Raw genomic sequence first — 57,671 nt, forward strand, 5'->3', positions numbered from 1 at the left:
CCGCTGGCGGACCTCAGCGAGGAGGATTTTGACCGCATGACGGCGATCGACCTGCGCGGCGTGTTCCTGTGCATGAAGTACCAGATTCCGCTGATGCAGAAGCGCGGCGGCGGCGCGATCGTCAACACGTCGTCGGGCGCCGGCGTCGTCGGAATCGCCGGGCAGGCCGGCTACGTCGCGGTCAAGCACGGCGTGATCGGGCTCAGCAAGTCGGCCGCGCTCGAATATATCGGCGACGGCATCCGCGTGAACGTCATCTGCCCCGGCATCATCGAAACGCCGATGATCACGGACCGCGTTTCGGGCGGCACCGAGGAAGGTCAGAAGAAGATGATCGCGCAGGAGCCGATCGGCCGCATGGGGAAGCCCGAGGAGATTGCCGCCGCCGTCCTCTACATATGCTCGGACGCCGCGGCGTTCATGGTCGGCCACGCGATGGTCGTCGACGGAGGCCAGACCGTCGGTCTGGGCGGCTAGCCTTTACCGGCGACCCGGTGTTGCCGGCGGCGGATCGTCGGTGCCGAGCGAGGATGCGATCGCCATCCTCGCTCGGGCTGGTCCGGGATCGATACGTGAGCGGATTTCATCCCGTCGATGAAGGGCCGGCCGATTGTCTGGGCCAGCTCTTTCCTGGAAAAGCACGTGTCACGACGATCGGGGCGCTTCGTCCCGCTGGGTGAAGCGCCGCCGATACCGTCGGCCTATCCAAAAGCGAGGTCATCATGAGCAAGATCTGGTTTATCACCGGCGCCGGCAGCGGATTGGGCGCCGGCACCGCTCGCGCGGCCCTCCAGAATGGCGACCGGGTTATCGCAGCAGGTCGAAATGCCGCGAAGATTAATGATGCCCTTTCCGAGTACGCCGGCGACAATCTCGTCGTCACCGCGCTCGACGTGACGAACCCCGCTGAGGTTCAAGCCGCCGTTGATCGGGGCATTGCCGAGTTCGGTAAGATCGACGTGCTGCTCAATAACGCCGGCGGCGGCGTATTCGGGAATTTCGAGGAACTCGACTGGGCCGACATCGAGTGGCAGTACCGCGTCAACGTTTTCGGCGTGATGCACGTGCTGCGCGCGGTCTTGCCGGTCATGCGGCGCCAGCGATCCGGAAGGATCCTGAACATCAGCTCGGGCGGCGGCATCCAGGGCTTCGCGCAGAGCACTGCGTACGGCGCGACCAAGTTCGCCGTCGAGGGACTGACCCTCGCACTGGCGCAGGAGGTCGAGCAATTCGGCATCAGGACCGTGCTCGTCGAACCGGGCATGTTCCGGACCGACCTGCTGAGCAATGCGTCCGTGCGCTATGCTGCGCCCAGTATCGACGACTATTCGCATCTGACGCCTGCTCGCGACGCCTGGGCGCCGGTCAATGGAACGCAGGCGGGTGATCCGGCCAAGTTCGGGGATGTCATGGTGCAGATCGCGGGCATGGCGGAACCTCCGCGGATCCTCGCGGTGGGCAAGGACGTGCTCGGCATCATCGAGACGATGACCGCCGAGCGCCGGGAGCAGGCGGCGAGGTTTGCAAAGCTGTCGGGCTCGACCGACTTCAACGCTGCGCACTGATCGCCTGTTGGCCGACCCATGCTTCCTTTCAGGTCGGCCAACAGGCCGCAGGCCAGCCGAACGATGAACAAGATCAATTTCTCCTGCACGTCCTGCGGTCGTTGCTGTCACGATTTGCGCCTGACGCTCAGCGTCGCGGAGGCGATCCAGTGGTTGCATCGCGGCGGCAAGGTCCAGGTCCTCTGCCATGCGGCGGCGGATCTGGACGACCTCAGCCCGGTCGTCGCGTACAGGAGCGCACGAAGTTTTCCGGCACGAAGCGGCGGATTGGCGATCCGCGTACAGGTCATCCTGGCCGCGCATTTCGACGGCGCGTGTCCCAACCTGCTGCCGGACATGCGGTGCGGGATCTATGACGGACGGCCCAACACCTGCCGGATCTATCCCGCGGAGATCATTCCCGGCCTGGCCTTGAAGAGCGACCGCAAATTGTGCCCGCCCGAAGCTTGGAATGATCGCCAACCCGAGTATCTCTCGGCAGACGGACGCATCCTCGACGTCGTGACCGACACCGCGATCGCTGCTGCCCGCGCGGCCGGACTGCGCGAGGTCGGTATGCGCCGGGCGTTGGCGACCGCACTCGGCATGAGGATCGCCGCGTTGGAAAACGAGGGGTTTGCAGTCTGGAGCATCCCATCCGACGCGTTGCTCCCTAGTCTTCGCGACGCGATGCAGGAGGACGGTGATCCGAGCAAGGATACGCCATCCCCGGATTGGCTGTTCGTATCCCCGCGTCCCGAAACGCTGGCGTTGATCACCGCAGCGGGGGCGAATGCGGTGTCCTCTCCGAACCACGATCAGGTCGCATATCTGCCCCTATACTGAGTCCAGTGACCGACGCGTCAGCAGACCGAGCACCGGCTATAGCGAGCATCACGGGACGTCGCGGCGCCGATATGCCGCTCCAATAATTTGACGGCGCTGGACAGCGTTTGGATGTCGAGACCCAAGTGAATGTGCCGGACCGATCCAGCGGTAGCGCCGTGACGGTAGCGAACGCAGAATACCCGGAGTGCCTCGAGCCTTGGATCCGCCAGGGCGTTGTTGTCCCGAATACCGAAAACATAGCTGATCGCACGGGACATGCGCCGCGGGCGACATGCCGATGCAAGCGAGTCCTTCAAGGATAGCAGCACCACCTGCTGCTCGGTCACGGAAAGCCGATGCTCCACTAATATGTCCGGCACCCGGACTGTAGCGGTATCGTGGCGTATAGGGCGGTACAGCACGCTTTGCCGATCATGCCGAAACGAGTTGTGACGAAGGCGACGGCTCCCGGCGATCGTCCGCAGGCGGCCTTATCCGGAACCACAGGGCGTAAAGCGCAGGCAGGAACACCAGCGTCAGGACCGTCCCGCCCAGCGTCCCGCCGATCAGCGTGACCGCCATCGATCCCCAGAACACCGAACTGATCAACGGGACGAAGGCGAGCACGGCTGCCATTGCCGTCAGGATCACGGGCCGCGAACGCTGCACGGTCGCCTCGACGACCGCGTCATAGGGATCCATCCCCTCCCGCTCGTGATCGTGGATCTGCCCGATCAGGATCAGCGTATTGCGCATCAGGATGCCCGCCAGCGCGATCAGACCGAGGATCGCGTTGAACCCGAACGGCTGGCCCGTGACGAGCAGCGTCGGCACCACGCCGATGAGCCCCAGCGGCGCGGTCAGCAGAACGATCGCCATCGCCGACAAGCTGCGCACCTGGAGGATGATCACGATCATCATTAGCACGATCATGATCGGGAAGATCGGCGCGAGCGCGGCGTTCGCCTTGCCGGCCTCCTCGATCGAGCCGGCCATGTCGATATGGTAGCCGGACGACAGCGTATTGATGATCGGTTGTAGCTTCTCGAGCATCGCGGTCGATACATCGGGCGGCTGCAATCCGTCAGCGATGTCGCCGCGAACCGTGATCGTCGTCAGCCGGTCGCGGTGTTGCAGGGTCGGATCTTCCATGCGAACTTCGAGCTTGCCGATCTGGCTTACGGGTACGCGCTGGCCATTAGAGCCGGTCAGCATGTAGTCGCCGATGCGCGCCGGATCGAGCCGATCGCTGCCACCGGACCGCGCCACCACATCGACCGTCCGGATATCCTCGCGCGCCTGGCTGACCGTCGTACCGGTCAACAGGAACTGAAGCTGCTCGGCCACGTCGCTCGATGTCAGGCCGAGCGCGCGCAACCGGTCCTGCTCGAGCACGAAGTGCAGCGCAGGCGCGCGGTCGCCCCAGTCGGCGTTGACGGTACGCATCGTGGGATCCCGTTGCATCACGCCCTGCACCTTGTCGGCGATGCTGCGGACGGCTGCGAGATCGGGACCACTCACACGGAACGCGACGGGGAAGGGGGAGTAGGGGCCGAACACGAGTTGCGTCGCGCGAACTCGTGCCTGTGGCGCGAGCCCCTCCGCCGCCGCCTCACGCAGCCGCACCTTCAAGGCGTCGCGTGCATCCTCGTCGGCAGTCAGGACGATGATCTTGGCAAAGGACGGGTCGGGCAGCTCCGGCGACAGCGACATGAAGAAACGCGGTGCGCCCTGACCGACATAGGTCGTGACGACCTTGGCCTCGGGCTGCTTGCGCAACCACGTCTCGACCAGTGTCGCGGCTTCGCCGGTCTGCGCGATCGCGGTGCCCTTGGGCATCTGCACCTCGACCAGCACCTCTGGCCGGTCCGAGGCGGGAAAGAACTGCTTGTTGACCAGCGCCATGCCCGCGCCTGCAATCAGGAACGCACCCAGCGTCGCCAATGCGACCAGCAATTTGCGCCGCACCGCCCAGGCGATGATGCTGCGGACCCTTTCGTAGCGCGGCGTCCGGTAGATCGCGGCGTGCCCACCCTCGATCGGCTTGATCTCGGGCAGCATCTTCACGCCCATGTATGGCGTGAAGATCACCGCGACGAACCACGATGCGATCAGCGCGAAACCGACCACCCAGAAGATGTTGCCGGCATATTCGCCCGCCGTCGACTGCGCGAAGCCGACCGGCATCAGCCCGATCACGGTCACCAGCGTGCCGGCCAGCATCGGCGCAGCAGTGTGGCTCCAGGCATAGGCCGATGGGAAGGCACCGCGTGTTGGATGTCGGAGTCGCGCCTACCGTAGCCGCGGCTGCGCAGGCAGTGATCGCCGACCGACAACAGGCAGTTCGCATCGGGCGGCAGATAGATCCGCGCGACGTCCGCGGTCTTGTTCGCGACGTGATCGATGAACCCCGGATCCTGATGCGACAGCCCGTTGTGATCCTGCCGCCAGGCATGCGACGTCAGCAGGTAATTGAGCGACGCGATCGGCCGCCGCCACGGGATCGTCCTGGTCGTCTTCAGCCACTTGGCATGCTGGTTGACCATCGAATCGACGATGTGGACGAACGCCTCGTAACACGAAAACAGCCCATGCCGCCCGGTCAGCAGATACCCCTCCAGCCAACCCTGGCAGAGATGCTCGCTCAGCACTTCCATCACGCGACCGTCCGGCCCGAGATGCTCGTCGACCGGCTCGATCTCTGCCATCCAGACCTTTCTCGACACGTCGTACACGTCGGCGAGCCGGTTCGACGCGGTCTCGTCCGGCCCGAATAGTCGGAAGTTCACACTCGCAAGATTGAGCTTCATCACGTCGCGCAGATACCGGCCGAGCACGCGCGTCGCCCAGTTCTCAGAGTGATCGCGCACGCTCTTCACCGCGACCGCCATGCGTCGGAATTCCGCCTCCACATCGTGGCCAAGCCCGGTCAGACGCGACACGACGCTTTCGGCAGGAGGATTCGACACCGGTCCCGCCCCGCCGAACACACGTGCGGTTCGGAACCGCGCGGAACATTGCGGGGCGCGCGGGGGACAGACCTAGGCCACCGCGGGCGTGTTGTTATACGGCAGATAGAGGACGCGGTACCCTCGGCCCGCAATCGTCCTCATCAGCAGCATCGGCGCGTGTTGTCCTCCGTTTGTGCCGGGGAGGAACACGACCAACGGCGCATCTCGTGTGGCCGGCCCTCCGTTCAGGACCACGTTTGGGTCGTTGAACCGCTGGATGCGCGGGTCCGCGGCCGACGGCAAAATCCGCTCGACATCGCTCTGTGCCGAAGCGCCGGACGTTGTCAGGATCACGACCAGCGCAGAAACGACCTTGTGGGAAGAATGCTTTCTCAAGCTAACACCTCCGATTGCGATGATCGTCGAGGATCGTGGGTCGTGGGATCCTCGACCCTCCAGCCAGCAACAAGCGCGTATGCCTTACCGGCGCACCAGCTTGAGCATGCCACCGTCATACCAGGTCATGGCTAGCACCCCGCCCGCGCCTCGGAAGACCACGGGGTTGTCATCGGGGCCCCAGCTGCCGGATCGGCATTTGATTGCGAAGGTCGTCGGCCGTGGCATGCGCAGCTTGCGAAGTTGCACGCGTAGCTCTGCCGGCGCTGGTTTGTCGACCCGCACGAACTGTGGGTCCGAGCAGGCATCGTGCGTCGCCTGCGGCTGATCCCAGGCAAGACGCGTTCGGGAAAATGTCAGGCGCTTGCCCATCAAACTCGGATCATTGTCGCTAAGGGCTTGCACACCCTCGTCGTCAACCGCGACACCTGCCAATGGCCGGCGAACGCCGTCACATCGGCCCTGGATTGCGCGGTCGCCGCTGGTACCGCGAGGATCGCGATCACCATTGCGATATCCAGGACGCGTGCTTTCCTCATTCGCTCTCTCCTTGTTGAAGCCCGTCGACGCGGTACATCTCAAGCGCAGTCACGTCGGTCGTATCGCAGGGATGGATCTTGGGGCGTCTGGGACGATCGTATCATCGCCCCTTTCCAGTACCGTTCCGCTCGAATGTCACTTGCCGGCATGGTCACTCGTCTCCGAAGTCGATGCAGCGTTTTGAAGCGTGTCTGTATCCGAGGCATGACAAATCAACGACTTATGTAACATTTTGTCACGTGGCTTGCCTTCGGGCGGTCGCTGGTCTTCAGTCAGACATGACCGATCGTCCGATCGTTGCCGTCTGCGAGGACGATGCCGACATCCGTGAACTGCTCGCGGCCTCCCTTGCCGCACAGGGCTTTGTCGTGGAGACCGCAACCGATGCCGTGGCACTCGACAGCGTGCTCGCGAACACCAAAGTGTCGCTGGTGGTGCTGGACTGGATGTTACCCGGCGAGAACGGTCTGTCTGTGTGCCGACGCCTGTCCGCCGGTAATGGTCCACCGGTGATCATGCTCACCGCACGGGACGAGGATGGCGATCGCGTTGCGGGACTCGACGGCGGTGCGGACGATTATGTATCCAAGCCGTTCAACCCCCGTGTCTTGCTGTCGCGGATCAACGCTGTCCTGCGGCGTGGCGGTGCTCAGGTGGACGGTGATGTGCTGAGGGTTGCCGATCTGACGATCGACCCGGATGCACGGCGGGTTATGCTGGACGAACGTGACGTTGCGTTGACGGCGTCCGAATATGACCTGCTGCTCTGCTTCGTACGCGCGCCGCAACGGGTGTTGTCGCGTGATCAGCTTCTGGATGCCACCCGGGGCCGTACCGCCGACATGTTCGACCGGACAATCGATATGCAGGTGAGCCGGTTGCGCCGTCGATTGGAGGAGTCGGGTAGCGAGGTCGCGGTACTCATTCGCACCGTCCGCAACGCCGGCTACATTCTCGCCGCCTCGACACGCCGTTGATGACGAGGTGGCGATGAGAGGGCGCTTCGACCTGTTCGGACGGCTGCTGCTGATCCTCGTCGGCAGCGTGCTTCTCTTGGGGGCCACCAGCGTGACGCTCATTCTCGTCCACGACGAACTGCGGCCCCGGCGTCCATCGACCTTTCCCCGCGTTCGGCAGGCGGCGGGCATCATCGACCTCGCGGTCGGGCCGAGTGCACCCTTGCGTCAAATTCTGCTGCGGGCGGCCAACGGCTCGGATCTATCCGCGGTCATTCTGGCCACCCCGCCGCCGCCCGGCAAGTTGCAGCGCGCGCCGAAGCTCACCGCAAAACTGAAGGGGTTCATGAGAACCACCACACCGGTGATGGCTTACACCGATCCTCGCTACCGGCCTATTCGCAGAGGCAGCCCGATCGAAGGCTTTCTGGCGCGAGCAATCGCTCGCCTGCCCGACGGCAGCGTGCTGGTGCTGACGACCAACGCGACCGGCGATCAGGAGCGACCGCGCCTGTTCGGCCTGCCGGCCAGCCTATGGATGGGGGTTCTTGCGGTTATTGTCGTGCTGCTGGCCTTGTGGCTGACGGCCCGCGAGACGCGGCCGCTCCGGGACCTCGTACGGGTGACCCAACGTTTCGACGGGACCGCCGTCACGACCGTCACGACGCTAGCTGGCGCCGCTGACATCCGTCGTACGGCACAAGCCGTCACCGCGATGCAACGACGCGTGATCGACCTGTTGGGAGAGCGATCCTTGATGATCGGGGCCATCTCCCATGACCTTCGGACGCTTCTTACGCGTATGCGCCTGCGGGTCGTGGTGCTCGACGACCCCGCGCGCTCGAAGCTGGAAGCCGATCTGGATGGCATGGACGCCATGCTTGCCGACGCGCTCGCCTTCGTGCGAGGCACGACCGGCAGCGTGCGCGACCATGTGGACCTGGCCGACCTAGCAGCCGCAGAGGTGATCGAGCGGGAAATGCGCGATACCGCCCCCGAAATAACGACGGACCTGCATGATGCACCCTGCTTCGGCGATGCCCACGCGTTGCGCCGCGTGATCGCCAATCTCGTCGACAATGCCCGCAAATACGGCCGCGGCCGGATACACTTGTCCGTTACGCGAAGCGACCGAGCGGTCCACCTTGCTGTAGAGGGCAATGGTCCTGGAATACCGCTCGATCAGCGCTCTGCAGTCCTCGCGCCTTATTATCGGGGGGACGATCCTCAGCACCGCCGACTTGCAGGATCCGGGCTAGGATTGGCGATCGTTCAGCAGATCATGCGCGCTCACGGCGGCTTGCTGACGATCTCCGATTCCAAATTGGGTGGTGCGAAGGTTGCGGTGCAGTTGGATTGTGATCAGGCGTCGCGTGACTGTGACAACCGAACAATCACTGACGTCGGGTGACCAGGCCCCGCAATTCGCCAAACGGACCGTGCTAATCTGGTGGCGTTCAAACACTCGGAACAGCCAGCGCGCTTGCCGTATCGTGGGCGAAGACTGGCATTCGTTCGCCGTGACGATGAGTCCATCCAAAACGTCCACCGCATCACGGGTTTAGCGGACGTCCGTCGCTCCATCCAGTTCGTCCGTCGTGCATGCCGCCCATCCAATTTCGAGAGGTAAGGGCGCGGACTAGCACGTCAATCGCCCGAACGCGCCGACAAAGGTTCAGCAGTAGCTGTTGTTGACGCAACGAACGGGAAGTGGGCCGTGTCTATTTGGATGACGAAGCGGGGGGGGCGTTGCTCCTGAAATCACTAGTGTACGGCCGCGTGAGGCGCATCACCGACCGTCGGATGCCATGCATACCTCAGACCGCTGTCCTTCACATTCGGTCCAGTGTTCGCCACCATAGCGAGATGCGGACCGAAGGCACCGGATACCGGCCTGACGATTTCACCACCCAGCACTGTCCGATCGAATAGTGCGACTTCGTGTCCGCCTCGCTCCGCACGCAACCACGCTTTCCACGTGACCAGGGTGATAGGCTCGCCTTTCATACGCTTTTCGAACAGGGGGCGCAAGGCCGTCAGCAGTGTACGCCGGCCGTTCGAGTTCGTCCTGATCGCGTGATCCAGGTTGGCGAAATACATCATGCCCCGGCCATAAGGAACGCGCCGGACGCTCTCACGCGAGAAGGGGGCGGAATCAATGCGCGACTGCGTCCAGTTCCGCGCTTCGCTGCCGTAATACTCGGCGGCCTTTCTGTTTATCTCCTCGGCGCACTCCGACCACGGGCGCAACCCCGTCTCGCATGGCAGGGTCGCAGAGATATAGACGGTCAATCCCTCGACGAACCATGGTGCGGCGCTGTCGTCGAAATATCCTACCCAGTTGTGCGTCATCTCGTGCGCGATCGTGGTGCGAAGCCCGCTCTCGCTCTGATCGGGCAGGAAAGTCGGCGAGCCGACGGTGATCAGGCTGGCGCCATTCGCGACAGAAGCTGTGCCGGTCGCATAGCACGGTGCGTCGAGTGTTCGGATCAGCAGCAGGTATTGCGTAACACCGAGATATCCGAACGATCGCGAGAGGACGCGATACGTCTGACCGGCCCACGTCATCATCGCACGTGCGTCAAAGGGGGGATGGCCGACCGTATAGGCGTTGAAGTCGTGGCCATAGGCCGACTGACCCGCCGTCAACGGTCCCGCCAGCAGCCAACGATCGAGCAACGAGTCTGACGGTCCCTGTATCGTGATCGTGCCGAGGCCACCGGCCATCACACCGCGCGAACCCTTCACCATTTCCGACAGATCCCACCTCACCGTGGTCTGACGAAGTCCGGGTAGTTCCGGCAGCATGAGCAGACTGCCGGTGTTGCCGCCCAAGCCGTAGCCCGCCGCCTTGACACCGAACGGCGGTCCGCCCTGTTCAAACGGCGTCACCTTCATTCGGTAGCGCACCGTGACCAAGCCGGACACGGCGCGTGCTGTCGTCCAGCGTCGACCAGGATTTTGGTCCGGCATGATCCAATCGGCCGTTTGCGCAGCGACGGCCCCCTTTTGGTCGGTGATCGTAAGATCCATGACAGCCCCCGCGACGGGAACCATACCAGCGAAGCGCAATGGCGCGACCAGCGACAAAGGGGCTGGCGATCCGCGCCGCGTTATGCGCTGCTCAACCTCCACACCGATTACTTTGCGAGCGGGATCAGTCTTGGGTCGAAATGTTACCGCCAATGAGGACGATTGTGTTGTGGCAGTGTTCGATATGGGCGAAGCGGGTGCCAGCCATGCTGCCGGCGCTAATATCAAGGCGAGGCTCAGCCTCGCAGCGATCAAGATCGACGAATGCATCCTTGTCATTCCTGTCTGAAAACGGGGAGGGCGATCTCTTGGTAGTCACGGCAGTCGTCCGCGCAGGTTGCGCAATCGTGATCAACGGACGCCAGCCACCGCCCTTGTGACGTGCATCGATTTTGCCAGCGATGGGGACTAAAAAGCATGGTTTAAGAACGTCGTAGTCCGTACGAGAGATGCCGACTAAAGCATGCGCTGGCGTTAGATGATATAGCATACCTCTGATCGGAGGCGTGACGTTGAAATCGAGAGTTGGTCCCGCTTCAACCTCTTCTGCGGGGGGAGCGCAGTCGCGGCAATCCTGCTCGGCGGATCCATTCCCGCCCAGTCACCGCGTCACTCAACCGTGGAGTTTGCAGCGCTTATCGAAGATGCTGCCGCAGGTGACCGCGCACCGATCGCGGCTCGGAATCCCTGCACGTATCTAGTTGGACCGCGGATGAGACGGCCAGCATGTCGCAGGAACTGGGGATCGCGAGTCTGCTCGCCAAACAACCTCGCCAAGCAGTCGCTGGAGGAATGCCGGCCAGTATCGCGACGACGCGCGACGAGGCAGGCCTCGTACGCGCGGCCGTGGTGATCAGTGGTCTGACGCAGAATGCCATTCTTGACACAGGTGCTAACCTGTCGGTCATGTCGGCATCCGCTGCGAAGCGACTGGGTTTGCGCATACGCTATGGCGCGGGGAGGATCGCCAGCCCCAGTTCAGGCCAGATCGTCACACGCGTGGCGGTCGCCGATCGGCTCATCATCGCCGGTGTCGAACTGGCGCATGTCGCCTTCTTGGTCATGGACGATGCGCAGCTCGGTTTTCCGATTGCGGGGGGCTATCAGATCAACGCGATCTTGGGATTTCCGGTTTTCCGTGCGCTCGGCCGAGTGCGCTTCGACCGGGCGGGGGGATTTGCCGTGGGAAGGTCGACGGGCCCCGCACTGGCGGGCGATACCCTGCGCGCAAACGGGAATGACCTGTACGTGCTTGCGAACGTCGACAAGGTCCCCGTGCCGCTGCACCTTGATACGGGCGCTGCGAGCAGCGGACTCACCAGCCTGTTCGCCAACCGCGATCCGCAGTTGATAGGGGGATTGGCGTGCGGGTTGGAAAAGATCATGGGGTAGGTGGCAATACGATCGTTGCGCAAACCGCCATATGGAGGGATGTCGGGATCGCGGTCGGCACGGCATCGACATCATTGCGGCAGATCACCATCACTCTCGATCCGCCAGCAGGTAGGAAGGAGAAAAGGTTGGGCACGATCGGCCAGGATATACTCGGAGCTTTCGCGTCTTATACTCTAGACTTCGACACTATGAGCTTCGAGTTGGGGAAACCGACGGCGTACGTCTCGAAACTTCCAGCTTTCCGCTCGCGACTTCGCACCCCGATAGCGGATCTACGAGCCTCACGCTGCTGGCGGTACCGGCAATGGTAGGGCTCCCGCCAAGGCTGGTAGGAGACGCAAATTGGCCGCATTTGGTGTGCTAGCGGATCGTGCATGAACTATTTCATGCTAGCAATCGCGATCGTCTCCGAGGTTTGTGCCACGACTGCAATGAAGCAGTCCAATGGTTTCACTCGCATGCCTTGGACGTTCGCTACCGTCATCGGCTACGGTATTGCCTTCTACTTCCTGTCACTGACTCTTCGTACGATCCCGACAGGCATTGCATACGCTATCTGGTCAGGCGTCGGCATCGTCCTGATTTCAATGGCTGCGTGGGCATTCCAGGGTCAAAAGCTTGATGCCGCTGCTGTCATTGGCATGGGCCTAATCATCGCCGGCGTCATCGTCATGAACGTTTTTTCGAACGCTTCAGGCCACTGAAGCCGGCTGCGGCTTTCTTTCCGTTATGCGAGCAGCCAGTTGATCCGACCGCCACCAGCTTCTGCCTACCAGATGAACGGACGAATGAAGCGGGGAGGCGGGCGGAGGCACTCGAATGGCCGGGTATGGGGCTCCGCGTTCTCCTACCTCTATTCGGTTCGTTGCGGCAGTTCGGCAAGGGTCCTACTTCCGGAACGAGGCCGAAGAGAATTCGCCAACAGCTGCTGCGCGCCGCTCGGTGGTCACATCGGCGCTGGCAGCGCTACGCGGTAGACCAATATTCGGTTATCGTTGTCGACATCGGAATCGCAGGATTGGCCGGACATCTGGCAATGCCGTGCAATGAAGTCGTTGTCGTTGCCGACGAGCAGGAAATAATCGTTTGGATGGCCCTGCTCCAGCACAGGCACGAGATCCATCGCCTCCCATTTTTCAGACAGGTCCGCGACGGTCAGTCCGACGCGTGCCAGCTGGACCGGGTTGAGCATGTTGATAAACTCGACCCGGTTGGCCGGGACGATGCCGGTTTTCAACATCGTGCCGGCCGGGCTCCGCAACACGGACGCTGTGCCGGTCTCGTATGGCGTACCAGCAAGATCGGTCGCGCCGGTGGTGTCGACGAGTAGAATGCTTTTGTAGACGATGGGCGTCGCTTTCTCCACGCCGCGACCCGCGGCATCGCGTGCGAGCATCAGGAACCGATGGTCGTCGAGCGCGAGGATCTCGCTTTGCGCCGCGGTGCGATTTGGCGCGCTGCCATCACCGCGGTCGGCATAAGCGGGCAGTTGCACCACGTGATGCGCGATCGGGTGCGCCGGCGTCGGCGTGTGGCTCAGGTCATACAGGAGGACACGCGTGTTGATCCTACCCGCGGCGTTGCCGGTGGCGCTGTCCTGCATGAGCGCGCTTTGCAGCGCCACGAACAGCGTGCGACCGTCGGGCGACAGTGACATGCCCTCCGGCCCCTGATTGTTGCGCCGACCGGTGTCGGGCGCCTCCAACGATCCGAAATAACTTCGTCCGGCGCGTTGTGGCGCGATCGCGGTGGGGGGACGGATCACGCCGCGCAGGCGACCCTGCCGATCGAAATAATAGATGTTCGCGGTGTATTCGTCGCCGATGTAGAAGCCGCCGTCGCGTGTGAATTGCAGCGATTCCGCGTCGAACGATACCTTGCCGGCGCCCGTGCCGCTGGCCGGGGCGGGAAGAACGATGCCGCGCTCGGTAAGTGTGCCCGGCCCCGGATCGGCGCCGGTAAAGGGCTGGCCGCGAAAGTCCCGCAGTTCCAGGCCACCATCGGGTATGAGATCGAGCTTGCCGCTGGCCGGCGTGAAACGGACGCGGAAGCGGTTCAGCCGTGCGGGATAATCGAAGAAAAGCTTGGCGGCGGGATCGTTGCGCCCCCGATCGGGCAGGGTCCAGAGCACGCCCTCATAGTGGTCGCCGACTCGCTTCCAGCTGTCGCGCGCGATCTTCAGCGAGGAGAAGGAACCGAGCGTATCGCCGAGGAAATCGACCGTGTCCGCCGACAGCATTCCTGCGCCGACCAGGCCCTGATCGACATAGGTCCGACCGTGCAGCGAGACGCTGCGCGCGCCGGCGGTCCGATCCAGATGGGGGCGGGTGATGGCATCCTCGCCGCCAGTGAAGGCGGTGAGGAGACCCATCAGGATCAGCAGGGCCGGCAGGCGTCTAGAATGCAACGCCGAGGGTTCCGAAGACCTGCCGTGGTGCCGACGAATGGAATACCAGGATCGATCCCGTGGGGTCGCTCGGCGCGAACACGCTGCTGTCGAAATTGGAGGCATAGCGCTTGTCCGTCAGGTTGGTGACGTTCAACGACAGCTTCGTGTTCTTCAACGGACCGAAGTCGTCGAAGCTGTAGCTGAGACCGAGATCCACCGTAGCATACCCACCGAACCCCTGGTCGTTCGTATAGGTATAATAGCGCTTGCCCGTATATTTACCCAGCACCGAAGCGGAGAAGCCGCCCTGCGTCAGCGTCAGCATGCTTGAATAGAGCTGCTTCGGTGTATCGACCTGCTGCTTGCCATCGGTGGCATAGAGCACGCAGGTGGTCGTGCAGAAGTTCAGATCCTGATCATAGGTCGTCTTGTTCAGCGACGCCGAATTATACCACGTAATCCACGGCGCAGGCTTCAGGAGGACGCCCAGTTCGACGCCCCGAGCGGTGACGCTGCCGGCGTTGTGGAAGGAGTTGCCGCAGCCCGGGTTCTGCTGCTGGTTCGTCGGGCACGGGTTGTACTGAAGCAGGCGGTCGTCGAACTTCACCCAATAGCCGGTCAGCGACACCTGCAGCATCCGGCTGACATACCGATAGCCGCCCTCGACGCTGCGCGACGTTTCCGGCTTTAGCGTCGATCCCTGGACGTTCCAGATCGGCTGCGTCACCGATTGCGGCCCGAGCTTGAAGCCGCCCTGGTACATCGCGATGTTCTCGGCATAGCTTGCGAACAGCTCGTGCCCCCGCGCGACTTCCCAGCGGACGCCCGCCTCCGGAAGGAAGTAATCCTTGGCTACCAGCGTCCCCGTCGCGAACTGCGTGGATGCGGGCGGCGCGGCCTTGGCGATGCCAGGCACGGCGCGCGCGTCGGACCGCGAATAGGTGCCCTTGAAGCCGAAATCGAAACTCAGCGCGTCGTCGAGCAGCGACACCGTATCCTGCAGATAGAATTGCCGCGTCGTCCAGTCGGTCTCCTGGACCCACTGCGCCGTTGCCGGCTGGCCGCCGAGGAACTGTCCCAGGTCGAACGGGCCCTTCACGTCATTGCGAATATAGCGCGCCGCGCTGCTGGTGTTGCCCTCCGTCCAGACGCCCGCTTCGAAATGGTTGAAGCCGATCCGCCAGCTCAGGCTGCCGAGGATGCCGTCGCGGTCGATGGTATAACGCGTGTCACGGATCTGCACCGGCAGGTCGTCCGCGGTGGTTGCCGTCCCCTGTGTCGAGAGCCCGGAGATGAAGTTGTTGCCGGCACCCTTGTCGGTGTGGCGATACCCCTGCACGCGGGCGCTGAGGTTCTTTGCGATGTCGATGTCGGCCGCGAGGTAGAAGAGTTCGTCGTTTCGCAGGATCTGGCCATTGGTGTAGGTGACGTCGCCGCTCTTCTCCGGCAGCACCGAGGGCGCGCACTTGATCGGCGTCGTCGTCACGGCGCAGGCGTTGCGGCTGAGATAGGTCTGCCAGTCGGGCGCGTAACCGCCGAGATCCCAACCGCGGCGTCCTAGCGTTTCCTTGGACAGATAGGCATCGTCGGCCTGGTTGGTGCGCGAGATGTCCGCAAAGGCGGTAAGGCGGAAGCCGTCGGTCTTGTACATGATCTTGGCGTTGATCTGCTTGCTGGTGGACCGGGTATATGCGCCTTGATCGACGAACAGGTCCTGTCGGGCATATTGGCCTGAGACATAGGCCGACAGGCCTTCATACTCGCCGGTGTCGAGGCGGACAAAGGTGCGCAGGGCGTTCTCGCTGCCGACGGTCTGGCTGATCTTGAGACCGAGATCCTTGCTCGGATTGCTGCTGGTATACATCACCGCACCGCCGAGGTTGCTAGTCGAGGCGATGCCGAGACCGGCGATCCCGGTCGCGAGATCGGCACGGCCCAGATTTTCCGAAATCAACGCGCGGCTGATCGTAAGGCCGTTGTAGTTGTTATAGGCGCCGTCGCCGAGCGGCATCCCGTCGAGCGTGTAGCCGAGATGCGTCGTGCTGAAACCGCGAACCTGCAGCGACATCGACTGTTCGTTGAGGCCCAGCGCATCGATCGACTGCGCGCTGACGCCGGGCAGCATGTTCAGCGCCTTCTGAATGCTGGTGCCGGGCGGCAGCGCGTCGAGGTTCGCCGGCAACAGGGTCGATACCGAGCGGGTTTCACCGGCGCCGACCACGACAATGTCGGCGGTGGTGTCGGCATCTGCGGTGGTGTCGGCATTCTGGAACTGGGGATCGGCAGACTGGGCATGCGCACCGGGCGCGAACGCAGTCAGTGCGGCGGACGCCATCAGAACGGCGTAGCCGCGACCGCTGCGCAGTCCGCGGCGCGAAAAATATGTCATGGTGGTTCCCTGTCGCAGCAGCCGAACGGCCGCCCCCTCGACGCGGCTAGACGCTAGGGGAGTCATTTCGGTGACGAAACGGTGTCGTTTGGGTGACACTTTGCGGGGCAGTTGTTCTGGAACCTAAATCTGACGAACGACGAATGTCTCAATGTTGAAAGTTTTAAACGGTTCGTGAACGACCGAAAGTAGGTCCCCCCGCCACAAGGCGCGACGGCTAGCAGCTGAGCTATGATTGGCGGCGTGAAGAAGCCCTGGTCGTTTCGGTACCCGAGAAGGACGTCGTTGCCGCCGGACCAGCGCTTGAACCGGTCGCCGTCGGCGGCACCGTCGAGGATCAGTAAGCGCGTGCGCGGGAAGCCGCCGTCGTTGCCCCACACGGCCGACTGCCGAGGGTGCGTGCAGGTCGCGAAGTCCTCAAGCTAGGTCTCCCAGCTGCCGTTGGCGCGAAATCGGTTGGGGAGGGACGTGTTTTGGCAGAAGCGGCCGGACTAACAGCCGTATTCATGTAGATAAGCGCACGCGTCATTCCCGGAGAATAGGCCAAGCCGCCCGCTTTTGGAGGGTGTAGACGTCACCCATTCTGTTCGCTGGCGTCATCGAGAAACGTGAGAATCGCTTGAAAAACTTTGTTGCTGCAATAGCTGGAGCGTCGACCGGCAGAGTAATTTCTGCCGTGGCTAGTGATAACTTATCAGAGAAGCCCTTTGTAAACTGGGGAGTAGATAGATCGGTAGGTATGTAGCGTTTCTAATTGAAGCCGCTCCACCATCACTTACGTAATCGCCAAAGCGGATTACGTCAGCGACGGCGCAATATCGCTCGCGACCGCGCTTTGCCAGCCATAGACCAATCGGCAGACCAACCGGCATGTGCAGCGTTCTGACGGTCGCAAGTGCCGGAGAAACCGTTCGTTTAACCTTTCGCGGCTAGATAGCGGTTATGCCGACGTTATCTTCAGCGCCTGCGACGGCAAACGCCAGTCGCCGCCAGAATGCCCTGGCTGGCGCAGTCCGAGGCTGTCGACGCCATCTGGCGTTCGCGGCGATTTTCTCCGGGCTGGTGAACGTCCTGTACCTCGTGCCGTCGATCTTCATGCTGCAGGTGTATGATCGCGTGGTACCGACGCGCGGTGGCGCGACGCTGTTACTGCTCACGCTGATCCTCGTCCTCGCGCTGATCGTGTTCGCGATCCTAGATGCCGTCCGCATGCGACTGTTGCTGCGTGCGAGCATGCGGCTGGAGCGTCGGGCGGCGCCGGGGATATTGCTGCGGATCCTGGGCACCGACGGCGCGACGATAGGTCAGCGCAGCCAGGCGATGCGCGATTTCGATACGGTGCGGGGCACGCTGACCGGGCCGACGATCATCGCGCTGTTCGATGCGCCCTGGGCACCGATCTATATCGGCATCGCGTTCCTGCTCCATCCGTGGATCGGCGTGCTGGCGCTAATCAGCGCGCTGCTGCTCGGCGGGATCGCGATCCTCAGCGACCGGGTGACTGCCGGGGCTGCGCGCGACACGCAGGCGCGCGCGGTGCTGGCGACACGCGAACAGGACGTGTCGATCCACGGATCGGAGGTCGCGCGCGTCATGGGAATGCGCAATGCGTTGATCACCCGGCATCTGCTGGAGCGTGCCGAGCTCGTCCGCCGCCAGTCTGCGCTCGCAGGGACATCGGGGCAGTTTCTGGCGATCACCAAGTTCCTGCGGCTGTTGCTGCAATCGCTGGCGCTGGCGCTTGGCGCGTTGCTGGCGATCCGGCAGGATATCTCGGGTGGTGCGATCTTCGCCGCCTCGCTGTTGCTGGGGCGTGCGCTCCAGCCTGTCGAACAGATCCTTGGCGCGATGAAGCCGCTCGCCGCCGCGCGTAACGCCTACCGCGATCTCGACGCGTTCTGTGCGATGCCGGGGCCGGCGATCGATGCGCCGACGCTCCCCGCGCCGGTCGGCCGGATCGACGTCCGCGGCATTACCGTCCGCGCCGAAGGCAGCGATCGGGCGCTGCTGTCCGACATTAGTTTCGCGGTTGAGCCCGGTGAGATCGTCGCGCTGGTCGGGCCGAGCGGGGCGGGCAAGTCGACCTTGCTGCGCGTCCTGTCGGGGGCGTTGTCACCGGACACCGGCGAAGTGCGGATCGACGGCGCGAGCCTGGCGGACTGGAACCGCGAACAGCTCGGCCGGCACGTCGGCTACATGCCGCAATCGCCGTCGCTGTTTCCGACTTCGGTCCACACCAACATTTCGCGGTTCCAGTCGGTGCTGGCGGGCGAGAGCGAGCAACTCGACGCCGCGGTGGTCGAAGCGGCGCAGGCGGCGGGCGCGCATGAGGTGATCCTTGGTCTGCCCAATGGCTATGCGACGATGCTGAGCATGGCGGACGGATCGGGGCTGTCGGCGGGACAGAACCAGTCGGTCGCGCTGGCCCGCGCGCTGTTCGGCATGCCGACGATCCTGTTTCTCGACGAACCCAACGCGCATCTCGACAGCGATGGCGAAGCGCGGCTGGTGACGACGTTGGCAGCACTGCGCGCGCGCGGTGCGACCGTGATCGTCTCGACGCACCGGACCGGGCTTCTGCAAGCGGTCGACAAGATCATGGTTTTGCGCGGCGGCACGATCCAGCTGTTCGACGAGCGGGCAAAGGTGGTGCGTCCCGCCAACGCCGCGCCCGCCGCTGCTACCGGAGGCGCACGATGATCCCCGCCGAACTGGCAAGTCCGGTCCCCGCCGCTGGTGGCGCGAGCCTCGGCGATCGCCTCCGCCTCGACGATTCACCGCGCCATGCGATCCTGGTCGGCGGGATCGTCGCGATCCTGTTCTTCGTCGTCGGGCTCGGCTGGGCGGCGTTCGCGCGGCTGGATGCGGCAGCAGCTGGCGACGGTCAGGTGGTCGTCGCCGGCAATCGCCAGACCGTCCAGCACCGCGAGGGCGGGATCGTCGCGGCGATGGCCGCGCGCGACGGCCAGCACGTCCGCGCGGGCGACGTCCTGTTCCGGCTCGAAGGTGCGGAAGTGACCGCGAGCGAGCGCGCGTTGGCGGCGAGCGTCATAGACCTCCAGGCACAACGCGCACGGCTCGAAGCGGACGTCCGCGGCGGCGCGATCGTCTGGCCCGCAGAGTTCGCATCTGCACACGGCGATGACCTGCGCCTCGTCGAGCGGGCGAAGTCGCTCCAGATCGCGCAACGCACGGCGCGTTCGGCCGCGCTCGCCGCCAACGGTGCAGTGCTCCGCCAGCAGGCGGCGACCGTCGCGCAGCAGACCACCGGCTTCAACGCACAGGCGCAGGCGACCGCTCGCCAGCGCGCATCGCTCCGCCAACAGTTAGAGAGCACGCGTACGCTCGCCGATCAGGGCTATGTCTCGCGCAACACGGTGCGGGCGATCGAGCGCTCGATCCAGCAGCTCGAGGGGACCGACGCCGACTATGTCTCGCGCTCGGCGGCGGCACGCGAACAGATCGGCCAGACGCGCGCGGAAGGTGTCCAGACCCGCCGCAAATATGTCGAGGACAGCGCCACGCTGCTGCGCGACACGCAGTTCCAGTTGAACGAGGTGATGCCGAAGTTCGCCGCCGCGCGCGAGCAGCTGGCGCGGACGATCATCCGCGCGCCGGTGGCGGGCCGCATCGTCGGGCTGCGCGTCTTCTCGGTCGGCGGCGTGATCCAGCCGGGGCAGGCGATCCTCGACATCGTCCCCGACGCCGCGCCGCTCGTGGTCCGCGCGAACTTCTCGCCCGGCGACATCGACGGCGTGTTCGCCGGGCGCGAGGCGGAGGTGAAGTTCCTGTCGCTGCACGAACGCGACCTGCCGATCCTACTCGGCACGGTCCGCACCGTCTCCGCGGATTCGCTCCGCGACGAGCAGACCGGCCACAGTTATTTCAGCGCCGAGATCACCGTCCCGCGCGACCAGATCGCCAAGATCGAGGCCGTCCGCGGGCGTGATACCGGCATCCGCGCGGGCGTACCCGTCACCGTCCTCGTCAAGCTGCGGTCGCGCACCGCACTCAACTATCTCCTCGATCCGTTGACTGAGGCTTTTTCACGGTCGCTCCATGAACGCTGATATTCTTCGCCTCGCCGCCGTCGTGCTTCTGTTGCCGGCCGGATCCGCGCTCGCCCAGACGGCACCGGAGGCACGGTCCGCCGCGCCGGAAACGCTGGGGCAGGCGATCGCGGACGCGTATCGCAGCAACCCCTCGCTGGAGGGGCAACGCGCGCAACTCCGTGCGCTCGACGAGCAGATCGTCCAGGCGGGAGCGGCGTACCGGCTCACTGCAGGCGTCAACATGACGTTGCAATACCAGTCGCAGGACCAGCGCGGCCTGCTCGGCGATTTCGATACCGCGCGAGGGCGGACGCTTGGCGCATCGCTGACTGCCTCGCAGATCCTGCTCAACGGCGGGCGGACCGCGGCCCAAGTATCCGCGGCCGAAGCGACCGTGCTGGCGGGGCGCGAACGGCTGCGCGAGGCGGAGAACGCGATCCTGCTCGAAGTCGTCGATGCGTTCGTGTCGGTGCGGCGCGACCAGGCACTGGTGGCGATCCAGCAGCGCTCGCTCGAGTCCTACGGGCGCCAGGTCACGCAGGCGATCGCGCGCGAACGCGGTGGTGACCTGACGCGTACCGACATCGCGCAAGCGCAGGCGCAGCGCGAGATCATCCGCGCGCAGCTGGCGCAGGCGACCGTCAACCTCCAGGCGAGCCGGGGGCGGTTCGCGGCCGCGGTCGGGCGCAATCCGGGCACGCTGCTCGTCCCGCCGACGCTGCCAGGCCTGCCGCGCTCGCTCGACGCGGCCTTCGCGGTGGTCGAGAAGGAGAGCCCGAGCCTGTGGCAGGCGATCCTGGCGACTAAGGCTGGCGACGCACGGATTGCCGCGCAACGTGCCGAGCGTGCACCGATCGTCGCGCTGTCGGGCAGCTATGGCTATGCGAGTCCGTATTCCTACCGTCTGCGCGATGCCGGTGCGCAGGCGACCGGCGGGGTCACGCTGACGATGCCGTTGCTGACCGGCGGCGTGATCGGATCGCGCGTTCGCGCCGCGGTCGCGGAACGCCAGCAGCTTGGGTTCGAGGTCGAGACCTCGCGTCGTGCCGCACTCGCGAATGCGCAGAACGCGTGGAATCAGGCGGTGGCCGGCGGCGAGCAGATGGCGGCGGGGAAGCTCGCGACAGAGGCTGCGGAGTCGGCGCTGACCGGCGTCCAGCGTGGCTTTGCCGAGGGGTTTCGTTCCAATTTCGAAGTGCTGGACTCGGAACAGCGGCTGCTGACCGCGCAACTCGTCTTCGTTAACGCGACCTACGGGGCCTATGCCGCGGAAGCGCGTCTGCTCGCGACGCTGGGGCGATTGCAGGCGGCGGCGATCGATCAGGCCGTGCCGACCTATGATCCTGCGCAGAACACGCGGCGCGTCCGGGCGAAGACGTTCGGGCCATTCGATCCGGTCTTGGCGCCGGTCGATCGCGCGCAGGTTCCGAGTGCCGCTGCCCGACCCGCACCGCAGCTTGCGCCCGCGACCGACGCGAGGATCAGGCCCGCGCTCGTACAGACGTTGCCCGGACCGGTCGGCACCGCCTTGCCGATCACGAGCGTTCCCATTCTGGCAACCCCGGCGATCGACGACCTCAGCGATACGGTCGTGACGGGTGGGACTTAACGCTTCAATTGCTCTCTTTCCGTCGCGCGGCCCACGCGATTGCAACTATCGCTCAAGCCCCTCGGCACGGTAGAATTGCTCCAAGTCGCGCGTGGTCGACAGCATGAGTTTTGGCAGGACGATCTGGTCGAACAGCGCCGCGTACCGCCTGCGGTTGGCGGGTGTCGTGACAGCGATGTGTCGGATCATCGCCCATGTGACCCGGTCGCTGCCGCCGTCGAGTGCTCCGTGCCTCGTTCGGTCGAACCAGGATCGCCGGAGATAGCGCAGGAGGCTGGTCATCGTCGGCGCTTCGAGAAGTATTACGCCTGTCGCCCGTCCGAGACGCTGCGACAGGCACCGCGAATAATTGCCGTCCATCACCCAGCGTGAGCCGGCGATAGCCAGGTTGTGCAAAGCCAGGAACTCGTCGTCCGGCCGCGGCTGCCAGTCGGTATTTGGCCGGTGGTGAAGCTGGTCGAGATGGATGGCGGGCAGGCCGCGTCCCCTTGCGATCGCGGCTGCCAGCGTCGACTTCCCGCCGTTCGATGGCCCAAGGATGCAAAGGCGAGGGCCGAGATCGTCGAGCGTCATGACCCGTTTTCTACGCCGGTCGCGGCCCCTGCCGCAACGGTTTGACTTCGCTACCGCGCGATCAGTGACCCGTAGAGTTCGGCATAAGCATCGATGATCGTGTCGTGGTCATAATCGCGCCGTACGCGCTCGCGCATCGTCTCGCCCATCGCCAGCCGCATCGCCGGATCGCCGGCAATCGCCAGGATCCCCGCCGCGGTCGCTGCTGGGTTGACCAATGGCGTGACGATGCCGCCATGTCCAGAGTCCGCGCCACCGCGCCCCTCGATCATCTCGCGGCAACTGCCGACGTCGGGCGCCACCACCGGGATGCCGCACGCGCCGCCTTCCAGGATCACCAGCGGCTGTGCCTCCGACAGGCTGGTGAGCACGAGCAGGTCGATCTTCGCCATCCATTCCTCGATCCGGACGCGTCCGGCAAAGCGGAAGACCGGCGTCAGTTCGAGGTCCTCGACCAGCCGGGTGCACTCGGCGGCATATTCCGGATCCTCGTCCTCGGGGCCGAGCACGACGAAGCGGATGTCGGGGCGTTCGGCGTGCGCGATCGCGGCGGCGCGGATGAACGTCTTCACGTCCTTGATCGGCACCACGCGGCCGAGCAGCGCGACCAGCGGATGCGCAGGATCGCGTTGGTCCGGGAGGCTCGCGAACCGCCGTGAATCGATCCCGTTGGGGATCACGCGGACACGCTCGGCGGCGGCGCCCAGCCGACGCTGGACCGCGGTGTTCGCGCCGTACAGGGCGACGATCGGATCGCAGCTGTCGTAGCAGGCGGTCGCATAGCTGGTGAACGCGCGCACCCACAGGTCGCGAAGGTCGCGGACGCTACGCTCCAGTTCGAGCCCGGTATCGACCTGATCGCCGATCCAGTCCGCCATCATCACCTCGATCTGGCGTTCGAGCAGGTAGATGCCGTGCTCGGTGATGAACGCCGGTCGCCCGGTCTGGCGCGCGGCGCGGGCAGCGAGCAGGCCTGCGAACCCGGTCGAGATCGTGTGATACGCCTTCGCGCGGGGCAGGGGCGTGGTCAGCACTGCGAGCAACCCGCCCAGCAGCACACGCATCGCCCAGAAATAATGGTGGAAGGACGCCTTGGGCAGCATCGCCTGATAATGCCGCCGGAGCCTTGCGAAGACGGCGGGGTGCGACAGAATATCGCCGGGCGCGAGCGGCCGGACGCTGCCGCCGATCACGTCGATCAGCGTCGCGAGCCGATCTGCGCCACCGGTCGCGACGAACGCGACCAGCGCATCGGCGATCGGCACCGCAATCCGGTCTGGAATGGCGCGTGGAACGGCCGGTGCGGGCGCGAGGCCGATCTCGACAACCGCGACAACGTTGGGCGGCGGCGTCAACTGGAACGGGAGCAGCCCGGCGCCCGGCTTGATCGCGGCGATCACGAACCGGATGTCCGGCAGATGCGTGATCAGATCCTGCAACCAACCGGACACGCCACCGATCACATAGGGGTAAGCGCCCTCGACGATCAGGCAGATGTCGGCGTCCGGTATGTCGACAGACGCTTGTCGCGACTTTTCGGTAAGGGCCGAGAGCGGGATCATGCCGCCGCTCCCGTCAGCCACCAGATCGCCCGCGTCGTCGCGCCGTGGTGTTTAGCGTCCGTTGGCGCATCGTTCCGCTCCGACGCAGCCTCGATCGCAGTCGCCATCCGGTCGATCGCGGCGTAATCGCCCGCGGCCCACAATGCTTCCATCATCAACGCGTCGCGCGTCCCAGACCTTGGATCGTCCGCCTTTGATGGAACCGCGGCGAGCATCGTTGCGACCGCATCCTCGCGAAGGTGGAGGCGTTGCGAATCCGACAGCAGCACGTCCGAGCGGGCATGATCCGCGAGCAGCGTCGCCAGGCTGATGGCGGCTTCCGGATCGGCGCCATCGGCAACGCGTGCCGATAGCCTCGCTCGTGCCAGGACGAGGTTCTCCGCGACCCGGGCCGAGGCTGCCGCCGCCAGTGCGCGGATGGTCTGGTCGCCATCGGTCAGCGCCAATGCGATGAGCGGTGACAGCGCCGGCTCGAACGATCGTACCACTGTCTCCAGCGCGCGCCGCCGCTCGGCAACCGCACCGTGACGCATGATCGTGACCAGCGAACTGAGCGTATCGGGCGTCGCATGATGAACCCGTCCGTCGAGCATCCGCGCGACAGCCAAACGTGCGCCGCGCTGTGCGGAGCGGCCTGCAACTGGGCGGAACATCTCGTCGTCGGTGCGCTGCGTCGTGGGCCTGGATAGACGCCCGAGCGGCGACGCGACGAGCAGCCCGAGCGGCCCGAGCACGCCGAGCATCGCCGGCGCAAAGCCGGCCGCAGTCCCGCTGCGAAGCCACACGCCGAACCCGAACGCACTTACTACGGCGTGCGCGGCGAGGCCCCAACCGACCGCTACTCCGGATATCTGGCACGTCGCCAGAATAGTCAGTTCGAAGACCGCCAACGCGATCAGGCGGAGGATCATGCGACCAGCCCGGCGGATCTCACCGGTTGCCGTGTCGCCTGCGGTAGTTCGGCGAGCAGGGGCGTCAACCAGGCGGCGATCTCGGCGAGTTCCGCGGTACGATTCGCGTTCAGCGCCTCGAAGGGCAGGGTGTGGAGAACCAGGCAACCGACGATCTCGCCGGTCTTCCGGTCGGGCAAGGCGATCGCGGCGACGCCGACACCGTCGAGCGCGTGCCGATCGCTGCGCTTGGCGACATGCAATATGCGTTTGTGCCGCTCGATCCTCTCCAGGAGGGACGCGGGCAGGACGTCGCGCCGCCCTGCGGTAACCGGCCCGCGGAGCCAGGCACGCGCCTCCCCGCCGGTGACCCTGTAGCAGGTGAAGTCGGCGGTCCGCGCGGCAAGCGCGACCAGTTCGCCGATCGCACCGCGCCGCTCTGCCCGGTCCTCCGAACTGAGCCGCGTCGCCGTCTCGATCGCATGGCCGACGGTATGCGCTTCCGTCGCGATCTGGACCTGCAACAGGCGATTGGTCTGCGACAGCGTTGCAAACGCGTCGGTCAGCCTTGCCAGATTCCGCGTCGCGACCTGGCCGCGCTTTTCCAGCCGATCGTGACGCCCGGTCCGCATGATCGTCACTTCGCCGATGATCCCCGCCACGACGAACCACATCAAAGGCTGTAGCGACAGATGGAACAGGTGATCGAGGTAATCGCGTTCGCCGGGGGTGTCTTGAACGTTGGCGAGCCACAGTCCCGATGCGATGACGGCTGCGAGAACGCCGGGGCCGGTCCCATACGCCAGCGCCATTACGAGGATCGGCACCCAATAGGGGTTGGGATGGACATGCGCGAAGCCGGTGCCGCCCGTCAGCCACCAGTCGAGTGCGACCAGCGCGGCGAAGGCAAAAGCGATCTCCGCGGCGACGCGCGCGGGGCGTCGCCACCGGGTCTGCCATTTGCGAACAGGGTCGTCGTGCGTCACTGCGTATCCCCAAGACTGCGTGTCAGCAGCGCCCGTGCGTAGAGTTGGCGACCCGAAAAGCCGGGGCGTGCGATCGATGTGATGCCGCCGCTGCCCTCGACCCGCCAGGCGACGCCAATCGGAGCCGCGATGCCAAGGCTGGCGGTCGGCCCGTCACCACCGAACCTATCGACGGTCCAGCCTGCCAGTGCGGTCATCTGCACCGTACCGAGCGCGCCGCTGAGCAGGCCCTGGACGGTATGGTTCTCGCGCGTGGCGAGTGGGATGATGGCCAGGCTGTTCGCGCCGAGCTGCATGCGCTGGACGTATTCCGCCTCGAACCGATAGGTCAGGCCGAGCGCGGGGAACTGGCGGCGGATGAGATAATCGACCCCACCGCTCGCGACGATGGTGTCGCTCGCGCCGCTGCTGCCGGCGAGCCCGTACAGGTTCGCGCCGATATCGCCTTGCACGACGAGACCCGGAGTCAGCCGATAGGTCACCCCGAGCAGGGCGCGTGACAGATACCCGCCTGCCAGAACCTGCGCCGGCGTCGAGTAATCGGGGATATGCCGGGTCAACGTCACGCGGAACTGCGCGTCGGTGGACCCGGCGACGGCCTTCGCACCGCCTCCGGTGACGCCATCGTCGAGCGCGGCGGACGCGAGCAGCTGGACGCGGACCGCGCCGTCGAACGCTGCGGCCAGCGAGGCATCGACCACGGTATCGCCGGTTCGCACGGTCTGCGCGTCCGTGTCGACCCTGCTGACGATATGGCGAAGGCCGCCACCAGCGGACAAGGTATCGCCGACCGCCGCCTCGATCCGTGCGGCGAACTCCGCCTGCGACAGGTCGGTGCCGTCGCGCGCGGTGACACCGATGCTGGCGGTCCCCGGTGCGGCAGCGATGGCGCGCCGTGCAGTCAGGTCGTTCGCTGCGAGCGCACGGTAATCGCGCGCCGCGCCGCGCACGTCGCCGTCGGCGAGACGCGTGTCGGCGAGCATGCGCGCCGCGCGTGGGTCGGTCGGATAGCGTTTCGCCAATTGCGTTGCGGCGCGTCGTGCCGGCCCCGGATATCCGGCTGCGGCATCCGCCTCGATCGCGGTCAGCGCGGCATCGGATGCGGTATCGTCGGAAGTCTCGGCGAGCGGTTCGGTCGAGTACGGCGGTGAGAAGGTCACCGCGACCCTTGGACCCGCCTGCCGCCACGTCATCGACCAGCCGGCGGCGGGACGCAGGACGAGGCTGTCGTCGTTCCAGCGAAGATCGCCGATCGCATCGCCCGCCGCCTCGCGGAACGCGGCGATCCGGTCGGCGCTCATCGGCCGATCGAACCGCGCGACCAGCTCTCCATCGCGGTCTTCGATCCGGACGACGGCTTGGTCGGGCCAGGCGATCACGGACTCGGGCACCACGACCCGGCTGTCGGCGAAGACGGTACGGGGAACGGTAAGCGCCGGCGCGTCCGTCAGGCAGAGGAGCAGTGCGATCATTGCGCCAACACCGTTCGCGCCCGCCCGGCCTGTCCCTGCGCGATCAGCAGGCGCGCGTGCAGCGCAGCGAGCGATCGGTCGCGCGGAGTTTCGGCGCGCAGTGTTTCGACCAGCGACAAGGCGTCGGCCCGGCGACCGAGCTTTTCCAGTATTTCCACGCGAGCCTTGCTCTCCGCGGGCGTCTGGGCGAGCGCGCGGTCCAGCCAGGGTCGTGCCGAACGCTCTCCCCCGATCCGCGCCTGCACGTCGGCCATCAGCCGCAGCGCCGGGAGGTCGGTCGGATCGCTCGCCAGATGCTGGCCGAGCCATTTCGCCGCACCCTTGGCATCGCCCGCGTTCCAAGCCGTCCACGCGAGGTCGAGCTGATCCCGCGGCGCCGCGACCCCGCCCGCAACGCGGCGTTTGGCGATCGCAGCCGCTTGTGCCAGGTCGATCTTTGCGGGGGCTGCGGCGGACAGCGCGGCGACCTGCGCCGGATCGAGCGAGCGGCCGTCCAGCAACGACGCCAGCACCGCACGACCGGCGGTATCATTGCCAGCCGCGCGGGCCAGCGACAGCCGCATCAGCATCACGTCGGTCTGGCTCGCGAGCGGATGCCGCGACAGGAACGCCAGCGCCTCGCCCGGTCGGTCGCGCTCGGCATAGCGCGTCAGCCAAGCGCGTTGCTGGTCCGGGCTGCCCTGCAAACTTTGCTGTTTAAGCCAGGTGAGATCGTCGCCCCCCGGCCGCGGCCCCATCAGGTACAGCAGGCGCTGAGCGGCCGACGCGGTCGGTGGCTGGCCGGTCGCCGCCCGCCGCAGCACCGCCATCGCATCGCCGCGGTAACCCGTTGCAAGCAGCTGCTCCGCCTCCCGCTCGGGTTGCGCGCCTGGCGCCGCGGCGCGCGCCAGCAATTCGGTACGCAGCCCCTCACGGTCGCCTGCCTCGGTCAGGATCGCCTCGCGCGCGGTCGCCCGTTGCTCGACCGGCAGATAGTCGGCTGCCCTCAGTCCTGCCGCGGTATCCTTCGCGCGCGCCGCGACACGGATCGCTAGCCAGGGATCCGCCGCCCGCCAGCTCGCCGTCGTCGCCTTGTCGAGCAGTGCGATCAGGTCCGTGCGCCCAGCCTTGTCGGCACTCCGAGCCAGATCGAGCGACAGCGCGGCATCGGGCGGCGGTACGACGTGGTTCGCCGCTGCCACGATCACGAGGTCGGGCCGATCGATCGCATAGGCCGCCGCAACGATATCCGCCGCCGCCACCGACCCGCGCGTCTGCGCCGCCCGCGCGACGAGCGCAGCCGCATCCGCAGTCCGCCCGGTTTGGCGAAGAAGATCGACACGCAGCCGCCACGTCGCTGCCGCCCCGCCGTCGAGCCGTGCCGCCAGATAGCCGAGCGCCACCGTCGGCCGCTTCGCTGCGACCAGGTCATAGGCGACCTGCAGCGTCGACACCGACTGGCCCTCGGCGATCAGTTGCGCGGTCAGCGCGGCAAGCGTCGCTGCATCGGCAGTCGCGACCTGTGCCGCGATCGCCGGATGCGCAGGCGGCAGCGCCGGCGGGGATGCCGGCGCGGACGGCATCGAGCTGCTCGCCGCCGGCACAGGCTGCGCACGGCGCTCGGCATGGCGAATCTCGCGGTCGTTCGGCAACAGCATCAGCCCGCCCGCAAGCAGGCCAAGCCCAGCCAATGCGGGCAGGACGATCGCAAGCCGTCCGCGTCGGCGGTCGATCCTCATTAGCTCGGCTCCGGCACCAATCGGTCGAGCGCCAGCGTCGCGACATAGGGGCTGAACCCCGCCGCGCGCTCGCGCGCATACAGCGCGGCGACCTGCTTCGTGTCGGCCGGATCCCAGTAATCGAGCGTCATCAGTCTCAGCGCAGGGTTCCGGGCCTTGGCCGCACGCAGGCGACCGGCTTGCCAGGCCCAGTCCGAATCGCTGAGCAATTCATAGTGCTTGGCGGCAAAATTCCACCGCGACGCCATCGCCTCGCCGAGCAGGTAATCGATCTTCGGCGCGACGTCGGGCAACAGCGCATAGCCGCGGTTGAGCATGATGCGAATTCTGGGAAAGCGCGCGCGTACGGCGGCGATCAGCGTCACGCCGGCGGCCACCATGCCCTTGTTGGTCACCGGATCCTGCCGCTCCATCGCTTCGGCGTTGTCCATCGTATCGATGAAGATGCCGTCATAGCCGAGCGCCAGGATCGCGGGGACGAGCCGGTCGAGCACCGCCGCGCGCCACGCCGGATGGCGCAGGTCTGCAAGCCGCGCGTCGGGCCAGTTGGGATTGGCGGCCTTAAGCGCCCCGGCCTTTTCGAGCGCGGCGAAATAGGGCCGGCTGCGCTCGACTTCGCCGAAGCTGACATAGCCGAGCAGGATGCTGCCGGGGCCTCGGAGCGGCGCGATCGGGCGCGCATGATGCGGTTCCAGCACAAGCAGCGCGCACATCCTCGCCAATACCGGATCGGTCGTTGCGCCGTAATCGACGCCCCAGCGCAGCGCGGCATTCGCGGACGGCCTGGGGGTGGCATCCGACAGTGACCGCATGCCCAGCGTCAGGGCCGTTGCACCCAGCGCCAGCATCCGCTGCATGATCTTCCTGCGCGGCATATCCATGATTCCCGTCACAACAGACGCCCTCCGTGCCCCACGACCGAGGGATTGTTGCCGACGAACAGCAGGTAGGTGAGGTTGACCGTCGCCTCGGCGACCAGCGCCATGCCGACCGACGCACCGACCACCGCGCCCGCCATATAGCCCCAGCCGAATGCGGCAAACCCCGCATCCCATTGCAGCAGCGTCGCGATGCCGCTGCCGATCGCGAACGCCGTCCAGGTCAGCAGGATCCGCCCGAACAGGTCGTAATAGGCCAGCACGACGGTCGTCGCGATCACCACGAGATGGAAGACGGTGCCGAGCGAGGTCTGGCGAAACGCGAAGATCGCCCGCGCGTCCGCGCCGATGGCCTCGAACAGCGGCACCGCGAACACCCAGGCGAGCGCGGCGACGAGCGCCTGCACCAGCAGCATGATCCGCAGCCCGTCGAACATCGTCCGCGCGAGTTCGCTGCGCGCCTCCTCGATCCGTTGCAGCGTCGAGGTGCCGGTACATCGTACGATCATGTCGCCGAACGCGCGATCGAACCGCGTCTCGGTGACGATCAGCAACAGCGTCAGGCCCGGCACCATCGTCAGCAGCCCGAGAAAGCTGCCCTGGTCGTTGATCGGATTGAGCCGCAACAGTCCGATCGCGCGGATGCTGTCGGGCCCCGCCCACAACAGCCATTTGTCGATCCAGATCGCGGCGACCCCGGCGATGCCCGCCGCCGCAACGATCCACGCCAACCGCGGCGTCATCGCATCCCGCGTCGGCAGCACGGGCGGCGCGGAGAAATGCCGGCGGATCACGGTCACGATCGCGGCGAGCGTCAGCCCGATGCCCCCTGCGATCACCGCGAGCACGGTAACGACCTCAGGCCTCGGCAACAGCGCCAGCAACAGCGTCGCAAAACCGATGCCGAGCAGATAGGCGAGGGGGATCGCGCGGTAACGGCGCAGGGCGGTGAGTAGGGGAGCCGCGATCCAGGCCTGCGTCAGCCACGCGAGGATCAGCGTCGCGAGTGCCGCCTCACCAAGTGGGAGCCGAGCGAGCGTCCCGAACACCACCGCGCCGACCGCCAGCGCGATCGCGCCGCCCGCAGCGAGTGCTACCAGCATGATCCCCGAAACGCCGCCGGCATCGCGTGCGAAAATCCGGTCTGCCACCATCCGGGTTGCGAGAATGCCGACGGGTGCCGCGGCGAGCGCGGACAGGCTGAACGCATAGACCAGGATCGTCTGCACCGTCCGCGCGCCATCGGCGCCGAGATGCGCGCCTGACCAGTGGTTGAGCATCGCCATCGCGACCGCAGTGATGAGCCACGGCCCGGCGCTGATAACCGCACCGAATGCGGCGGCGCCGACGATCCCGCCGACGCCGCCCTCACGCGCGGTTTTCGCTAATTGGAAGCCTATGCCCGCCATAACACTGCCGGCCTATGCCGCGGACTACATGAAGAAATCGTTCGCAGTCAGCACATGGTGGCCGGTCAGCGCGATCGAGAAATCGGCGGCCGAACCGCTATCGGTATTGCCCTCGACGACGGTGAATTCCTTGCCGCCGATCATCTGGTAGCTGTAGCGCAGCTGGCCCGGCGCGGTGAACTTGCCGGTCGTACCGATGAAGCTGAACGCCTGATCGCCGCGCGCGAACAGCGAGCTGTTGGCGTCGATCATCGACAAGTCGATCTTGTCCTGCCCGACGGTGAAGTCGGTAATGACGTCGCGCGACGACGACGTCAGGCTGTCGCCCTTCACCTCGAAGCGGAAGATGTCCGCGCCTGCGCCACCGGACATCGTGTCCATGTCGTCGCCGCCGATCAGGATGTCGTTGCCGTCGCCGCCGTTGAGCACGTCCTTGCCGTCGCCACCGATCAGCGTGTCGTTGCCCGCGCCGCCGTTGAGCGTGTCGTTACCGAGGCCACCGATCAGACGATCGTTGCCGCCAAGCCCGTTCAGCACGTCGTTGCCCCATCCGCCATCGAGCACGTCCTGCTCGCTGGTGCCGTTGATCGTGTCGGCGAACATCGTACCCGTCTTGGTGATGCCGACCACGTCCGTGACGCCGATCGTCAACGTCTGCGTGTCGATCGCGCCACGCGCGTCGGTCGCGACCACGGTCACGCCGTAGATATTGTCGCGATTGGCATCGGTCGGCGCCTCGAAATCGGGCGCGGTGACGAACTTCAGCACGCCCGTGGTCGCATCGATCGAGAAGTTGGCGCCGTCGCCGCCCGCACCGATCGAGTATTTGATCGAATCGCCCCAGACGATGTTCGCGTCGGTCGCGGAGATCGTGGTCAGCGCGGTGCCGTTCTCGGCGATCGACAGCGCGCCCGTGGTGCCGCCGCCGAACGAGGTCAGCACCGGATCGACGTTCGCCTGATGGCCGATCTTGACGTCGTGGACGCCGATCGCGCCGAGATCGATCGTCAGGATCTCGCCGATCTGGCTCGCGATCTTGCCACCGCTGATCGTCGTCCAGTCGGTGCCGGGGGCCTTCAGGTCGACCGTGACCTTGCCTTCGCCCTCGACCGTGAACGCCAGGTCGCGGCCGTCGCCGCTCAGCGTCGTCAGCGTCGCACGCATCGGCAGCGCGGTGATGTGCGTCACGTCGTCCGCGACCGCGCCCATCGTGATCGCATAGGTGCCGCCCGCCTTGGGCAGGAACACCGTGTCCGCGTCATAGGCATACCAGTTGGCGACGCCCTTGATCACCTGACCGTTGCTCTGGCCATCGACGTCGAGTGAGAAGGTGCCGGTGGTCGCGCCGACCGTCGCGGTGATCGTGTTGCCGACGACGGTCGAGGTGATCGTCGCATTCTGGAACGCGCTGACCCGGCCCGCCAGATCGGCAAGCGTTACGAACTCGACGCTTGCGGCGGCGGCCTGCGCGATGAAGGTCGTGAACATCTGCTTGGTGTAGAGGCTGCTCGCGCCATCGGCGGCCCACATCGTCGGGCCGTAATCATGCCATGGCCACACCACGACAGGCGCGTCCGCACCGGCGGTCAGCGCGCTGAATTCCTTGGCCCAGATCGCGCCGGCCTCGGCGACGGTCTTCTTCTGGAACTCGATCAGCGAGAAGTCGAACGACGTGTTCGGCGCCAGATAGACCTTGTCATCGGTGGCGTTCTGCGGCGTCATATAGCCGATCGCGTTGGGATAGCCTGCGCCGACGCCCGAATAGCCGCCGCTGAGATACGTCACGTATTTCAGGATTTCCTGGCTCGTCGCGATCTGCTCGGGCGCACCCGGCACCGCGGCCCCACCGATCGTCACGGTCTTGCCGAGATACGCGCTCAGCTGCTTTTCAAGCTCGGTCCGCGACTGGCCGAACTCGAACGCGATCTGCGCGTCGGTGAGCAGGTTGGTGTCCATCGGATGCGTATAGCTGTGCGTGCCGATCTCGTTGCCCGCATCGAGCAGCGCCTTGTAGACCGGCAGCGACACAGCCCAGTCGGTCGCCTCGCCATTGGCCGGATCGTTGCCGATGTTGACGTAATAGCTGCCGACGAAATTATAGTTCGTCTTCCACTCGGTCAGGATCGGCAGCAGCTTGTCGTAGATTCCAGGCGCGGTGCCGGCCGGGTTGACCTCGTCGAGCTGCTTGCTCTGGTCCATGTCGACTCGCGACGCGAACAGCCCGGCCTGACGGGTCATCTGCAGCCCGACCGACAGACCGTCGCCGTGCACCGAATAGTCGATCGCCTTCTGCAGCAGATTATCGTCGGCCATCACCGCTTCGCTCGAGAACAGCACGTTGCGGCCCCCCGTCTGCGTCGCGATCGCCGCCGAATAGGTCTGGCCGTTGACCGTCTCGGTCGCGATCGTCGTGCCGGTCCCGCTGACGCTGGTGAACGCATTCCAGCCGACGCCGGTATATTGGCGGATCACCTGTCCGTCGCTGTAGCCGTCGAGCACGAGGTGCGACGCATCGCTTGCCTTCACCGTCACGTCGGCGGGGAAGCCACCGGTCACGCGCGTGGCGTCGAACAACAACTTCATTCGCGCATAGGAGTCGCCAGCGAGTGCGGTGTTGTCCGCGCCGTTGGTCATGAACTCGCCTGCCGCGACAAGGCCGATGCCGAATTGCTTGGTCGCCTGTTCCAGCGTCTGCGCTATCAGGTCCGCCTTGCCCGCCTCGACGTTGCGGAACGACGGGAAGACGATCGTGTCGTATTTGGCGAGCGTCGCCAGGCTGGTCAGGTCGCCCTCGGTCAGGATGTCGAACGGCACGCCGGCCTGCATCGCCTGGGACTGCGCGGCCATGAACAGCTGCGAATAGGCGGTCTTGCTGAAATAGGCGTTGGCGGTCGAATCGGACCAGACGATCGCGATCCGGTGTGATGGGTCGGCGACGATGCCGGTGTCGTTGAAGACGGTGAAGGCGGGGTTCGAATAATTGCCCGGCAGGAACGCGGTGTCGTTGACGTCGTAGATGGTGTCGATCGCGTTCGGATTGCTGATCGCCGCCTTGGGCACCTTGAACTCGACGGTGGTGCGATCCGCCGACCATGCTGCCTGCAGGCCGCTGGCGACGAGCGTCTGCCCCGCCGCGCCGCTATACAGCGACACCGTGCCGTCCGCGGCGAAGTTCACGTTATACTCGGCACCACCGGCAAACCCGAAAACTTGATATCCGGTCGTCGCATTACGATCGGTGTTGAGCCATGCGGTGGTGTTCGCGCCGATCGAGGTGGGGGCAGTCATCGCGAACGCGAAATCGGCGCCGTCGCTGCGCGCGTAGATCGCATAGCCGGTGCCCAGACCGCGATCGATGCGATTAGCGGCGGTCCAGTCGTTCAGCATGCCATCTAGCATCACCGGTGTTGCGTTCGTCATCGTTCGTCCCCGTTTCAGCCACGGACTTCATGAGGGCGGCAAGGCTGCCCGTCACGAAGCTCGAGCGCCGCTTAGCGAATACATTCCGTCTTTCGAACAGCTTAGATGCTCGGCTCGGGCGGAACTGTCTCACCGTGGTACGGGAATGCTCGTCTCACCGCTGTGCTGACGCCAGATAGGCATGAAGGCGGGATGACAACGGACTGTTGGGGGATCCAGGTTAATCCTTACCCCCCTGGCATAGGCCCTTTTTAGAAAGCAGCCGAATACCGAAGCCGCTGGCAGCGGCAGTTAAGTCCCACCTGTTGTCTTTCAAAGGCCATTTGTCGTCGTGTGAAACCGAGATGAAAGAGGTGTTCGGGTTTTGGTAGGCGCGAACCCATGGCTGCACGTGTGGTACTGTGCCCGCTAGCATCTTTGAAAGTTCGGTACCAAATGGTCGCCATGAAGATGGTACCATCGACTACTCTTCCAATAACGGTCAGGCAGTGACCGTCGACGTGCTGATCGCGAAGGCCGCGAACGCTTGTCGTCCCGATCGCGACCTGGGCAGCACCGCGCAGATGATGGCATCACTCTTCAACCGCACGCGGCAGGTCGACATGCTGCTCGCTGCAGGTGCCAATCGTTCGATCCAAGATGCCGCGGGTCGCTCGGCAAGCTCGGTCGCCGCCGATCAGGGCAACGCTCCGATGGCGGCACGCGTAAAACACCGAGTGTCGCTGTCGTTCCGCACGGACCGGTCGTCGGCATATGCGGAACGACGAAGAGCATCAGTTACGGCCGATTGTCGAGTTCCGGCACGCCGCTGCTCTGGTCCGCATAGGCGGCGAGGAACGTCGGCCGCTCCTGCCAGCGCCGCCAGAACGCGTCGACATGCTCGTAGCGCTCGTCGAGCGGCATCGCGTTCACCGCGAACTTCGAGAACGCGATCGCGGTCGCCATCGTGATGTCCGAGAAGGTCGGCTCGTCACCACCCAGCATCCACGCGCGACCGTCCGACAGATGCCGGTCGACCAGCGCGGTATGCGCCAGCGCCTCCTTGCGGCAATGCTCGCCCCACGCGGCGTTCGCGGTCAGCTCGAGCTTGGGGCCGAGACCCTGATGCAAGACGTGGAACGCGGTCGTGATGCGGTAGAGGATCTGCACCCAGATGCGGTTGTCCCACATCGTGTCGAGACCCTGCTGCTCCGGAGTCTCGCCCATGATCCGCCGCCCCGGATATGCCTGGTCGAGATAGCGAACGACTGCGGCCGTCTCAGAGATGAAGCTGCCATCCGCCAGTTCGAGCGTCGGCGTCTCGCCCCACGGATTCATCTTCAGGTGCTTCCACTGCCGCTGCTCGCCGACCGGCGACATATCGTAGACCGTTTCGTCGAAGCGGTCGGCAATGTCCTTTTCGTGTAGGAAGATGCGCAGGCGCTGCGGGTTCGGGAAGGCGGACGGAGAGGTGAACAGGCGAAGCTTTGCGGTCGATGGCGACGTTTGAACGGTCATGACGTATCCCTACCAAGTGATCGGTAGTGGCTAACTGCGTGCTTGCGTGGTGCTCGTCAACGTCTATCTACCAGTTGGTCGGTGGCGGGATGGAAATGTCTATGGCGAGTTCGAATTCTAGGGAAGCCGTGCTCGCCGCGGCGAAACGAAGCGCGATGGCCCGCGGGTATAATGGCCTCAACTTTCGCGATATCGCTGTCGAGGTCGGGATCAAGGCGCCCAGTATCTATCATCATTTTGCGACCAAGGCCGAGCTGGGCGCAGCGGTTGCACGGCGCTATTGGGAAGATACCGTCGCGCAACTGGCGGCTATATCGGACGAGGCGCACGATCCGCGCATGGCCCTGCGCCGCTACCCCGAGATCTTTCGTAAGTCGCTCGCGAACGACAATCGCATCTGCCTGTCGAGCTTCATGGCTGCCGAATACGACGATCTGCCCGACCCGGTGAAAATCGAGGTGCAGGGCTTTGCCGACATCAACGTAGCGTGGCTTAGCACGCTCCTCGTCGAAGCCGGAACTGTAGGTCCTGGCGAAAGCGAAACCCGGGCTAGGGCGATCTATGCGGCGGTTGCGGGCGCCCAGCTGTTCGCACGCGGTCGCGCGGATATCGGCCTCTTCGATTCGATGATCGACAGCTACCGCGCGGCCGGGCTTTTGCCGGGTTAGTAGCAGGGGCCGGACATGCAGTGTTCGACCGAATGGTCGGTCAAAGCTCCCGAGCCGTACCTTCGGGTAAGGCAGCCTCGGCAAAATGGCGACGGATATAGTCCAGCTTTGGGTCGATGTAGCGCCGACAAAACGGCCTGTCCGGGTCCGTCCGGTAGTAGTTCTGGTACCGCGCGTCCGAGGGTTTGAAGTCGACGAAGGGGAGAACCATGGTCCGCGCCGCCTGGCCAGTTTCCTCGGCGAACCGAGCGATCACGCGGGCAACGTGATCGTGTTGATCCGCGGCGAAGACATAGATCGCGCTCCGATACCGCCCGCCGGGCGAGTAGATGCCGTTCGCCGAATGCGTTCTCAGGTGGACCTCCGCCAGCGTCGACAGGCTGATGACTGCGGCGTCGAAGCTGACGATCACGGCTTCGGCCCACACGTCCGAAGGCGCCTCCGACCGAATGAAGCCCTGATCGACGTGGTCGACGCCGCGCAATGCCTGAAACACACCCTCGGTGCACCAATGGCAGCCGCCGCCAAACCCGATTCTATCCAATCCCGTTCTCCCGTGCCCCGACCGCATGATGCATATGGACGCTGGCCGCGGGTGTTGAACCCGGTGGGGCAAGATTCCTGAAGTCGGATGCGGGCACGTGCCAATGCGGAGACGCCGCATCCGACGTTGCTTCAACAGTTTCGTGCAGCCATCATCGCGCGTCCTGTCGACGGTCGGAATCTCAGTGAAGCGACTGCAGCGAGGCAGATGAGTGCGCCGACCAGTGGCACCATCCAGGTCATCGTCAGCAAATTCCGCTGTTCGACCGGGCCGAAGGATGTCGATGCGTCCCACCCGATGATCGACAGGCCGCGCCCGAGCAGCGCTCCGCTGATGCCGCCGCCAAGCTTCAAGGTGAGAAGCAACAGCGCTACCGGCAGCCCCTCGAGCCGGATACCCGTCCGGTGCTCGCCGTGATCGATCGATCCGGCGAGCAGTACCCAGATCATCATCTGCAATCCTGCGTTGCCGATCCCGAACAGCGCGATGCCCACTATCGTCACGGATTTGTCCGTTGCGAATACGAGAAGTCCGATGGCGATGATGGTCAGCGCTGCGGCCAGAACCTCTCGCTGCCGGACACGACGGGCAATCGCCATCCACGCCGGCAGCGCCACGAGTTGCGACACCGCAAGCGTCGTCAGCGCGCGACCCGTCCATGCTGCGTCATGAATCACGCCCTTGCCGATATAGGCGAACGATCGCGCGAAGAACGGCAAGGTCAGAGCCTGTGCGAACCCGAGCGCGAGCAACATCAGGAGCGGCCGGTTGCCGATGATCCACGCAAGCGATCCGCCGTGCTTTGGCTCGGATTGCGGTATTTTCGCCACCGGTACCGATGCCGAGGACAGCCACAGCGTGGCGACATACGCCAAGGCGGCAAAACTGGTCACGGCGAGCAGCCCATAGCCTCCGTCATTGGTCGGATCGACGAACGCCTGCGCGAAATGCGCGACCGTCAGGGCACCAAGGCAGCTGAACATGTACCGCAGGCCGGACAAGGTCGTCGCCGCGCCCGGGGTCTGGGTCATCCGCATCATCAGCGCGTTGTGCGCTACGTCGCAGACCGAATACGCAGTACGGAACAGCAGCACGATTACGATTGCCCACGCGAGGATCGCGCCGCCGCGCCACCCCGGATCGACGAAGAAGATCGCGAAGAATATCCCGACAAAGGGTGCGCCGACGAACAGAAGGCGACGATATGTGCGGAGCCTGTCGGTGGACCGATCGAGCAGGCGCCCGAGCAAGGGATCGCAGAGGCCGTCCCAGACGAGCCCGATCATCACGACCAGTCCGGCGACCCCAGCCGATACACCCCAACGCTCGGTCAGGACGAACAGCAGGAACACGTCCATCGTCGACGCGAGGACGTTCTTGCCGAAATTGCCGCTGGCGTAACCGACCATGCGCATCCGACCGGCCTGCGGCCGATGTTCGAATGCGGACGCTAAGTCATCGGCGGCGGCGTGCTCCATCCGTCAGCGTCTTAGCGGCTGTGTCTTGCAGTTGCGGGACATTTCGTGTGGCGGTTCCGACGGACGGGTCGACGGTCGTGATCGCGAGGATGCCGCCGCGGAGCAAAGCGGCATGGTCGACGCGGAAGTCGGGCAGGGCGCGCCCGTTCAGGCTGGCGCGTGCGATCACGCCCTCCTCCGGTCCGTCGCGGCGGATCGTCAATCTGCGTCCGTTACCGAGATCGATATCGGACCGCGCGAACGCCGGTGTCGTCACGACATACCACGGCTCGCCCGGCACCAGCGGGTACAGGCCGAGTGTCGCGAACACGTACCACGCGGTCATCCCGCCGGCATCGTCGTCCATTCCGTCGGCAAACCCCTGCGGCGACAGCGCGAAGCTGCGCCCGACGAACGGCACCGGCAGCTTGCCGCTGTTGGTATAGGGATGCGCGATCGGCCGGTTGAGGATCGTGTGGATCAGGTCGGCGGTGGCTTGCGGCTGGCCCAGCACGGCGAACATCCATGGGACCTGGATGTCGGGCTCGTTGGTCATGTTGAACAGGCCGGCATCGAAGAAATGATGCAGCTCGCCGAGTAGCCGCTCGCGGCCGACCGTCGCGGTCATCCACGGCAGGTCGAAGATCGGCGCCCAGCGATATTGCCACAAGGTGCCCTGATACAGCCCGCGCGCCTTGACCACGTCGCCATCCGCACCCGGCGTCTGGAACACTGATCGCCACATCGGGCGGTAGCTTTGCGCCTTGGCGGTGAAGATCCGCGCGAGATCGGTGCGGCCGAGATCGCGCGCGAGTTCGGCGGTCGCCCAATCGTCATACGCCGCCTCGATCTGCTCGTCCGGCGTGCCGCGCTTAAGCGTGTCGCTGTCCGCTACCATTCCCGTCAGCGCGGCGTCCGCGTCGAACGCGATGCCCTTGCGGTGCATGTCGAGCAGCGCGATCCCGGCATGCTCGGTGCGGACCGTCAGGAACGGTTCGTGCGGGGTCGACCATTGCGCTTTGCCGCCCGCGTACAGCGCGACCAGCGACTGCGCGATATCGGCGCTGCGCTCGGGCTGGAGCAACGCGAGCAGCGCCATCTGGGTGCGGTAATTGTCCCACAGCGACCAGTTGGCGTAGCGCGTCCGGCCCTTGGACGAGGTCTGCACCGTGCCGTCCTTGTCGCGGTGGCGCCCGTCGGGATCGTCGATCGCGACCGGGGTTTCCATGACGCGGTAGAGCGACGTGTAGAACAGCGCGCGCTCGTCTTGCGAACCGCTAAGCGCGACACGGCCGAGGATGCGGTTCCAGGCGGCGCGCGTTTCGCTTGCGACGGCGGCGAGGGACTTGCTGGCGACTTCCGTGTCGCGAACCGATGCCGCACCGCGTCCGTCGACGGTCGAAAGCCCGGTGCGGATTTCGATCGCATCGCCCGCTTTGCCGGTGAGGTGCAGCGTCGCCAGATCGCCCCCACCGGCGGTCAGCGTTTGGTGGATGGGTCGTCCGTTGACGAGTATCCGGCTGGCGGCATGGAGACGATAGGCGCCCTGATCGCAGACCGTGCCGGCGACGAGATCGGCGCGGAGATCGTCGCCGGTCAGGCTCGTCCAACTGGCTGCCAGCCGCTTCGAATAGCTGTGCCGCGGGTCGATCCGCAGGTCGACCGCGCCGGCGCGAGGCAAGGTGAAGCGCAACACGCCCGCACCCCGCGTCGCCGCCATCTCGGCGAGGATTCCGCCATCGTAGCGGACACGGTAGATGCCGGGCCGAGCTGTTTCGCTGCGCTTGTCGATCAGCGCGGGACCGCTGGCGCCGGCATAGCGCAGCGAGATCATCAGGTCGCCACCTGCACCACCGCAGCCCACACCGACGCCGCGGGTGTGTGAAAAGCCAAGTAATGTGGTTGCGGCGTGATCGTAGCCCGCGTGGTTGGCCGGGCTGGTGTCGGGGCCGAGCTGCATCATCCCGAACGGCGCGACTGCGGCGGGGGAGAGCTGTCCGAAGTCGGCGAGCGTGCCGACGAACGGGTCGACGAGGTCTGCGGGGGTTTCTTGTGCGGTGAGGGCGGTGGGGGTGAGGAGAAGGCCGAGGAGGAGCGGGTAGCTCAGCCACCCTTTCGTAGACCACCCCGGCGAAGGCCGGGGCCCAATTGGAAAGGTCGGCGTAACGGAGCGCGATCCGCTGTTACAGCCGTCCCCCAATTGGGCCCCGGCCTTCGCCGGGGTGGTGGTGCGTGTGTGCATCTCGGATGCGTGCAGGGAATACCGGCTCATGGATCGAGAGGATCGCGCGGATCCTGTCGCAGCGATAGCCGCGACGGGTGGAATTCGAGGTCGTAGATTGACAGCCGCTGCCCAACCGCGCCCGGCGAATACCCCAGCTCCGTACGGTTGCGATCCGAGAACGTCGGGCTCTCGATGTATTTGCTCTGCTCGGCGTCGGTCACGATCAGCGTCGGCCGATCGAGCGGAATGCCGAGCGCCACCATCCGCCGCGTCGCGTTGCGCAGGTTGGTCGTGGTATGCCGCGCATACGGTTCAAGGATGACGCGGTCGGACGGGATGCCGTAGCGCTCGACCAGTGCGCGGCGGATCTCGACCGCCTCGACGAACCGCGTACCGCGCGGGTGCACCGCGCTGCCCGAAACGAGGATAAACGGCGCGAGACCCTGGCGATAGCGTTGTGCCGCGAGCAGCGCGTGGAGCTTGCTGCGTGGGCTGAGCGTGGTGCCGACGTCCTCGGGGCCGACGCCGGGGACGATCAGTAGCGAATAGCGGAACGCCTTCCAGTCGGTCCGCGCCGCCAACGCACGCGCGCCTGCATTCTCGCTTTGGTCGAGCGGTTCGAACCGCGTCGCTGCCACCGCGTCGTTGGCATCGAGCAACGCCACGGCGAGACGCACGCTCGCCGCGATGGTCGCGGGCGGCGCATCGGACGCGGCACGCGCGGTATCGATCGCGACCTTGACGCTGTCGGCAAAGAACGGCGTGCCGGTCGCGAAGATCGGTCCGTCGATCTTGGGATAGCGTCCGGCCAAGCCAAGGCCATAGACGTGCAGCACGACATTCACCCCGTCCAGTTCCTGGTCGAGCGCCACCGCTACCGGCAGGTCCGCATTCGCCTTCACCGATCGCAGAGCGCCAGTTGTCGCCAACTTTGCCACTATCGCCCGGTCCTGATCGGTCCAGATCGTCGCCTCGACCACGCAAGCAGGCACATCGGCGCACGCGGAAATCCGTCGCGCCCGCGCATCGAGCACCCCCGCCGGCGAACGCCCCAACGCGCCGAGCATCGGAAACAGCCGTTCCGACAACGTATCGACGACCGTGTCGCTAACCGCCATCGGTGCAGGCGTCTCCGCCCACACCGGTGCAGCCGCGGTTATCGCCAGCGCCGCCATCATCATACGCAGCCCCGTCACCAGGACTTGCTGACCACGAGGCGGACGTTGCGACCGAAGATCGGACGGCCGTAGATCGCATCGGCAGTGCCCTGGCCGCTCAACAGGTCGGTACGCGTATTGCCTTCGGTCAGGCCCTTCGCGTTGAACAGATTGTCGCCCACGACCTGCATCTGCCACGTGTCGTGCGCCAGCGTGATCCCCGCTCCGACCGTCTGGTAGGAGGGGAGGGCGGTGTTGTTGAAGAAGTCGACATAGCGTTTGCCGGTATATTCGTAGCGGCCGTACAACTGCACCGAATTGCCCGAGACGTCGAAGTCTACGGAGGGTCGGATGTTGCCGTAGATTTTGGGCTCGCGGACGATCTGGTTGCCCTCGACGTTGCCCGCGCTCGCGCCGTTGGCATTGACGAGGCTCTTATACTGCGGATCGCTGATCGTCAGCGCGCCGGTGACCGCGAAACCGTGCGGCAGCGCGAGGTTGCCGTCGATCTCGATGCCCTTGATCTCGGCCTTGCCGACGAACGGCACCGACTGGTCGTTGCGGCCGGTGACCGGGTCGAGCGCGACGAACGACGCGTTGAGCGGATTGTAGCGTGTGTAGAAGCCGATCAGGTACAGATACGACCGGCCGAATGCGGCCTTGAGACCGACTTCGTACTGGTTCGCCTTCGACGTGATGATCGTCGGGTTGATCTGGTAGGTGACCTGCGTCGATGGCGGCGTTTCGAGATGCGACGCGCGGGCATAGGCGCCGAGATGCTGCGTGACGTCGTAGTTGATCCCGCCGGTCCAGTTGGTGATGCTTGGGCTCAGCTTCGAATTGATGATCTGGCCGGTGAACGCGCGGACCGCGTTGTCGGCGAGCGTATTCGGGTCGCCGAGGTTGGCGGCCGTCGTTGCGAACGCATAGCCCTTGAAGCTGTAGCGTTCATGGCGGATGCCGCCGTCGAGGGTCAGGCCCTTGACCAGTTCCCACGTGTCGTTGGCATAGAGCGCGTACATCGAGGCGTCGGTGTTGCCGCGGTTGAGTGTGGTCGTATAGCGCAGCACGCCGTTGTCGGTGACCGAGCCGACCGCCTGGCCCGCGGCGTTGTAGGCGATCAGGTCGAGCGTGCGCGGCTTGCCCTTCACCTCGAGCAGATAGTCCTGGTACGCGACCTCGTTGGTCTCGCCGTACAGGCTGCCATACACGCCGACGCGCAGGTCGTGCGTGCCGAACCCGGTCGCGATCGAGCGGGTGACGCTCAGGTCGCCTTGTGTCGAATAGTATTTCGAGACGACGTCGCGGAACTGCGCGGGGACAACCAGGCCCGACGCGGTGTTCGGGTCATAGACCTCGGCGCCATTGGTGCCGGCGATCGCATAGCCGAGCCGGGTCACGCCCGCGCCGAACGCGGTCCGCGCGGCGCCAAGGCTGCTGGCGGCATAGGCGTTGGCGTCCGAAGGGTTGCTGGTCGAGTACAGCGCGTTGAAATGGAGCTTGCCGACGCTGACGCCGCCCTTCGCCGCGACCTTCCAGCCGTCGTAGTCCGCGTCATACTGTACGCCGACGTTGCCGAACTGGGTGTGGCGGCCATTGCCGAGATCGGCGTCGACGTTGCGCGTCGTGCCGTCGGCCTCGCGGAAGCGGATGTTCGCGTTGCGCAGCGCAGGCGAGTTCATCGTGCCGCTGAAGAAGTCGATATACTGGTTGAGGGACTTGCTCGGATCGCGCGGGTCGGCGGTTGGGATCGGTAGGTAGAACACATTGTGGTCGTTCAGGTAATTGCCCGACACGCGCAGGGATCCGTTGCTGAAGTCGTGCTTGATGTTGGCGCGGATCTGGCCGCCGCGATCGTTCGGGAAGCCGTTGTCGCGGTAGCCGTCGTGGCGGCGGAGGAACCCGCCGATCGCGTAATAGGTCGAGTCGTCGATCGGGCCCGCTTGGTACCCGTCGAGCCGGTAGAGGCCGGTGTTGCCGAGCGTGACCTGCGCCTTGCCGCGCGTCGTATCGGTGCCCGACACGGTGATGTTGTTGACGATCGCGGCGGCATAGCTCGCATAGACCGGGGCAGGGCCACCGCGCACGACCTCGACGCGCTGCGTCATCAGGTCGAACCGGTTGATGCTGTCGCCGCGGAAGAAATTGCCGTCATTCTCGTGGAACAGCGGCAGGCCGTCCTGCTGGAAGGTGACTAGGCCGCCGTCGCTGGGCAGGCCGCGCAGGCGGATGATGTTCTGGACCTCGCCGCCGGTATTCTCGACCGCGAACCCGGGCAGCTTGCCGAGCAGGTCGGCAAAGTTGATCGGGGCGAGCTTCTGGATGTCGGCGTTGCTGAGCGAATTGACCGCATAGGAGACGTCGAAGCGGCGCTGCTGGCGCGCGGACCCGGTAACGATGATGTCACCGCCGCCGGCGTCAGGTGCTGCGGCGTCGGGACCGGTTGCTTCCGGGGCTGCATCGGCAGGCGGCGTGGCGGGGGCGGTCTGGGCCCAGGCCGGCGACTGCGCCGCAATGCTCATCGCGATAAAAGCGCAACCCGTGCGCAAGCCAAATTTGGTCATCTGTTCGTCCCCAGCCCTGTTCGATGCCCCGCCGCTGAACGCCGAATGTGACGATTTTAATTAATTTCACGAAATAAACTAATCGAGTTATCGGACGCGGTAACGGAGTACGGTCATGTCCTACGCGAAGCTGAGGCTCGATGATGACGAGCGGCGGATTATGCAGGTCCTCCGGTCGGTCGGCGCACGGTCGCGCAGGCAGCTCGCCGCCGATCTCGCGATGAGTGCGTCGAAGCTGACCCGGCTGTCGAGCAACCTGCTGGCGCATGGACTGATCGAAGAGTGTCCGAGTTCGGAGCCGATGACGCCAGGCCGGCCCGCAGTGCCGCTCCGCATCTCGCCCGACGCGGGTTATTCGGTCGGCGCGATGCTTCACCGCGGACTGATGGAGGTGGCGCTCGTCGATTATGCCGGCGGCGTGATCGCGCACAGCTCCCAGCCGTTCGACGATCCCGATCCGCGCATCTTCGCCGCGCGCGTAACGGCGTCGATGCACGACATGGCGATCGAGAACCGGTTGCTCGGACGGCGATTGCTGGGGGTCGGGATCGGCGTCCCCGGGTCGTCGCTATCGCCCGAGGGCAATCGGCGCTGGACGGTCGACAGCCTGGCCGCATGGCGCGGGATCGACCTGAAGACGCTATTCGAAGAGCATATCGGGCACCGGATCTGGATCGAGAACGACGCCAACACTGCGGCGCTCGCGGAATATTATGTCGGCGGGTTGATGCGCCGGTGTTCGACCGCGGTGGTGATCCTGCTCGGTCACGGGATCGGCGCGGGGATCATCGTCGAAGGCCGTATTCTGCGCGGGGCGATGGCGAGCGCGGGTGAGATCGGCTGCCTCTATCCGACGAACGAACCCCGTCCTTCGACGCTGGATCTGCTCTCCACCTTACGCGACGAGGGGTGCGCGATACACTCGTTGGTGGACTTCGACGAAGTCACTGCGGGATATGAAACGGTCGTCGATCGATGGGTGCGGCGCGCGGCGAAGCAGATCGAACCGATCATAAACTGGGGCGTCGCGTGGATCGACCCCGGCGAGTTCGTGATTTCCAGTCCGCTTCCGGCGCCCATCCTGCAATCGCTGGTCGATCATATCGATTTCGGCGCGATGCACATCGGCGACCATTGTAGCGAAATGCCGCGCGTATCGGTCTCGACGCTGGAAGGCAGCGCGGCGACGATCGGCGCTGCGCTGCTCCCCATCCACGCCACCGCGGTGCTGTAGACACGCGTCGAACAGGAGCGTGACAGCCGCCGACCGGCGAACGAGCCGGTCCGCTGTCGAACGCTGAGATGGTGTAAGCCGCCGTCGTTCAGACGTCGGCAGCGGCAACTGTACCGCTGATGCCAACCGTTTGCCGGGTCCGTGTGCGATCTCGCAACCCGTCGTTCGCCACGCAGCGGCATTATGACGGATAGTGACGATTCGGATAAAGCTTCGAAGCAAAGCTCAACATACCGTCGAATATTGATCGGCTCACGCGTGACAAACGACGTTGCGTGGCTGACCAACGATCTGATCCCCTATCGTCCTTATCGGCACCGCTACGTTCTGGCCTTGATCAACGAGCCCGTATTCCACGGTGTTGCTGTGCCCGGTGGCGATAGTTGAACCGCCATGCGGTTTGCTACCTGTCTCGCCGTTGTGTCGATCCGAACGTCATCTCAAAGTACAGTCCCTTGCTACCGGGCCCACACGCGACGTCGAGCAGGCCAAGATGCGCACGTGCTACGCGGTCGACGATCGACAGGCCGATTCCCGAGCCTTCTGACCGTGATCCGTCACCGCGCCAGAAACGGTGCTTGAGCCGGGCGAGATGCTCGGGCGCCACGCCAACGCCGCCGTCGATCACACCGATACGTGCACCCGGGCCGACGCGCACGACGATCGCGGTGCCGGGGGCGGTATGGCGCACAGCGTTGTCGACGAGATTCTTGAGCGCGAGGAGTATGGCGCCAGGATAGCCGATGCTCCCGGTATCCGCTGACAGGTCCTCCAGCGCGATCGTTCGGCCGGCTGCAAGGTTGCCGGGTGCACGACTGGCGACGACCGCTTCCGCCAAGGCAACAAGGTCGAGTGGTTCGCCGGCATACTCGACCGGCCGTTCGAGGTCGGCGAGCGCGAGAAGTTGCGCTACGACGCGGGCGGCGCGGTCCACCGATGCGAGCAGCGGGTCCTTCACGGCCGCGTCGTCGACCGCGTCGGCCCGCAGGCGGATTACGGCGAGCGGCGTGCGCAGTTCGTGCGCGATGTCGGCCGCGAATGGAGCCTGCGTCCGGAACCCGTCCTCAAGCCGGTCGAGCGCCTCGTTGGTCGCGGCGGCGAGCGGCTCGACCTCGGACGGCAGCGTGCCGCGCGGCAGGCGCGTGTCCAGCGCGCGCGGGCCGATCGCGGCGGCGGTCGCGGACACTGCCTGCATCCGTCGCGTCAGTAGTGCCCTGATCAAGGCCACCAGCCCGGCGATCGGCAGGCATCAGCCGTTGCGAGGCGGTTTAGTTTGAGACGACACGTCATAGGGTGGCAACACCGCTTCAACGGCTACCGCGCCGGTCTCGCTCGCTGCAGTGAACTAACCGCTGGAGGATTAGGGGAAGGACGCGGCGAGACATTGCAACGCGGCCGCGTAATAGTCGGTGGCGAGCGTATCGGGGGCGTGCGTGCCGAGCGTCCGGCTCACCACCGCGCGACCGCCGACGGACAGGGAGTATTCGGCAACCTGCCCCGACACCACGTCTGTCCAGGCAGGGATGCTGTCCGCGGGCATCGATCGCCACCAGGATCGGATCGGCTCGACCAGTGCGCTGCGGCCCGACACGCTGGCGAACAGCGGCACGCGGATGGCATCAAAACCGAACCGTGGCGGCTTATCCGCGGCGGGCGAGATCGCGCCGGTATTCGAGACGTCGATCCAGTCGGTCGGCAGGCGATGCGCGCCGAACCGGGCCGCGGCGATCAGAGCCTCGCCGTCGGTGATGACCCGTCGCCAGACCGCCGCGTTGCCGGTCTTCGCGAACAGGTCGAGCGCCGGCCAGACGTAATAGCAGGGGTTGATCGTCGTTCGTGCCGCGGTCGAGAACCCGTCCAGGCCGGGCAATAACAGCATCCGCCCGCCGACCGTCTTGACGAGGCGGGTGGCGATGGCGTCGACGATTGTCTGCGACCGCGCGGCATAGCGTGGCTCACGCCACTTGTTCGCCGCCTTTGCCAGTGCGTAGGCAATGAGCAGGTCGCCATCGGTTGCATTGTTGCGATCGGCGGTTGGATTGGCGGCGCGCGCATCGTAGCGCCAGACGTAGAGCGCGACATCCGGCCGGGCGAGTTTCGCTTCGATCCAGGCTAGAATCTTGTCGAATGCCGCTCGGTCGCCCGCAGCCTGGGACAGCAGCAGGCCATAGCTCTGGCCTTCGCTGTGGCTGACGCCGCCATTGCCGTTATCGATGATCCGCCCATCGTCGGCCATGAACCGCTGTTTGAAGCTTGCCCAGTTCACGCCGTTTGCCGCGCCGGTCGCTGGCAGGGCCGGGGGCTCGATCGCCGCGCTGTTCTCGGTGGCGAGTGCCCTGTCGTCCGGTGCCCGTGCCTTGCTGCATCCGGCGATGGCCAGACCGGCCATTCCCGCCATGACGTGTCGACGATCAACGTCCATGCTTCAGTCGTGCCTCCGTATCGCTCCACCACAGGGTGCGTGTCGTTAGATCGGCACCGCTGCCGAGCGTATGCAACCAGGCGTCATACGCCCCCTCCAGCAACGGTCGCAGGGTCTGTTCGGTTGCACCGCCGAGGACCGGTGCCAGCCGACGAGCAAAGCCGGTATGCGTGATCAGCAGGCCGTCCTCGGCCAGTTCGAACCGCACTTCGCCGCAGTCGTGCTCACGCCACAACCGGTTGATCGAGGCGGCGAGCGCAGCGATATCCTGCGCGTCGCCGACCGGATGCGCGCCTGCGATCCGTGCGCCGACCGCGCGAAAGAACGCGCGTCGCTGCGCCGTGGTGGCGCCGCCACCGACTTCGGCGATGATGCTGCCCAGCAACAGGGAGGCGGCAGTGGTTTCGGTCGCGTTGTCGGTGGACCATTCACTCATCGCGTTCATTTGGTTCCCCCCAGGGACTGGCGCAATTCGAAAGTCGATCGGTAGTCGTCATAGGTCCCGAACGTGTTCGCGCTGGCCGAGGCGCCGATCCGGGTATTCGGGTTTAGGCGATAGAACAACGATCCGTCCGCCGAAAAGGCGAAACCGGTGTTGCTCAGGCTGTCGTAATAGGAGCGGACGTCCGTGTTCCGCGCCTTCAACGCATCGAGCTCGGCCTGCGCGTTCGGATCGGTCGGATAGATCGGTGCACGATCCTGTTCGAAGCTTTGATAGCCCGGCGCGACGCCCAGGCGCCCCTCCCACCGTGTCGAGTTGTACGCGTAGCGGATCGGCAGGCTCATGCTGAGGAAGCTCTGCGGGCTGAAATACCCGCCATGGCCGTAGGTGAAGTAGTTCTGGTTGTTGTCGAACGCCTGCCAGTTGAGGTTGAGGCCGCCGGTGAGCGTCGAATGCCCGTCCCGATAGAGCGGGAGGTAGCCACCGGCATTTGCCTGGTACCCGCGGTTTCGGCGGACGTTCTCGCCAGTGTAGCGATAGCCGGAGACATCGGCGTAGACCCCCGTCCCTTCGTCGTCCCAGGACAGCGAGGCGCCGCCGCCGGTCCGCATGACCTGGCCCCAGCGTTCACCCGTGACGGGATCGCGCGTGCCGGCGTAGGACACGACGCTGTCCGTGACCGGCTCGCGCTTGACCCAGCCTTGCGCCGACACCGTACGCGAGATCTTGGGTTTCCCCGTAAAACCCCACGTCACTTCGGTATTGTCGAACCCGATCGGCGTCGATCCGACCTCGATCCGGACGCCGGGGCTGTCATATGATGCCGCGACCGCGACGCCGGACGCGTGTTGCGTATCCGCCTGCGTCAGCACGGAGGGCAGAGCGTTGACGATGCCTTGCGCCTCCGGCGTGGCGTTGCGGCCGAACCGAGCGAGCGCGGAGCCGGTCGGGCGTCCGGAGTCGATCACGACCGGTGTTGCCGAGACGGAGACGCGACCGCCGGCGACACCCGTGGAGAGCGTCGCGGTACCCGACAGTTCACGCATCTCGCTCAAACCGGTCTCGCCCGAACGCTCGCGGAAGCCGAGCTTCATTTCCGCACGGGGGCCGGTGTCGTCGCTCAGGCGAGCGATATCGTCGCGTAGGCGGATCAACGTGGCGTCGCCGCCTGCAACGCCGGCTTGAGGTACGGCGCCGTTCGAGGATGCGTAGCCGCCCGGTGCAAAGCCCGTTGGTGCCGGAACGCCGGGTGAGCCTGCGCCGTATCCGGGTGCCACGGTGAAGGCCATCGGCGTCGAAGAGCGGCCGGGCTTGGAATTCGCGATCGGCCCCGCGCTGAGTGCGAACGGGTTGGCGGCGACGATGGGGGCCTGCTCCGCCTGGCGGAAGGGATTGCCCGAGCCCATGCCCGCGGCGAACGGGTTGGCCCCGCTCAGCGTGGCACCGGTGCCGGAGCGCGCAGCATAGGCCGTTTCGGCGCGGCGCAGATAGCGTTTCGCCGCCCCGCGGTCGCCGCGGGCCTGCTCCATCTGGCCGGCAGCGGCGTAGATCTCGTAGTCGTCGGGATAGGCCGCGAGCGCGCGGTCGACGGTCGCGGTGGCGACGTCGTGGTTGCCGCCAGCCCCTGCGCTGCCGATCAAGCCGATCAGCGCGCCCTTGTCTCGTGGATTTGCGGCGAGCACCATCTGATACGTCTGTGCAGCCTGCGACGGCATGTTGCCCGACTGGTACAGCCGGCCGAGCGCCCCCAGCACGTCGGCATTGCCTGGCGACGCGGCCCATGCCTGTTGCAGCAGGTCGAATGCCTGCGCGTTCTGGCCTGCCAGCCGCATCCGGTCCGCTTGCGACGACGCGGCAATCCCTTCGAGCCTTGCGATTGCTGGCGCTGCGGAGGCAGACCGCGCCGAAGCCGTTCGCGCGCGGTCGATGGCGCTGGCGACTGCGGCGTCCTGTCCGGTACGAGCCAATACGCGGACGATCGGCTCATAGTCCGCTGCCGTCGCCGGGCTTGCGGCTAGCGCACGCTCGGCAAGCGGAACGGCGCCGGCCTGATCGCCGAGATCGTTCAGCCCCCCGGCGATCGACGCGAGCGACGCTGCGCTGAGCGTGGGAGTCATGCCGATCTGGCGCAGGGTCGCGATCGCTTCGCCGCCGCGACCTTGCGCCGCGATCGCCTTGGCCCGTGCGACGGCGGAGTCCACCGCGATCTGTGCCTCGAAACGGCGGATCGCCGGCGTTTTCTGCGCTTCGGTCAGTCGCGACAGCAACGACGTCGCCTGCGCCTGTCGACCGCGCTCGTTGTGGAGCATCGCCGCCGCGTACAAGGCGTCGGCGGTACCAATCGTCTGGATCGACTGGATCAGCGCCTCGGCCTCGGGCGCACGGCTCTGCCCGATCATGTACCGCGCATATTCGTAGCGGATCCACGGGTCCGCCGGATCGAGCATGAGCCCGCGCTGGAACAGGGCATCCGCCTTCGCCGGATCGCCGTGCGTGGCCGCCTGCAACGCGTCGTTGCGCACCACGCGGCTTTCGAGTTGTGCCGCGCTGCCGCCGGCGGATCCCGCCTGGCGTGCCAGATCGGCGGAGTCCGCATAGCGACCCTGGCGTTCGTAGATGTCCGCCAGCAACGCCAGTGCGGGGCCGCGATCCTTGACGCCGGTACGCGCGAGGGCCTCGGCCTGGGTCTGTGCGCCGACGACATCGCCGGCCGCGAGCCGCGCGCGGGCGTCGTCGAGCCCGGCGTAGAATTGCGCGGATGCCAGGGCTTCCGACCAGCGCGCCCGGTTGCCGCGTGCCGAAGCGCGCAACAGGAGTTCGGCGGACTCTGCGAAGCGCGACTGTCGTAGCCGAACGACGCCGAGGCCACCTGCCGCGTCGGCATCGCTACGGTTGTTCGCCAACGCTGCCTCGAACTGGCGTTGCGCCTGCGCGAGATCGCCCTGTTCGAGCGAGCGGAAGCCTGCCGCGCGCGAATCGCCGCCGCGGTCGGATGGCGTCGGTGCTGCTCTGCGGGCCGGGGCTGGAGCTGGAATCGTCCGCGATGCGGTGGAAGGCGCGGGTGCGGGACCGGTCATGCTCGCCGGAGCCTGCGCGGGCGCCCTGCTCGGTCGTGCGGCGGGTGCCGCAGACGGGGCGCTCGACGCTGACAAGGCGCGACGGGCTTCGGCGTTCGACGGATCGATCGCGAGTGCGCGGCGATACGCGGTCCGCGCAAGGTCGGCTCGGCCACGCGACTGCCAATACCGCCCTTGCTGGACGAGCGCGCCAACACCGGCAACTTGTGCCACCGCGGGCTGGACGAGGAGCGGCGATGCGATCCCCGCGGTCAGCAGCGCGAGCGTGGTGAAGCGGATCATGCCGCGTCCTCCGACCCGAGCCGGCGACGTTGCTGACGCACCAGCAGCAGGTACAATGGCCCCGCCAGCAGCAGCGCGATCAGCAGCCCGCTGAGCGCCATCAGCAACGGCCGCTCGCTGAACCACCAGCCGATCCGCATCCACATCGGCAGCGATCCCGACCAATAGGTCTGGCCGACCGCGAAGCTGCGCATGCCCTCGCCATTGGTCACCGACAGGTCACCCTGGACCTGCGCGTTGATCCGCTGTTCGGCGAGACCCTGAACCAGTTCGGGCAGGTCGGCGGTATTGGTGCTCATCACCGCCACCACCGTCCGCGCCGCATCATAGGGCGAGCGGAAGCTGACGAACCCGTCAAACCGTTCGGCCGTGGTCAGGAACGCGTTGGTCTCGCCGACGTCGCTCGCGCCATAGGGCGAGATCAGGCCGAACACGCGTTCGATCGGATTGCGTTCGACCAAGCGCAGTCTGCCATTCTCGATCCGCACCGGCGCACCGGCGAACAGCGCGGTCGCGCCGGCGGTCCGTGGAATGCCGATGACCAGCACGTCATGGCCTTCCAGCCGGTCGCCGTCCGAGGCCTGCGTGACGGTAACGCCCGTGGTGGCGGCACCGGTCGAGTCGCCGAAGCGGCCCATCATCGCCAGGAATGCCTCGACGATACCCAGGTCGGGCGAGGCGGGGACGACGACGACGGTCTCGGCAAGGTCGGGGCTGATGGTGAACGGATAGCCTGCGTTCGCGAAGGTCGCGAGGCTCGGCATGCGCTGCGCATGATAGGCGTGCGTCAGGTCGATCGCGCTGTCCGGGTCGATCGCGACATGGACGTTCTCGGGCAGCGTGCCCTCGCACTTCTTCTTGGTGCCGAGGATCAGGTTGTAATCGAAGATCAGCTCGTTCTGGCCGAACAGATTATAGTTCGGCAGTTCGACCTTGGCACGAGCCTGGCTCGACGATGCGCCGTCCTGACCGCCGATCAGCGCCTTCCACCACGCCGCGCCGGCGAGCGGGAGCGTCCGCAGATACTGGTTGTTGATCGAGATATCGAGCCGTGAAGCCCGACGGTCGAGCCATGTCGCCGACGGATAGCGATAGCGCAGGTCGAGCGATGCGCCGCCCCGTGGCCAGAAGAACAGGTCGGGTGCGGTCCGGAACGCCGCGGTGAGCGGGCCCGGTGGCAGACCGACGCCTTGCAGCGCGCGGGGGTCCATGATCTCGCCCAGTTTGACGGCACGGTCCGAGCGGAGCCAGCGGGGTGCGGCGTAGCGCGCATAGGTCGGGATGCGGACACCGTCGAACGACGCCGCGGCGCCACCGATCGTGCCACGGCCCGTGGCGAGCGCGGCGGCGGCGAGTTTCAGTTCGCGCTCGTCGCGGCCCATCACCAACAGCAGCTGGCCGAAACCGTCGAACGGGTTGCGGATCACCTGGGCCGATGGCCCGGCGATGGTGGGCACGTAGTTGCCGACGCGCATACCGGGACGCAGGAAGACGATCGCGTTGCCGCGCGGGATGCGGCCATAGCTCGGCTTGAACGCGAACCCGCGATAGCTGGCGAGCCGTCCGAACCAGGATGCGACGCTGGCCGCGGCCTCGAGTTCGCCATTCGACGGCGCCGCACCGAACACGAACGGCAGGTTGAGCGGCAGATTGTCGGCGCGATCGAAGAATGGCGACGGCAGCCGTGCAAGGTCCGGCCCGAGCGGCAGGCGCTGGATCGTCAAGTCGAGCGCCGAGCGCGTATTGCTGACGTTCGCCCAGAGCGAGCTGTGGAACGGATCCTCGCAATCGCGGGTGTAATGACCGATCAAGCGCAAGTTAAGCTGGTTGTCGCCTGGCAGGAACAGCGCGGGATTGACCGCCATGGTGAGTTGCTGGCCGCCGGCACCGTCGGGCGTGAGCCGAACGGTGCGGACGACTTCGCCGTTCAGGATCACGACGAACTGGCTGAGATCCGCCAGCAGTGCGGGCGACCAAGCGAGCGCGAGCGTCAAATTGGCCGCCGTGACGACCTCGTTGCTGCGAAGCCCGAACGGGATCGCAATCTCGCCGCGCGTGCCGGCGAGCCGGATCGCGCTACGGATGCGGAGGTCGCGCAGTGTGAGACGCTCCTGGCGGATACCGCCCAGTGCTTCGGGTGCGGACACCGGTACGGCCGGCGCCTGAGCCGCGACCGGCTGCGGCAGGCCGACGCTCATCACCAACGCGGCGGCGGCAAGCGCTGCGGTTGCGGCCTTCAGTCGAGTGCGTTCGCGACGGCGTTCGGCACGGTTGAAGCCGAGCAGGCGTTTCAGCGTGACGAGATCGACGACCAGAATGTCTCGGAGCGATCGCAGCGTCGAGATCGGAGCGCGTGGCGCCTCCGGTTCCCAGGCATCGTTGCGGCCCATGACGGCGCGGACGAGTTGACGTAATTGAAGCATGTCGAGTTCCAGAAACCGCATGGTGGCCATGTTCTTGTCGACGCGTTGCGTCTGGACGGGGAGGGTGAGGATTTCGTCACCCATCGGCAGCGCGACGTGCGTGACCTCACGGTCGGCGAGCGTGACGCCGGGTGGCGCGGTGATCGCAAGTCCGCCCATCGACAGATCGATCGTCTCCGCATCGACGACGTGGCCGTCGGCGAAATAGAGCGTCGCCGGCAACTGGACGGGGATGCGGATATATTCGCGGACCTGCCGCGTCTCGCGCGCGACCGATACGGCCGCGAGCAGGATGACGAGGCTGAAGACCGCCCACACCGTGTTCAGCACCAGCGTATCGCCCTGGATGTTGAACAGATGCGCGAAGAAGAAGTATTTGACGCACCCGAAGGCGATCCCGAACAATACCAGCCCGATGCAGATCAGGTGTGGGCGCGCAGTCGCGGTGTCGAAATGCGTCTTGTCCAGCAGCGAGCCCTTGTCGGTGACGTTGAACTTGCCACCGTGCGGCCGGAACAGCGTGACGACGGTCGGCCTGACGAGGTGGAATGCGAGGATCGTCTCGTACACTTCGCCCCAGAACGGCCGGCGGTCGCCGCCCTGTAACCGCCCACCCGATACCTGCGCGCAGTAGAGATGCGCGGCGGCGTAGGCGAAGATCATACCGGCGGAGGCGTGGATGATGTTCTCGCCAAGGATAAGATACGCCAGTGGGCTGGTCAGGAAAGCGATGCGCGGCAGCGGAAACTGGAAATGCAGCATCGCGTTCAAGTAACAAAACCGCTGCTGAAGGCTGAGCCCGCGGCCGAACAGCGGATTGTCGATACGCAGGATCTGCGTCATCCCTCGCGCCCAACGGATGCGCTGGCCGATGTGGAGCACCAGCCGCTCGGTGGCGAGTCCAGCGGACAGGCGGATACCGAGATACGCGGTCGACCAGCCCATGCGTTGCAGGCGCAGCGCGGTATGCGCGTCCTCGGTCACGGTCTCGAACGCGAACCCATTGGTGTCGGCAAGCGCCTCGCGACGGATGATCGCGCACGATCCGCAGAAGAAGGCGGCGTCCCACAGATCGTTGCCGCGCTGGACCGCGCCGTAGAACAGGTCGCCCTCGCCTGGCAGGTCGCGAACCGAGCCCAAATTGCGCTGGACCGGATCGGGCGAATAGAAGTGATGCGGCGTCTGGACGAGCGCGAGTTTCTTGTCGCGCTGGAACCAGCCGACCGTCATCTGCAGGAAAGCGCGCGTCGGCACGTGATCGCAGTCGAAGATCGCGATCAACGAGCCTTCGGTGTTCGACATCGCCGCGTTGAGGTTGCCCGCCTTCGCATGGTTATTGTCGGCGCGCGTAATGTAGCCGCAGCCGACCGATCGCGCGAACGCCCGGAATTCTGGCCGGCGACCGTCGTCGAGCAGATAGACGTGATACCGATCGCGCGGATAATCCATGTCGAGCGCCGCGAGCACGGTCGTCCGGACGATCTCCAGGCTTTCATTGTAGGTCGGGATATAGACGTCGACGGTCGGCCATTCGTGCGGCTCGCCCTCCGGCTCGACCGACTGGCGATCGAGCGGCCAAGCGGTCTGGAGCACGCCGAGCGCGAGGATGACCCACGCGTAGAGCTCGGCGAGGTACAGTCCCATGCCGAGCACCGTGCCCAGCGCGCTTTCGAATTCGAGCGTCGCCGTGGTCCGCCAAAACAGATAGCGCGTCGATACGACCAGCGACAGCAAGGCGAGCACCAGCGTCCCGCGACGCGACTTCGATCGGCCGAGCACGATCGCGCCCAGGATCGATACGCCCGCGAAGATCCACTGCGACTTCAGGTCGAGCGGGACGGTGACGACGACCAGCGTCAACAGCGCCGCGAGGACGATGCCGAGCGTATCGGCGCGAAACACCTTGCGGACCCATCCGCGCGTCATTCTGCCGGCTCCGACACGGCGACGAGGCCGCATCGCGCCTCGATCGCGATGGTCATCGCGGCAAGATCGGGGAGCACCACGCTCTGCTTGGCGTAGCGCGCGATCGGCTGGAACGACGCCAGCGCCTCGTTGACCGCCTCGTCGCGGCGGACCGTCGCGATCAGATTGTCGCCGAACAGTGCGCGCAGGAAGATCTGCGAATGACGTGACAATTTTCGCGTGTCGTCGACTTGGTTGAGCACGAACACGGTCTGTTCGAGGTCGATCGTCGGTGTGCCCGGCTGGACCTTCGCCAACGCCGCGAGCGATGTCGGTTGCGGCACGAGCGTGCACAGGTGCAGCGCGGCGTGCGGCAACAGGCTGGTCTTCAACGCGAGGTCCGCAGAGGCGATATCGGCGATCACGATCCGCGCGCTATCGAACGGCGACGTGCCCGACCGCGCGATCAGGCGCCCGAACGCGCCGCTCTGGACGGCAGCATAGCCCGACAGCAACTCGACGCCGTCGACGACGATGCCTTCGGTCGTGGCATCGGTCATCGCCGGAATTTCCTGCGCCGGGAGCATCCCGAAGAACAGCTTCAATGCGTCGGCGTGCGTGAAATCGATCGCGGAGACGTCGTGCCCCCGCGCGGCAAGGCCGAGCGCCAGGCGCGCGGTCAGGAACGTGGTTCCGACGCCGCCGACCGGTGAGTGGCACAGAATCAATGGCATCAACGGCGCTCCGTATGGTCGTCGGAAAGGCCGGACAGGAACGCACGCAGG

General features: G+C 65.7%; 42 protein-coding genes and 1 pseudogene (2 of these 43 running past the window's edge). 12 read left to right on the forward strand and 31 right to left on the reverse strand.

Features of this window, described 5'->3' with window-relative positions; all coding sequences use genetic code 11:
- From C8J39_RS17655 to C8J39_RS17665, 3 genes and pseudogenes are all read left to right on the forward strand, one after another.
- Window positions 1–477 (forward strand): annotated as a pseudogene (locus C8J39_RS17655) (glucose 1-dehydrogenase); it begins 305 nt to the left of the window's first position.
- 245 nt (window positions 478–722) lie between these two features.
- Window positions 723–1,565, forward strand: a complete 843-nt coding sequence (locus C8J39_RS17660) for an SDR family NAD(P)-dependent oxidoreductase (protein ID WP_120301647.1) — start codon at window positions 723–725, stop codon at window positions 1,563–1,565.
- Window positions 1,566–1,628: 63 nt separating this feature from the next.
- Window positions 1,629–2,390 (forward strand): YkgJ family cysteine cluster protein, encoded by a 762-nt coding sequence (locus C8J39_RS17665; protein WP_165895285.1) that lies wholly within the window; start codon window positions 1,629–1,631, stop codon window positions 2,388–2,390.
- 17 nt (window positions 2,391–2,407) lie between these two features.
- Here the strand turns inward: C8J39_RS17665 and C8J39_RS17670 are convergent, their stop codons facing one another.
- The 6 genes from C8J39_RS17670 to C8J39_RS18890 form a co-directional block, all read right to left on the reverse strand.
- Window positions 2,408–2,719, reverse strand: a complete 312-nt coding sequence (locus tag C8J39_RS17670) for a hypothetical protein (RefSeq protein ID WP_147420686.1) — start codon at window positions 2,717–2,719, stop codon at window positions 2,408–2,410.
- Window positions 2,720–2,804: 85 nt separating this feature from the next.
- Entirely contained in the window at window positions 2,805–4,559 is a 1,755-nt protein-coding gene (locus tag C8J39_RS17675; protein WP_404969372.1) for an efflux RND transporter permease subunit, read from the reverse strand.
- Window positions 4,560–4,573: 14 nt separating this feature from the next.
- Window positions 4,574–5,341, reverse strand: a complete 768-nt coding sequence (locus tag C8J39_RS17680; RefSeq protein ID WP_243650226.1) for a hypothetical protein — start codon at window positions 5,339–5,341, stop codon at window positions 4,574–4,576.
- A 72-nt stretch (window positions 5,342–5,413) separates the two neighbouring features.
- Window positions 5,414–5,719, reverse strand: a complete 306-nt coding sequence (locus C8J39_RS17685; RefSeq protein ID WP_120301650.1) for a hypothetical protein — start codon at window positions 5,717–5,719, stop codon at window positions 5,414–5,416.
- A gap of 84 nt (window positions 5,720–5,803) precedes the next feature.
- Entirely contained in the window at window positions 5,804–6,091 is a 288-nt protein-coding gene (locus C8J39_RS17690) for a hypothetical protein (protein ID WP_120301651.1), read from the reverse strand.
- Complete coding sequence (locus C8J39_RS18890; RefSeq protein WP_165895287.1) at window positions 6,091–6,258, reverse strand: hypothetical protein; 168 nt, start codon at window positions 6,256–6,258, stop codon at window positions 6,091–6,093. Before C8J39_RS18890 ends, C8J39_RS17690 begins: the two co-directional genes overlap by 1 nt.
- 279 nt (window positions 6,259–6,537) lie before the next feature.
- Between C8J39_RS18890 and C8J39_RS17695 the strand changes: the two genes are divergently transcribed.
- Both C8J39_RS17695 and C8J39_RS17700 read left to right on the forward strand, forming a co-directional pair.
- Window positions 6,538–7,236, forward strand: coding sequence for a response regulator (locus C8J39_RS17695; RefSeq protein ID WP_120301652.1), 699 nt, complete (start codon window positions 6,538–6,540; stop codon window positions 7,234–7,236).
- Between the two features lie 13 nt (window positions 7,237–7,249).
- Window positions 7,250–8,626: an ATP-binding protein gene (locus C8J39_RS17700; RefSeq protein WP_120301653.1), complete on the forward strand. Its 1,377-nt coding sequence runs from the start codon at window positions 7,250–7,252 to the stop codon at window positions 8,624–8,626.
- Between the two features lie 353 nt (window positions 8,627–8,979).
- Here C8J39_RS17700 and C8J39_RS17705 read toward each other — a convergent pair whose 3' ends face one another.
- The gene (locus C8J39_RS17705; protein WP_120301654.1) at window positions 8,980–10,248 is read right to left on the reverse strand and encodes a hypothetical protein; all 1,269 of its coding nucleotides are present in this window, start codon (window positions 10,246–10,248) and stop codon (window positions 8,980–8,982) included.
- A gap of 726 nt (window positions 10,249–10,974) precedes the next feature.
- On the opposite strand from C8J39_RS17705, the gene C8J39_RS17710 reads away from it, so the two are divergent.
- On the forward strand, window positions 10,975–11,640 hold the full coding sequence (locus tag C8J39_RS17710; protein WP_120301655.1) for a retropepsin-like aspartic protease: 666 nt from the start codon (window positions 10,975–10,977) through the stop codon (window positions 11,638–11,640).
- 377 nt (window positions 11,641–12,017) lie between these two features.
- Window positions 12,018–12,347: a multidrug efflux SMR transporter gene (locus C8J39_RS17715; RefSeq protein ID WP_120301656.1), complete on the forward strand. Its 330-nt coding sequence runs from the start codon at window positions 12,018–12,020 to the stop codon at window positions 12,345–12,347.
- Between the two features lie 242 nt (window positions 12,348–12,589).
- Here the strand turns inward: C8J39_RS17715 and C8J39_RS17720 are convergent, their stop codons facing one another.
- Together C8J39_RS17720 and C8J39_RS17725 are read right to left on the reverse strand one after the other, a co-directional pair.
- Window positions 12,590–14,014: an esterase-like activity of phytase family protein gene (locus tag C8J39_RS17720; protein ID WP_120301657.1), complete on the reverse strand. Its 1,425-nt coding sequence runs from the start codon at window positions 14,012–14,014 to the stop codon at window positions 12,590–12,592.
- Window positions 14,015–14,039: 25 nt separating this feature from the next.
- Complete coding sequence (locus C8J39_RS17725; RefSeq protein ID WP_243650227.1) at window positions 14,040–16,421, reverse strand: TonB-dependent receptor; 2,382 nt, start codon at window positions 16,419–16,421, stop codon at window positions 14,040–14,042.
- Between the two features lie 942 nt (window positions 16,422–17,363).
- On the opposite strand from C8J39_RS17725, the gene C8J39_RS17730 reads away from it, so the two are divergent.
- The 3 genes from C8J39_RS17730 to C8J39_RS17740 are packed head-to-tail and all read left to right on the forward strand — an operon-like array spanning window position 17,364 to window position 22,082.
- Complete coding sequence (locus C8J39_RS17730) at window positions 17,364–19,121, forward strand: type I secretion system permease/ATPase (RefSeq protein ID WP_243650228.1); 1,758 nt, start codon at window positions 17,364–17,366, stop codon at window positions 19,119–19,121.
- Window positions 19,118–20,491, forward strand: a complete 1,374-nt coding sequence (locus C8J39_RS17735) for an HlyD family type I secretion periplasmic adaptor subunit (protein ID WP_120301658.1) — start codon at window positions 19,118–19,120, stop codon at window positions 20,489–20,491. Before C8J39_RS17730 ends, C8J39_RS17735 begins: the two co-directional genes overlap by 4 nt.
- Complete coding sequence (locus C8J39_RS17740) at window positions 20,481–22,082, forward strand: TolC family protein (RefSeq protein ID WP_056059384.1); 1,602 nt, start codon at window positions 20,481–20,483, stop codon at window positions 22,080–22,082. Before C8J39_RS17735 ends, C8J39_RS17740 begins: the two co-directional genes overlap by 11 nt.
- A 45-nt stretch (window positions 22,083–22,127) precedes the next feature.
- Here the strand turns inward: C8J39_RS17740 and C8J39_RS17745 are convergent, their stop codons facing one another.
- The 10 genes from C8J39_RS17745 to C8J39_RS17790 form a co-directional block, all read right to left on the reverse strand.
- Window positions 22,128–22,655 (reverse strand): AAA family ATPase, encoded by a 528-nt coding sequence (locus tag C8J39_RS17745; RefSeq protein ID WP_056059382.1) that lies wholly within the window; start codon window positions 22,653–22,655, stop codon window positions 22,128–22,130.
- A 50-nt stretch (window positions 22,656–22,705) separates the two neighbouring features.
- Window positions 22,706–24,217, reverse strand: a complete 1,512-nt coding sequence (pelF, locus tag C8J39_RS17750) for a GT4 family glycosyltransferase PelF (RefSeq protein ID WP_120301659.1) — start codon at window positions 24,215–24,217, stop codon at window positions 22,706–22,708.
- The gene (locus tag C8J39_RS17755) at window positions 24,214–25,128 is read right to left on the reverse strand and encodes a hypothetical protein (RefSeq protein WP_120301660.1); all 915 of its coding nucleotides are present in this window, start codon (window positions 25,126–25,128) and stop codon (window positions 24,214–24,216) included. The genes pelF and C8J39_RS17755 overlap by 4 nt, the downstream gene beginning before the upstream one ends.
- The gene (locus C8J39_RS17760; protein ID WP_120301661.1) at window positions 25,125–26,093 is read right to left on the reverse strand and encodes a hypothetical protein; all 969 of its coding nucleotides are present in this window, start codon (window positions 26,091–26,093) and stop codon (window positions 25,125–25,127) included. Before C8J39_RS17760 ends, C8J39_RS17755 begins: the two co-directional genes overlap by 4 nt.
- A complete protein-coding gene (locus C8J39_RS17765) occupies window positions 26,090–27,565 on the reverse strand; it encodes a hypothetical protein (protein WP_120301662.1) in 1,476 nt (491 codons plus the stop codon). Before C8J39_RS17765 ends, C8J39_RS17760 begins: the two co-directional genes overlap by 4 nt.
- Window positions 27,562–29,283 (reverse strand): lipopolysaccharide assembly protein LapB, encoded by a 1,722-nt coding sequence (locus tag C8J39_RS17770; protein WP_120301663.1) that lies wholly within the window; start codon window positions 29,281–29,283, stop codon window positions 27,562–27,564. Before C8J39_RS17770 ends, C8J39_RS17765 begins: the two co-directional genes overlap by 4 nt.
- Window positions 29,283–30,158, reverse strand: a complete 876-nt coding sequence (locus C8J39_RS17775) for an endo alpha-1,4 polygalactosaminidase (protein ID WP_120301692.1) — start codon at window positions 30,156–30,158, stop codon at window positions 29,283–29,285. The genes C8J39_RS17770 and C8J39_RS17775 overlap by 1 nt, the downstream gene beginning before the upstream one ends.
- Before the next feature lie 14 nt (window positions 30,159–30,172).
- Entirely contained in the window at window positions 30,173–31,570 is a 1,398-nt protein-coding gene (gene pelG, locus C8J39_RS17780) for an exopolysaccharide Pel transporter PelG (protein ID WP_120301664.1), read from the reverse strand.
- Window positions 31,571–31,594: 24 nt separating this feature from the next.
- Window positions 31,595–34,990 (reverse strand): M10 family metallopeptidase C-terminal domain-containing protein, encoded by a 3,396-nt coding sequence (locus C8J39_RS19245; RefSeq protein WP_120301665.1) that lies wholly within the window; start codon window positions 34,988–34,990, stop codon window positions 31,595–31,597.
- A gap of 777 nt (window positions 34,991–35,767) precedes the next feature.
- Window positions 35,768–36,487: a glutathione S-transferase family protein gene (locus C8J39_RS17790; RefSeq protein WP_120301666.1), complete on the reverse strand. Its 720-nt coding sequence runs from the start codon at window positions 36,485–36,487 to the stop codon at window positions 35,768–35,770.
- A 101-nt stretch (window positions 36,488–36,588) separates the two neighbouring features.
- Here C8J39_RS17790 and C8J39_RS17795 point away from each other — a divergent pair, with 101 nt between their 5' ends.
- Window positions 36,589–37,155: a TetR/AcrR family transcriptional regulator gene (locus C8J39_RS17795; protein ID WP_207896994.1), complete on the forward strand. Its 567-nt coding sequence runs from the start codon at window positions 36,589–36,591 to the stop codon at window positions 37,153–37,155.
- Between the two features lie 40 nt (window positions 37,156–37,195).
- Here the strand turns inward: C8J39_RS17795 and C8J39_RS17800 are convergent, their stop codons facing one another.
- The 5 genes from C8J39_RS17800 to C8J39_RS17820 all read right to left on the reverse strand — a co-directional run bounded on the left by C8J39_RS17800 (window position 37,196) and on the right by C8J39_RS17820 (window position 45,101).
- Entirely contained in the window at window positions 37,196–37,726 is a 531-nt protein-coding gene (locus C8J39_RS17800) for a peptide-methionine (S)-S-oxide reductase (protein WP_120301667.1), read from the reverse strand.
- Window positions 37,727–37,830: 104 nt separating this feature from the next.
- Window positions 37,831–39,108, reverse strand: coding sequence for an MFS transporter (locus C8J39_RS17805; RefSeq protein WP_165895289.1), 1,278 nt, complete (start codon window positions 39,106–39,108; stop codon window positions 37,831–37,833).
- A gap of 46 nt (window positions 39,109–39,154) precedes the next feature.
- Window positions 39,155–41,428, reverse strand: coding sequence for a glycoside hydrolase domain-containing protein (locus tag C8J39_RS17810; protein ID WP_243650230.1), 2,274 nt, complete (start codon window positions 41,426–41,428; stop codon window positions 39,155–39,157).
- The gene (locus C8J39_RS17815) at window positions 41,425–42,576 is read right to left on the reverse strand and encodes a YdcF family protein (protein WP_259457575.1); all 1,152 of its coding nucleotides are present in this window, start codon (window positions 42,574–42,576) and stop codon (window positions 41,425–41,427) included. The genes C8J39_RS17810 and C8J39_RS17815 overlap by 4 nt, the downstream gene beginning before the upstream one ends.
- Window positions 42,573–45,101, reverse strand: coding sequence for a TonB-dependent receptor (locus tag C8J39_RS17820; protein ID WP_120301669.1), 2,529 nt, complete (start codon window positions 45,099–45,101; stop codon window positions 42,573–42,575). The genes C8J39_RS17815 and C8J39_RS17820 overlap by 4 nt, the downstream gene beginning before the upstream one ends.
- A gap of 115 nt (window positions 45,102–45,216) precedes the next feature.
- On the opposite strand from C8J39_RS17820, the gene C8J39_RS17825 reads away from it, so the two are divergent.
- Window positions 45,217–46,335 carry an ROK family protein gene (locus C8J39_RS17825; RefSeq protein WP_120301670.1) on the forward strand — a complete coding sequence of 373 codons (1,119 nt, stop codon included), beginning with the start codon at window positions 45,217–45,219 and terminating at the stop codon, window positions 46,333–46,335.
- Between the two features lie 403 nt (window positions 46,336–46,738).
- Here the strand turns inward: C8J39_RS17825 and C8J39_RS17830 are convergent, their stop codons facing one another.
- From C8J39_RS17830 to C8J39_RS17860, 7 genes are all read right to left on the reverse strand, one after another.
- The gene (locus tag C8J39_RS17830) at window positions 46,739–47,563 is read right to left on the reverse strand and encodes a cell wall metabolism sensor histidine kinase WalK (protein WP_243650232.1); all 825 of its coding nucleotides are present in this window, start codon (window positions 47,561–47,563) and stop codon (window positions 46,739–46,741) included.
- A 132-nt stretch (window positions 47,564–47,695) separates the two neighbouring features.
- The gene (locus C8J39_RS17835; RefSeq protein WP_120301672.1) at window positions 47,696–48,757 is read right to left on the reverse strand and encodes a glycosyl hydrolase family 8; all 1,062 of its coding nucleotides are present in this window, start codon (window positions 48,755–48,757) and stop codon (window positions 47,696–47,698) included.
- Window positions 48,747–49,193 carry a cellulose biosynthesis protein BcsD gene (gene bcsD / locus C8J39_RS17840; RefSeq protein WP_132833657.1) on the reverse strand — a complete coding sequence of 149 codons (447 nt, stop codon included), beginning with the start codon at window positions 49,191–49,193 and terminating at the stop codon, window positions 48,747–48,749. The genes C8J39_RS17835 and bcsD overlap by 11 nt, the downstream gene beginning before the upstream one ends.
- A gap of 5 nt (window positions 49,194–49,198) precedes the next feature.
- Entirely contained in the window at window positions 49,199–52,558 is a 3,360-nt protein-coding gene (locus tag C8J39_RS17845; RefSeq protein WP_120301673.1) for a cellulose biosynthesis protein BcsC, read from the reverse strand.
- Window positions 52,555–56,907, reverse strand: coding sequence for a UDP-forming cellulose synthase catalytic subunit (gene bcsA / locus C8J39_RS17850; protein ID WP_120301674.1), 4,353 nt, complete (start codon window positions 56,905–56,907; stop codon window positions 52,555–52,557). The genes C8J39_RS17845 and bcsA overlap by 4 nt, the downstream gene beginning before the upstream one ends.
- Window positions 56,904–57,620 (reverse strand): cellulose synthase operon protein YhjQ/BcsQ, encoded by a 717-nt coding sequence (locus tag C8J39_RS17855; RefSeq protein WP_120301675.1) that lies wholly within the window; start codon window positions 57,618–57,620, stop codon window positions 56,904–56,906. The genes bcsA and C8J39_RS17855 overlap by 4 nt, the downstream gene beginning before the upstream one ends.
- Window positions 57,620–57,671, reverse strand: the 3' end of a protein-coding gene (locus C8J39_RS17860; RefSeq protein ID WP_120301676.1) for a hypothetical protein. Its footprint extends 242 nt past the window's final position; 52 of the gene's 294 nt are visible here — the last part of the coding sequence; the start codon falls outside the window, past its right edge; the stop codon is at window positions 57,620–57,622. Before C8J39_RS17860 ends, C8J39_RS17855 begins: the two co-directional genes overlap by 1 nt.

Origin of the sequence: Sphingomonas sp. PP-CC-1A-547 (assembly GCF_003610375.1) — a bacterium.
Lineage (GTDB): Bacteria > Pseudomonadota > Alphaproteobacteria > Sphingomonadales > Sphingomonadaceae > Sphingomonas.

Bases quoted from the DNA above. Each gene is read 5' to 3' on its own strand.
- C8J39_RS17660 (WP_120301647.1), top strand. From the start codon at position 723: ATGAGCAAGATCTGGTTTATCACCGGCGCCGGCAGCGGATTGGGCGCC.
- C8J39_RS17710 (WP_120301655.1), top strand. From the start codon at position 10,975: ATGTCGCAGGAACTGGGGATCGCGAGTCTGCTCGCCAAACAACCTCGC.
- C8J39_RS17800 (WP_120301667.1), bottom strand. From the start codon at position 37,726: ATGCGGTCGGGGCACGGGAGAACGGGATTGGATAGAATCGGGTTTGGC.
- C8J39_RS17700 (WP_120301653.1), top strand. From the start codon at position 7,250: ATGAGAGGGCGCTTCGACCTGTTCGGACGGCTGCTGCTGATCCTCGTC.
- C8J39_RS17770 (WP_120301663.1), bottom strand. From the start codon at position 29,283: ATGAGGATCGACCGCCGACGCGGACGGCTTGCGATCGTCCTGCCCGCA.
- bcsA (WP_120301674.1), bottom strand. From the start codon at position 56,907: ATGACGCGCGGATGGGTCCGCAAGGTGTTTCGCGCCGATACGCTCGGC.
- C8J39_RS17775 (WP_120301692.1), bottom strand. From the start codon at position 30,158: ATGCCGCGCAGGAAGATCATGCAGCGGATGCTGGCGCTGGGTGCAACG.
- C8J39_RS17755 (WP_120301660.1), bottom strand. From the start codon at position 25,128: ATGATCCTCCGCCTGATCGCGTTGGCGGTCTTCGAACTGACTATTCTG.
- C8J39_RS19245 (WP_120301665.1), bottom strand. From the start codon at position 34,990: ATGACGAACGCAACACCGGTGATGCTAGATGGCATGCTGAACGACTGG.
- pelF (WP_120301659.1), bottom strand. From the start codon at position 24,217: ATGATCCCGCTCTCGGCCCTTACCGAAAAGTCGCGACAAGCGTCTGTC.
- C8J39_RS18890 (WP_165895287.1), bottom strand. From the start codon at position 6,258: ATGAGGAAAGCACGCGTCCTGGATATCGCAATGGTGATCGCGATCCTC.
- C8J39_RS17690 (WP_120301651.1), bottom strand. From the start codon at position 6,091: ATGGGCAAGCGCCTGACATTTTCCCGAACGCGTCTTGCCTGGGATCAG.
- C8J39_RS17765 (WP_120301662.1), bottom strand. From the start codon at position 27,565: ATGATCGCACTGCTCCTCTGCCTGACGGACGCGCCGGCGCTTACCGTT.
- C8J39_RS17805 (WP_165895289.1), bottom strand. From the start codon at position 39,108: ATGGTCGGTTACGCCAGCGGCAATTTCGGCAAGAACGTCCTCGCGTCG.
- C8J39_RS17745 (WP_056059382.1), bottom strand. From the start codon at position 22,655: ATGACGCTCGACGATCTCGGCCCTCGCCTTTGCATCCTTGGGCCATCG.
- C8J39_RS17845 (WP_120301673.1), bottom strand. From the start codon at position 52,558: ATGATCCGCTTCACCACGCTCGCGCTGCTGACCGCGGGGATCGCATCG.
- C8J39_RS17810 (WP_243650230.1), bottom strand. From the start codon at position 41,428: ATGAGCCGGTATTCCCTGCACGCATCCGAGATGCACACACGCACCACC.
- C8J39_RS17665 (WP_165895285.1), top strand. From the start codon at position 1,629: ATGAACAAGATCAATTTCTCCTGCACGTCCTGCGGTCGTTGCTGTCAC.
- C8J39_RS17790 (WP_120301666.1), bottom strand. From the start codon at position 36,487: ATGACCGTTCAAACGTCGCCATCGACCGCAAAGCTTCGCCTGTTCACC.
- C8J39_RS17730 (WP_243650228.1), top strand. From the start codon at position 17,364: ATGCCGACGTTATCTTCAGCGCCTGCGACGGCAAACGCCAGTCGCCGC.
- bcsD (WP_132833657.1), bottom strand. From the start codon at position 49,193: ATGAGTGAATGGTCCACCGACAACGCGACCGAAACCACTGCCGCCTCC.
- C8J39_RS17705 (WP_120301654.1), bottom strand. From the start codon at position 10,248: ATGGATCTTACGATCACCGACCAAAAGGGGGCCGTCGCTGCGCAAACG.
- C8J39_RS17695 (WP_120301652.1), top strand. From the start codon at position 6,538: ATGACCGATCGTCCGATCGTTGCCGTCTGCGAGGACGATGCCGACATC.
- C8J39_RS17820 (WP_120301669.1), bottom strand. From the start codon at position 45,101: ATGACCAAATTTGGCTTGCGCACGGGTTGCGCTTTTATCGCGATGAGC.
- C8J39_RS17825 (WP_120301670.1), top strand. From the start codon at position 45,217: ATGTCCTACGCGAAGCTGAGGCTCGATGATGACGAGCGGCGGATTATG.
- C8J39_RS17795 (WP_207896994.1), top strand. From the start codon at position 36,589: ATGGCGAGTTCGAATTCTAGGGAAGCCGTGCTCGCCGCGGCGAAACGA.
- C8J39_RS17675 (WP_404969372.1), bottom strand. From the start codon at position 4,559: ATGCCGGTCGGCTTCGCGCAGTCGACGGCGGGCGAATATGCCGGCAAC.
- C8J39_RS17720 (WP_120301657.1), bottom strand. From the start codon at position 14,014: ATGGGTCTCCTCACCGCCTTCACTGGCGGCGAGGATGCCATCACCCGC.
- C8J39_RS17725 (WP_243650227.1), bottom strand. From the start codon at position 16,421: ATGACATATTTTTCGCGCCGCGGACTGCGCAGCGGTCGCGGCTACGCC.
- C8J39_RS17835 (WP_120301672.1), bottom strand. From the start codon at position 48,757: ATGGACGTTGATCGTCGACACGTCATGGCGGGAATGGCCGGTCTGGCC.
- pelG (WP_120301664.1), bottom strand. From the start codon at position 31,570: ATGGCGGGCATAGGCTTCCAATTAGCGAAAACCGCGCGTGAGGGCGGC.
- C8J39_RS17735 (WP_120301658.1), top strand. From the start codon at position 19,118: ATGATCCCCGCCGAACTGGCAAGTCCGGTCCCCGCCGCTGGTGGCGCG.
- C8J39_RS17715 (WP_120301656.1), top strand. From the start codon at position 12,018: ATGAACTATTTCATGCTAGCAATCGCGATCGTCTCCGAGGTTTGTGCC.
- C8J39_RS17740 (WP_056059384.1), top strand. From the start codon at position 20,481: ATGAACGCTGATATTCTTCGCCTCGCCGCCGTCGTGCTTCTGTTGCCG.
- C8J39_RS17855 (WP_120301675.1), bottom strand. From the start codon at position 57,620: ATGCCATTGATTCTGTGCCACTCACCGGTCGGCGGCGTCGGAACCACG.